Source organism: Clostridium sp. BIOML-A1, from assembly GCF_009874105.1.
Lineage (GTDB): Bacteria > Bacillota > Clostridia > Lachnospirales > Lachnospiraceae > Coprococcus.
This window is the reverse complement of sequence record NZ_WWTL01000004.1, coordinates 115,344-173,014: the sequence shown is the minus strand read 5'-3', so window position 1 is coordinate 173,014 and position 57,671 is coordinate 115,344. Positions and strand designations below refer to the sequence as shown.

Here is a 57,671-nt window from a genome sequence, read left to right as displayed (position 1 = left end):
TAATGGCGATGGAAGCGTCGATGGAGATTGAATCTTTAGATACGCCCGGAGTCCTATCAAAGACTGAGGAATACAGTCAGGATATTGTGGATCATATTACGTTGTCACAGCTGTTGGATCGGCTTGATCCGGACGAACAGATGCTGATCAGACTTCGATATTTTGAAGACCGTACACAGACAGAGACAGGAAAGACGCTTGGACTCAGTCAGGTTCAGGTAAGCAGGAAGGAGAAGAAAATTTTAGAGAAACTCAAAGAATATGTATAAAATATAACAAATGCTGACATCCTATTTTCTATAGGAATATGGAATAAAGCGGGTGATGAAAAATGGCATATATGGTCTATCTGCAGCTGGCTGAAAATGTTCTTGCCGAACAGCGGAAGGTTCGGATAAAGGATGTATCAAAGGTTGTAGCGGATAATCCGGATCTGAAGAACAAAATCGAAAAGCTTGTGCTTATGAATTTTTCAACCGGTTCAAAAGGGCAGCAGGTCATATCGATTCTGGATATCATTGAGGAGATCAAGAAGAATTGCGACGAGGAAGTCAGCATTACAAATCTTGGCCAGCCAAATGTGGTTGTATATTACAAAGCATTTGATCCGTCAGACCGGATCAAGCAGACATTTAAGTTTATTCTGCTCTGTCTGATCGCATTCTTTGGGGCGGGATTTTCTATCATATCTTATAATTCCGATGTAAACCTGCTTGGACAGCTTGACCTGCTGCAAAATGTATTTACCGGGGGAAGTGAGTCCGGGGCTGCGATAGGAGCCGTCTCCTATTCAATCGGGTTGTTTATCGGAATCATCATATTCTTTAATCACGGAACCAATAAGAAATTCACGGATGATCCGACACCGCTTCAGGTCCAGATGCGCCAATATGAACAGGAAGTGAACCAGACGATCATAACGGATGCTACAAGAAAGAAGGATGTCCGGGATGCTGATTAGACTTATCTGTTATGCGGCTGTTGCATTTATTGGCGGTGCAGCAATATCCAGTGGATATTTTGCATTTATTTCCCTGATCGGTGTATTTCCGAAGCTTGCGGAAAAGGTAAAAGGTGACAGGCACTATATGTTGATTGAATGTCTGCTTGCCTATGGTGCGGTTGTGGGTAATGTCATTTATCTGTTTAATATCAGAATTCCGCTTTTACTTCCCGGTCTGGCATTTGTCACTTTGTTCGGCGGTATATTTACCGGCTGTCTGGTTGGAGCTCTGGCAGAGGTGTTAAATGTGTTCCCGATCATTTCAAGGCGGTTTTCCGTCAGACGGTATATTCCCTATGTGATCTATGCGGTGGCTGCAGGTAAACTTGTAGGATCGATAATAGGACTGATCTCTACCGGACTGGTCTGACAGACAAAACAAAGAAAACTTATAATAATGAAAGAAACAGAGGTGTACGGTATGAAATATGAACCAAAAGAAAAGGAATATAATCAGTATGTAGAAACAGTAACTCCGACATCGAATTCATTCAGAAACTGTCTCTGGGCATTTCTGGTTGGAGGACTCATCTGTACGATCGGGCAGGGTTTGTTTAACCTGTTACAGTATTTTGGATGGAATAAGAACGACAGTTCTTCCTATGTGTCTGTTATTCTTGTTTTGATCAGCGTTATCCTGACAGGGTTTAATCTTTATAAGAAGATAGCCAAATACGGTGGGGCGGGAGCGCTTGTTCCGATCACCGGTTTTGCAAATGGCGTCTGTGCCCCGGTCATAGAATTTCAGACCGAAGGTGAGGTGTTTGGAAAAGGTGTGAAATGTTTCACGATCGCAGGACCTGTTATCATGTATGGAATTTTCGTGTCATGGGGACTTGGAGTTATTTATTGGATCTGTAAACTTGCCGGCTGGGTATAACCCTGCCGGTATGTGTTTGTTCCAAAATTGTTACATATTTTTTATGAAAGAATATAGCTTTTGTGAAATATTTCTTTCCTTTGGAATCCGTATTGACATATAAAAATTCCTATGATAACTTTAACAAATGGTTGAATATATTAATGTAGGGGATTTTAACCATCAGTTTGATGCGTATATCCTCAAATGTAGTAAAATGGAGATACATCATGAAAAAAGCAAAAAGAAGTATTACTACAACGATATGTGTTATTGTTGCATTAGGTGTGTTTTATCTGATCGCATGTGCATGTATCGGAAATAAAAAATTTTTCCCGAATACAAGCATTAACGGAATTGATGTCAGCAGTATGACAGTGGCACAGGCGGCAGAGGAAGTAAAAGAGCAGTTCCGGACGGAATACAGCAATGCATCCATTGACGTAACGGTTAAGGATAAGAAATACTGTATCGTGATTGAAGATGCACTTGATCTGGATGTTACGGATGCAGTAAAAAAGGCAAATGATGAGAAGCATTTCTTCCTTGCAAGAGGATGGAATTTTGTAGCTGCCCTGTTCGGAGATCAGGAGATTCAGGCAAAACCTTCATTGAAGGATAAGAAGCTGTTATATACGGCAGTTAAGCAGTCTGAGCTTAATAAGTTAGAAGGGCTTGAAGATAAGTATTATACGGTAGAAAAAGATAAGATTATCGTAACAAAGGGTAGAGGCGGTTATGTTGTAGATACCGATGCGCTGGTTGACCGGATGGCTGAGCTGATCACGGCCGGTAACTATGCAGAGTCGATCGAATGTCCGCTTACATATGGAGATGTAGATCTTGATCTGATCTATGATGAGGTCTATGTTGAACCCGCAGATGCTACACTTGATCCTGAAAATGATTATAGTGTAACAGATTCTGTAACCGGTGTCAGCTTTGATAAAGATGCAGCTGCAAAGAAATTAGAGGCAGCCAAGGATGGTGAAGAGGTCAGTATAGATCTGGTATATACAGAACCTGAATTGTCAAAGGAGACTTTACAGTCCTATCTGTTCCGTGATACCTTAAGTTCGTTCAGCACGAATGTTGGAGGGACAGAAGCGAGAAAGTCTAATGTTGCAAAGGCCGCTGAGAATTGTAATGGAACGATTCTTATGCCGGGTGAGCAGTTCTCGTTTAACAATGTTGTAGGACAGAGAACGATTGAAAATGGTTTCAGCGCAGCACCTTCTTATGTTAATGGTGAATCCGTGGATGAAGTTGGAGGAGGAATCTGTCAGGTATCGTCTACACTGTATGATGCATGTCTGTATGCGAATCTTCAGATCAACGAAAGACACTGTCATCCACATCCGTCTGCCTATGTAGATACAGGATTTGATGCAACAGTATCCTGGGGCGGTCCGGATTATAAATTTACAAATAATACTGAATATCCGATCAAGATCGTATCATCTTATGGCGGAGGTGTTGTTACCTGTGTGCTCTATGGCACAAAGTTAAAAGATTTTAAGGTGTCATTATCCAGTGAAGTTGTTGCAACATATGATTATGAGACAGAGTATGAGGACGATGATACACTGGAAGAAGGAGAAGAAAAAGTCTCTGTAACAGGTATCACCGGACTTAAGGTTCAGACCTATCGTACCGTATATGATGAAAATGGTGAGAAGATATCATCCGAACCGGAATCCGTCAGTGTCTATGACAAACGTAACAAAGTCATTCTTCGAGGAACAAAAGAGAAAGAGACAACTGAGGAGAAGAAAGATTCCGAAAAGAAAGACGATAAGAAATCGGATAAAAAGTCAGACAAAAAGTCGGATAAAAAAGATGATACAAAAACAGACAAGTCCGACGATAAGACAACAGAAGAAACGGACAAAGCAGAATAAAATAATATATAAAAGCTTATAAAGAAAATAATATATATGGCAGAAAGAAAAAGAAGACATTTGTCTTATGTAGTGACCTTACGAGGATTTCGTTGAGAGATGCATAGTGCCAGTAAATACGGGTGCCTGTTTGAGCTCGAAGAGCGAGTTGGCACAGGAGTATTTACGAATCAGGCATATGCATCGAACAGAAACCGCAGTAAGACATTATATAAGACAAATGTCTTCTTTTTCTTTTGTTCTATACAATAGAGCTATTCATCATGCTCGATCGTCTTCACTTCCTGGTTTGTGTAAAGGTTTACATAGTGAGGACGAAGCTTCGAATAGATGATCTTCTGTTCACTGTACAGGCTGTAGTAGCCGGATAACATATAGCTGACACTGGCTCCGATAGCAAAGAGCAGAATGCCGCTTGCACCGAATAATTCAATACTGAGGACTAAAGATGCCAGTGGACAGTTTACAACGCCACAGAACAGACATACAAGCCCCATAGCGGCTCCAAAGCCGGGATCAAGTCCGATCCAGCCACCTACGGTACAACCGACTGTAGCGCCGATAAAGAAAGAAGGAACGATCTCACCGCCACGGAAGCCACAGCCGATGGTAATACAGGTAAAGATCAGTTTGAGCAGGAAAGCTTCCGGTTTTGCTTCTCCATGAATTGCCTGCTCGATGATATTCATACCTGCTCCGTTGTAATCATTGGAACGAACTAATATAGTGAGCAGAACCACAAGGACACCACCAACGAAGATCCGTACATATTGATTTTTGAAAAATTTCTTAAAGGCTTTTCCTGTTGCCTGCATAGACAGGCAGAATAATATACTGACTATCGCAACGACAACTGCGAGGATAACAACACGAATACCGGTTGCCAGGGACATATCGGGAACCTGATTTAGTATAAAGTAAGTTGGAGTTATATGAAATTTTTCAGTGATCGCATATGCAATGGTTGCTGACAGGATACAAGGCACCAGAGCACTGTAGTAGAGAATACCGATACTGATAACCTCAACGCTGAATAAGGCAGCGGTGACCGGTGTTCCGAATAAAGCAGCAAATACAGCACTCATGCCACACAGCGTCATAATGTGCTTATCGTTATCATTCATTTTTACCAGTTTTCCGATTGACGCGCCGATGCTTCCGCCAATCTGCAAAGCAGCTCCTTCACGACCGGCGGATCCCCCGAAAAGATGAGTGATAGCGGTTGAGATAAATATTAACGGAGCCATTCGAAATGGAACATTATACTCTGAATTTCGGATTGAACCGATGACCAGATTTGTACCTTTGTCGTGCTTAAGTCCGCAGCTTCTGTATAAGAAGATGATGACCAGACCGGCAAGAGGCAGAAGATATATGATCCATGAATGACTGTCCCGATATTTTGTAACATATTCAACGCTGTAGTGGAAGGCTGTTCCGACAGCACCACAGGTTGTTCCGATTATAATAGAACATATTATCCATTTTATAAATGTTTTAATATATCGTTTTGTTCGATCAATACAGTTTAACCAATATTCTTTTGTAAAAAGCATAATTAACTCCATTTCAGATTTTCTTTTAAAATCTGCATACCGGATATCTGATCTTATATGCAGTCGATAATTTGCATCTGTTTAAGATTACTCCGAAATGAAGAATTTGTCCAGCGCATATTCTGCATGTATAAATTACCTGCAAATTACAAATGAATAAATATTATTACAATGTAAAAAGAAAGGATACACATAACATGAACAGGATGATAGGGAAACAGAGTGTTAGTTTTACGGATCCCCCATATATATTGGGAGAGGCATCTGTCTGCGGACCGAAAGAAGCAGACGGACCGCTTGCGGGATATTTTGATATCGTATCGGAAGATCCGACATTTGGAAAGGATTCATGGGAAGAAGGAGAGAGCGAGATGGTAAAGCAAGCAGTGGAGCTTGCGATCAAAAAGGCAGGTAAAGAGAAATCTGATATCCGTTATCTGTTCGCAGGAGATCTGCTGGGGCAGCTGATCGCGACAACCTTCGGTGTCAAGGATATGGATATACCGATCTTTGGTTTATATGGAGCCTGTTCGACCTGCGGTGAGGGTTTATCACTTGCGGCGATGACAGTTGCGGCAGGATATGCAGATTATGCTGTCTCGGCAACCTCCAGTCATTATGGAAGTGCGGAGAAACAGTTCCGGTTTCCACTGGAATACGGAAATCAGCGTCCGTTGTCCGCGACATGGACGGTAACCGGAAGCGGAGCATTTGTAATAGGAAGTAAAAAAGATGATGATGCACCTGTATCTGTCAGGATCAAAGGAGTTACGACAGGGAAGATCGTTGATTACGGTGTAAAAGATTCCTTTAATATGGGAGCATGTATGGCCCCTGCTGCGGCAGATTTGATCTATCAGAATCTACAGGATTTTGATGTGAAACCGACATATTATGATCGGATCATTACCGGCGATCTGGGAAAGATCGGTCGGAAAATTTTGATTGATCTGCTAAAAGATAATGGTGTAGATATCAGCAGACAGCATATGGATTGTGGAATTGAGATATTTGATAATGAAGAACAGGATACACATTCAGGCGGCTCGGGATGCGGCTGTTCGGCGATCACACTTGCAGGGTATATATTAAAACAGCTTCGTGAGGGTTCATGGAAAAGGGTACTTTTCGTGCCTACGGGAGCCCTTCTGTCTACGGTCAGTTACAACGAAGGTCAGAATATACCGGGTATTGCACATGGTGTAATAATAGAAAGGGAGTAGAGATAGTATATGGATTATATAAAAGCATTTATTATTGGTGGATTGATCTGTGTTCTGGTTCAGATCCTTATGGATAATACAAAGCTGTTGCCGGGACGCATAATGGTACTTCTTGTCTGTACGGGAGCGGTTCTCGGTGCGATAGGGGTGTATGAACCATTTTTAGAATTTGCAGGCTGTGGAGCATCCGTTCCCTTATCGGGATTTGGATATAACCTCTGGAAGGGAATCAAAGAAGCGGTAGATCAGGATGGATTCATAGGGCTGTTCCGGGGAGGCTTTAAAATGGCAGCAGTGGGAACCTCCGCTGCATTGATCTTTTCCTATATTGCCTCACTGATATTTAAACCAAAGATGACGAAATAGAATTAATCCACATAAAAGAAAGAACGCTGATGTTTATCCTATTATTACGCAAGACACTTTCGTTCTATCCTCGGTGTAACGGCACATAGGACAGCAAAATACGCTGTCGAAGTGCCGACACTCGGATAGGCTTGCTACATAACAGATAAACACCAGCGTTCTCTTTTATGTGTATTACTCTTATTCTCTATTACTCACCGTCCGAGCTTGTTTCAGGCTCTGCTGTAGGATTTGTAGTAGGTTCTGTAGTAGGCTCCGGTGTCGGAGGTTCCGTAGTAGGTTCTGTAGTAGGCTCCGGTGTCGGAGGTTCTGTGGTAGGTTCCTCTGTCGTAGGCTTGTCTTTCTTCTTGAAGACAGCCTTGATCGTATGATTTCCCTTTACCTTCGAGAATTTGTAAGAGGTTACAGCACCGACGGAGCTTCCATCTACGATTACATCTGAAATGGTATATCCCTTATCAGGTGTGATATAGAAGGTTGTTGATTTGCCCTTCTTAACGGTTGTTGTCGGTGAGATCGAACCGCCGCCTTCTGAAGATGAGGAGATCTTGTACTCTTTCTTATCTTCCTCTGTGGTATCCTCCGTTTCTTCTTCCTCAGGATGAAGTGGACATTTTTCCTTTAAAATATTCTGATCGTATTCGAAGTCGGCATCAAGGATCTCAATCTTGCCATCGTCATCAACTGTATAATAATAAGTGGTTGTTTCTTTACATGTGTTTGTTGCAGGCTTATGAGATTCATTACAGATCACAATCTTTTTATTACCACCACATTTCTTTTTTGGAACAGTTCCCTTTGCAAAATAATCTGTAACTGTATCGCAGCCTTCTACCGGAAGAAGACCGGTATCCTTACAAACGGTTGCACGAACAATTCCATCCGGCATTTCGAATGTCTTTGAAGTATCTAAGCCTTTGACTTCTGTAATTTCATCCATGATCTTACGCCACATATTCTTATGATAGTTTCCTGCGGCAAAGTTTGTATTCACATCGAATCCTATCCAGATAGATGCGGTATAGTATGGAGTGTATCCACAGAACCATGCATCATAGTTACTGGAAGTTGTACCTGTCTTACCAGCGGTATAAAGGCCACATGAAAGGTTTGCGGCAGTACCGGTACCGATCGTTACTACATCATGCATTGCACTTGTTAATAACCATGCATTCTGAGGTGAAATAACTGCGGATTCCTCCGGCTTCCGGTTATCGATCAGCAGGTTTCCGTCATGGTCATATACTTCTGTATAGAAGACAGGCTTGATATAATTACCTTCATTTGCGATCGTAGCATATGCAGCTGTGATCTCAAGATTTGTGATACCATCTGTCAGACCGCCAAGAGCGAGAGACTGGTTGATATCAGATTCAATACCGCCACTTGAATTTGTACGGTTCTTTACAAGAGTTGTAAATCCAAGCTTTAACAGATACTCGTAGGCAAGCTCCGGTGTAACATCGGTGATCGTCTTAACAGCAAGAATATTCATGGAATTCTGAATAGCCTGTCGGATCGTGCTTGGACCACGGTAGCCACTGTACCAGTTCCTGACTTCGCCGCCATTTGTATAGGTGTATGGTTCATCTTTGTATACTGTTGCAAGGCTCATACCACATCCGTCCAGTGCAGGGAGGAAAGCGGCAACGACTTTGAATGTAGAACCGGGCTGTCTGGTTGCTTCGGTTGCACGGTTAAAGGAACGATCTTCTGTCTTTTCACCACGACCACCGACGATTGATTTTACCTGACCGGTTTCCTGATCCATCAATGTGAAGGAAATCTGTGGTTCAACAGTTACCTTATAGCTTTCGAGCTGTTCTTTGTATCCGGTCTCAGCAATCAGATGTGCTTTGTATTCATCAGCGGCAGCTCTTGCGTCATCCTCACTTGAGAAGATCAGATCGAAAGAAGACTGTCCTTTTTCTTCCTGGAACCATGTTACCATCATGTTCTGACTGTAGTTATACTGTTCACCATTGTCATCTACGAGAGTCAGTGCATAGGAGAGCTGGTAACTGTCAGTTGGATAGTTGTCCTCATCATTTAATACAGTATCACATATATCCTGAATCTCTGTATCCTGACAGGTATGAACTTCCAGACCGCCGGAGTAGATCATACTGTCTGCTTCTGATTTGGAATATCCCATTGCCATGAAGTCATCTTCCAGCTGGTTAATTACTTCATCGATGTAATAGGAGTTTATCTTTGTCGGTGATGATTTCTTTATGGATGATACCTTTTTGATCTCAGCATATACATCATCGGCAATTGCTGTATCATAATCTGACTGGGAGATCATGTTCAGCTCTGACATTTTATCCAGAACCATCAGACGTCTTTTTGCATTTTCTTCCGGAAATACAACCGGATCAAATTTGCTTGGGTTCTGAGGGATTGCAGCGAGAACCGCACACTCGGAGATCGTCAGGTCTTTTAACTGTTTATTAAAATAATACTGGGATGCGGTTTCTACTCCGTATCGTCCCTGACCAAGGTAGATAGTATTCAGATAGTATTCAGCGATACTTTTCTTTGGCAGGACTTTTTCAATCTCAACAGCGAGATACTGTTCCTGAACCTTACGTTCGATCTTGTCAAACATGGTTTTCTCATCCAGACCGACATTGAAGATCTGGTTCTTGATCAGCTGCTGTGTCAGAGTACTTGCACCCTGATCGAAGTCACCTGACTGAAGACCATGGGCAAATGCACGCATGATACCCTGAACGTCGATACCGTTATGTTCCCAGAAACGTTGATCTTCGATAGCGATAAATGCATTGACCAGATTTTCCGGAATATCATCATAGTAGACATATTCGCGATTTGCATCGAAGCTTGCAAGAACTTTGAGTTCCTTGCCATCCTGATCGTACAGGGTTGTCTGATATCCTTTCGGAATCAGATCCTTTGCATTTACCTCCGGTGTATCATCCAGAATACCCTTTAGTGCACCGAAGCCGGCTCCGATACCAAGAACAATGATCGCCAGAAATAAGACAAGCATTGCCTTGAACAGAGAAACCGTCAGTTTCTTTTTATTTCGGGGTAGTTTAGAAACGAGAGCTTTCTGTTTCTTTTCCACGCCCTTTTTGCTAAAATCCATGGAAAATCCTCCTTAAATTAAGTTCGATCATAAATACAACTCATTATAGCAGAGATTTACATAATAATAAAGTATAAAATCATTTCTGAAATAAAATTAAGGCATTTTAAAAAACTGTGTGCTATACTTGTATTATATGTAAAAAATACGATCTGAATAAGCATAAAAGTCAGAATAAAAAAGAAAGGAATACAGACACTATGTTTGAATCGATTGAAGATGCAGTTGCTACATGGAAAGAAGAATACTCATTTATTGAAGATGCAGTTGTAACCGGTTATGAGGGCGGCTATCCGATTGTGGATTTCACGATCGGTAAAGCCGCATGGAGCCTTGTAAAAGACAAGAGCAAATTTAAACGGATCGTCCGTTCTTCCGAGATGGAGGGAGGAATAGAGGTTGGTGTATCTACCTGTTTTAAGGATACGGCATTTGTAAAATGGAACCCACCGGTTATGACGATCTGCGGATATCCTGAGGTAATAAACCGGATAATTAAAAAGATTATGTAAGATAATGTGGAACAGGCATTGCCCCGGTGAATAGAAATATTCATTCGGGGCATTTTATATACCAGAGCATACCGGCTGAAACTACGATTTTCTGCCGGAGAGAGAATAGACAGAAATGGGGAACGGCTATGGAACGAACGATTCGGACAGACCTTGCGATAGAATTACGAGAAGATATAAAAGATCGCGGAGAATTGGATGGAATACAGATTGCGACAAAGATCCACCGGCAGGGTATCAGGACAACGACGATCAATGTAACAAATGAGAAAGGGGCAGAGACACTTGGCAAGCCTCTTGGAACTTATATTACGATCGAATGTCCGGAGATCCGGGAATTTGATGAAACGATCCATGAGCCGTTGTGCCGTGAACTATCAAATAATCTTAAAAAATTACTGGGAGATGCAAGCTCCGTTCTGGTCGTAGGTCTCGGAAACCGTGAGGTGACACCGGATTCACTCGGTCCGCTGGTTGTTGATCATCTCTTTATAACCAGACATCTGGGAATCGAGAAGATCCCTGTATCGGGCAGACAGGAATATGATATATCGGCGATCTGTCCGGGCGTTATGGCACAGACAGGAATTGAAACGGTGGAGATCATAAAAGGAATCTGTGGGAATATCAAGGTAGATGCGGTTCTTGTAATTGATGCTCTTGCGGCCAGAAGCAGTAAGCGGTTGAACAAGACTGTGCAGCTTACGGATACCGGGATCAGTCCGGGCTCCGGCGTCGGAAATAACCGGATGGAGATCAACTCAGATAATATAAAAACAAAGGTCATCGCACTTGGAGTTCCGACAGTTATATCGGTTCCGTCTATCATTGATGATTCTCTTGATGAGATCGCCGATGCATTTGATCAGATACATGGGAAGAAGCTGGTGAAAGAATTGTCCGAGCAGCAGAGATATCAGATCGCATATCATCTGGTAGAACCGGAGCTTGCGGATATGTTTGTTACTCCAAAAAATATTGATGAACTGGTAAGACGAATCAGCTTCACAATATCCGAAGCAATAAATGGTATTATTTTCAGGAAGGACTCATATACTGATAAATAATAAAAAGTAATGAGTTTATCCGGAATGAGAAACTGTCAGACAAGATGCGAAAAAAGAAGAATGCGTTATTGTTTTTTTCTGGTCATAGCCTTTTTTGCAATATGGTTTGCAAAATGTGATGATGAGACAAAGACGGATATGCTGCGACAGCTTCTGACAGGAACGATATCGTCGGATCAGAAGCCGAATATACAGCAGGAGGGAAAGCAACATGAAGAAGCATCCTGTTTTTTAGAAGATTGTTTGCAGGAATATTGCCTTGCAGGTGCATTTGTGTCCTGTGCATCAGAACAGGAGACGGATATTGCAGAGACGGACATTCGGAAGGATCTATCGAAAAATGTCATGCGGGAGAAAAGAGAAGCGACAGCATCGATAGCTGCGATGGCAGGATGTCGCAGTTATATGCAGGAAAAGCTTGCTGATTATGATTATATAAAAAATCACTTCTATGTGATCGACAGTACGACAAATGTATCCAGGGAAGAATTAAACGGGCAGGATCTTGCCTCTATGGATCTGACGATCGATACAGAGGATAAGAACTATAAGGTGCTGATCTATCATACACACGGAACGGAGAGCTTTAAAGATTCCGAGCCGGGCAAGGTTGAGGATACCGTGATCGGCGTTGGTGATTACCTGACGCAGCTTCTCGAAGAGAATTACGGGGTGGCAGTCTATCACGATACGACAGCCTACGATATGACCGGTGGGGAGCTGGATCGAAGCGCGGCATATGATTATGCAAGAGAGGGAGTTCAGAAGATTCTTACGGAATACCCGTCTATTGATGTCGTGATCGATATTCACAGAGACGGTGTAGCCGAGGATACATATCTGATTACGGAGATCGGGGGAAAAAAGACTGCGCAGATTATGTTTTTAAACGGAGTGAGCCGATTAAATAAGAACGGAGACATATCATATCTGGCAAATCCATACAAAACAGAAAATCTTGCCTTCAGTCTGCAGATGTATCTGACGGCACAGGCAAATTATGAGTCCTTTGTAAGAAAGATATTTGTTAAGGGATATCGATATAATCTGGATCTGAAGCCCCGGTCGTTATTAGTAGAGGTCGGCAGCCAGACGAATACGGTAGAAGAGGCAAAAAATGCCATGGAACCGCTGTCTGCAATTCTTTACAAAGTATTGAGCGGAAAGTGAGATTGTGTTATGATAATGAACACGAAATTATTTGCCTGCAGAAATGCATGCTTAAAATAAAAAGAGAAAAGAAATTCAGATACCGGAGGAAAACAGGATGGCTCATATAGATCAGTCAAAGATACGAAACTTTTGCATTATAGCGCATATCGATCATGGTAAATCGACACTTGCGGACAGGATTATAGAAAAGACTGGCTTATTGACTGAACGTGAGATGCAGAATCAGGTGCTTGATAATATGGATCTGGAGCGGGAACGTGGAATCACGATCAAGGCACAGTGCGTTCGTACGATCTATAAAGCACAGGATGGAGAAGAATATATCTTCAATCTGATCGATACCCCGGGGCATGTTGATTTTAATTATGAAGTATCAAGAAGTCTGGCTGCCTGCGAGGGTGCGATCCTGGTTGTGGATGCAGCACAGGGAATCGAGGCACAGACACTTGCAAATGTATATCTTGCGATCGATCACGATCTGGATGTTATGCCGGTTATCAATAAGATCGATCTTCCTTCGGCCGAACCTGAGCGTGTGGTAAATGAGATTGAAGATGTGATCGGAATCGAAGCGCAGGATGCTCCGAGAATTTCGGCAAAGAATGGTATCAATATCGATCAGGTCTTAGAGCAGATCGTTACGAAGATCCCGGCACCAGCAGGAGATCCGGAAAAACCGCTTCAGGCACTTATATTTGACAGTATTTACGATTCATATAAAGGTGTTATCATATTCTGCCGTTTATTCGACGGTGTGGTAAAACGTGGGACGTCCATCCGCATGATGGCAACCGGAGCTGTTGCAGAGGTAGTAGAAGTAGGAATCTTCGGGGCTGGCAGATTCGTTCCTTGTGATGAATTATCGGCAGGAATGGTAGGCTATATCACTGCCAGCTTAAAGAATGTCAGAGATACTACAGTCGGTGATACCGTTACAGATAACGACAATCCATGCGCAGAGGCGCTTCCGGGATATAAGAAGGCACAGCCTATGGTCTACTGCGGACTTTATCCGGCAGATGGAGCCAAATACCCGGATCTTCGCGATGCATTGGAGAAGCTTCAGTTAAATGATGCGTCCTTAAGCTTTGAGCCGGAGACATCGATCGCACTTGGTTTCGGTTTCCGTTGCGGTTTCCTTGGACTTCTGCATCTGGAGATCATACAGGAGCGGTTGGAGCGTGAGTTCAATCTGGATCTTGTTACGACTGCGCCGGGCGTTGTTTACCGTGTGCATACAACGGATGGTAAGATGATCGAACTGACGAATCCGTCCAATCTGCCGGATCCGTCGAATATCGAATATATGGAAGAGCCGTTTGTATCCGCGGAGATCATGGTCACTACAGAATATGTAGGTGCGATCATGCAGCTCTGTCAGGAACGCCGTGGCGTATATCAGGGAATGGAATATATGGAAGAAACCAGAGCGCTGCTTCGGTATGACCTTCCGTTAAATGAGATCATCTATGATTTCTTTGATGCATTAAAATCAAGATCCAGAGGTTATGCGTCCTTTGACTATGAGATGAAGGGCTATGTGCGGAGCGAGCTTGTAAAACTTGATATCCTGATCAATAAAGAAGAGGTCGATGCGTTATCCTTCATTCTTCATCAGGATACTGCTTACGAACGCGGAAGAAAGATGTGCGAGAAGTTAAAGCAGGAGATCCCAAGACATTTATTTGAGATTCCGATCCAGGCTGCGATCGGCAACAAGGTCATTGCCAGAGAGACGGTAAGAGCAGTCAGAAAGGATGTCCTTGCAAAATGTTACGGTGGAGATATCTCCCGTAAGAAGAAGCTTCTGGAGAAACAGAAGGAAGGTAAGAAACGTATGCGTCAGATCGGAAATGTAGAGATTCCGCAGCAGGCGTTTATGAGCGTATTAAAACTTGATGAGGAATAAATATAAAAAAATTGCAGGTTGAATCAAGACATTTAGAATGAAATAAATCAAAAATGATTTTGATATAAGCAGAAAGCAGCTTACAGAAAAAACGAGAAGGCAGGAAAAACACATGAGAAAAAAACTGAGCATTTATATACATATTCCGTTTTGTGTTAAGAAGTGTGTATATTGTGATTTCCTGTCTTTTGGTGCGGATGACCCGCAGATCAACCGGAGCGGTGCGGTCAGAAAGGCATATGTCCAGAGCATTTGCAGAGAATTATTAAGCTATAAAAGCATATCAAAGGACTATATTGTAAAAACGATATTTATAGGCGGAGGAACTCCGTCTATACTTTTACCGGGCGAGATCATGAATATATTGGCGACCCTTAGAAGCATTTTTAAAGTGGACGAAGAAGCCGAGATTACGATTGAGGTGAATCCGGGTACCCTGACTGCGATCAAAGCAGCGGAATATCTGGCGGCCGGGATCAATCGTATGAGTATCGGACTGCAGTCCGCACACAATGATGAGCTTGCCATGCTTGGCAGGATACATACATATGAACAGTTTCTGACATCATATCAGACAGCACGTGACGCAGGCTTCAGAAATATCAATGTCGATCTGATCTCTGCGATCCCGGGGCAGACGCTTCATTCCTACCTGGATACACTAGAGCGTGTATTGAAGTGCAGACCGGAGCATATCTCTTCATATAGCCTGATCGTGGAAGATGGAACACCGCTTGCGGGGGATCAGAAACTCCTTTCAAAGCTTCCGGATGAGGAAACAGACCGTGAAATGTATGAAGCAACCGGAAAGGTACTCGAGATGTCAGGATATAAAAGGTATGAGATTTCAAATTATGCAAAGCCCGGATATGAATGCAGACATAATATCGTATACTGGACGATGGATGAATATATCGGGATCGGTATAGGTGCGGCTTCCTTTTTTAACGGAAGAAGATATTCGAATACGTCAGATATAAAACAGTATGTCGATACGATGGAGGAAGTATTTGAAAAACGCTCGATCGATGAAGCGTACCGGATACCGGAGCTGCTTTCAATCAGACATATTGATGAAACTGTAGATATTGATACATTGATGGAAGAGTATGTGATATTTGGGCTTAGAATGACCAGAGGGATCAGTGCGGCGGATTTCTATGAACGATTCGGCCATTCCTTATATGATGCTTATGGGGATATTATAAGAGGGTATGTGGCAAGCGGACATATGAAAGATGAAAAGGGGATGGTATGTTTTACCAGAAAGGGAATCGATGTAAGTAACAGGATTCTTGTAGATTTTTTACAGGATAAAGATAAATGAAATGATAGTCGGGGACAGGTTCGGATATGATAAAAGAGACGAATGAGCAGCAGACTGCTATTATTATAGAAATAAATGAACTGAATTATACCTATCCTGGAACAGAACGGCCGTTGTGGGAGAAGAATCTGACATTTGTACTGCGTAAAGGCGAGATTGTCGGACTGGCGGGACAAAATGGAAGTGGAAAGAGCACGTTACTTCGTATGTTGGCGAGCTTTATTCCCCGGAAAAAGGGCAGCTGCTCAGGACAGATAAATGTAACAGATATATCCGGCAGAGATATGGCATGTGTGATCGACAGACCCTCTTTTTTTTCAGACCTTTCCGTGCGTGATAATATAAAAATGATGGAGCATATGAACGGAGATAAGCAGCTTACGGATGAAGCTTTGATCGATCTTTTGGGTATCCATGAATTTGACCGGATCAAAGCATCTAAGCTGTCACTTGGCAATAAACAGAAGCTTGCGCTTTGTCTTGCGATCCATAAAGAGACAAGACTGGCGTTGCTTGATGAACCGTTGAACGGGCTTGATCCGTTTACGAGAGCATCGTTTTTATCTTATCTGGAGAAACGAAGAAAACAAGGAATGGCGGTTATTCTTACCAGCCACATACCCGGAGATCTGGAACAGGTCTGTGACCGGATTATTTATCTGTAATATAAAAAACCACTCACGGGTATATTAAAAACAGGAGATAGATCCGGTTATTTCTTATTTAGAGGGAGCGTAGGCAACAGTATGAATGTTTACAGAGCAGAAGTATTTCGATATGGCAAAAGCTTTTATGGCAGAATGATCATAATTCTGGTGATTCCGTTTGCGATTCTTGTAGCAGCTTTTCTTCATTATGTAAGTGCAGGGGTAAGCAGCGACTTCCTGTCGGCAGCAGGCTTTTCAGAACAGACGATTACAGCGATCAAAGGTCAGATGGGCGGAATCGCTTATATTGCATCGGCTTTTTCTGCCTCGGAGCTTCTGGTCCTTCTTATGATGTTTCCGGTTATCCTTCATATATCCGAAGACTACGAACAGAATACCATACGCTGCGAGCTGCAGAGAAGTAAAAGCAGAGCGGCCTGTTATATTGCCAGAGTGCTGGCGGCAGTTACTTATGCATGGGGGATCTTACTGGAATATATTCTGATTTCAGGGATTGCGGCTGCTTTGTTTTTTAGAAATGTCCCTGAAGCTTCAGAAGCTTCCCGGATTGGAAAAACAATGCTTGCGATAGTGCTGCAGTTTATAATGATCGGAGCCTGCGCGATGTTTGCATTTATGTTGGTTTCACTGATCAGACATTCGGTTTTGTCTATGACTGCCGCGGTTCTTTTGGTGCTGTTATTTACACCCGGAGTTCGTGTCCTTGTGGATCTGTTTAATCTGCCGGCGTGGTCGGATAACATCTGGATCGTGCAGCTTCTCGGTATGACAAGTGACCTTACATTTAACGGAACAGATGCGTTAGCTGCGATTATCATCAGTCTTTTATATGCCGTGATTTCTACAGGACTCGGTATTCATTTTTTCAAAGCTCAAAAATTATAAATTTTCTTGATTTTTTTCAAAATAAATGTTGACAAACAAGGTAGTGGGTGTTAGATTAATTTTAGTGGTTAGCACTCGGGGTATTTGAGTGCTAACAAAAATGAAAGGGATGAGCAGATGGAACTTGACGAAAGAAAAGTCAAAATTCTGAAAGCTATCGTTTCCAATTATTTAGAGACCGGAGAACCTGTAGGATCGCGGACAATTTCAAAGTATACAGATTTGAACTTAAGTTCGGCGACGATCAGGAATGAGATGTCTGATCTGGAGGACATGGGTTATATATGTCAGCCGCATACATCTGCAGGAAGAATTCCGACGGACAAAGGATATCGGTTCTATGTTGACAGCCTTATGAATGAGAAGATAGAGGCTGAGACAGAGAAGGGAAATCTTCTTGAACGAGTTGATAAAATGGAGAAGATGCTGAAGCAGGTTGCCCGGGTATTAGCGGCAAATACGAATTATGCCACACTGGTTACCACACCTCAGTATAATAATACCGTGAAGTTTATACAGCTTTCCAAGGTTGCTGAGTCAAAGCTTCTTGCGGTGATCATGGTGGATGGAAATATCGTAAAGAATAAGCTGATCGATACCACGTACGATCTGAAGAATGACGAGATTTTAAAATTCAATATTTTATTAAACACGTTCCTTCAGGGAGCTGCATTAGAAGATATTAATCTGGAACTGATACAGACGATGAAGATGCAGGCAGGTGAATATGCGGATATCTTAGAAAACATCTTTCAGGGGATCATGGAAGCTATTCATGAAGCGGATGACCTGAAGGTTTATACAAGCGGAGCGACCAACATGTTAAAGTATCCTGAATTGATGGATTCGGCAACAGCAGAAAAACTGCTTGGAACTTTTGAAGATATAGAAGACAAAGAGGAATTTGTAAAATATGTAGAAGAAGTTATCAATAAAGATAACTCTGATATAGAGATCCGAATCGGTGATGAGAATTCCAGTGAGGATCTGAAAGATTGCTCCCTTGTAACGGCAACTTATAAGATGCCGGAAGGCGCAAAAGGAACTATAGGTATCATCGGTCCGAAACGTATGGACTATAAGAAAGTCGTTACGATGTTAAAAAATCTGACCGATGAATTGGATGATATATTTAATAATAACGAATAGGGGGTCCGATAATGGCAGACACCAAGAAAGATACTAAGAAAGTAAAGACAGATGAAAAGGCAGCAGAAACAATTGTAGATGAAGTTACAGCAGAGTCAACAGATACTGCAGAAACAACAACTACAGATGTGAATGTTACAGAAACTGTGGATGTCCCTGAAGAGCAGGCGGAAGCAGCAAAACCGAAGCCGGTTGCAAAAGAGAACAGACGCGGCAGTAAGGCTTTAAGAGAAGAAAATGATAAATTGAAAGAGCGCTGTCAGGATGCAGAAGACAAATATAAACGTCTTCTTGCAGAGTGCGAGAATATCCGTCAGAGAAATGAAAAGGAGTCATCCAAAATGTATGATTTCGGAGCGAAGGATGTTCTTGGAAAATTACTTCCGGTAGTTGACAACTTTGAAAGAGCGATTGCAGCAATTCCGGAAGAGGATAAAGACAGACCGTTTGAAGCAGGAGTTGATAAAATCTACAAATCACTTATGACTTCACTGGAATCCATCGGCGTTACCCCGATGAACTGCGAGGGTGAACAGTTTGATCCGGCGTTCCACAATGCAGTAATGCATGTAGAGGATGAGAATTACGGAGAGAACGTGATCGTCGAAGAGATGCAGCGTGGTTACATGTATAAGGATCAGGTATTACGATTCAGCATGGTAAAGGTTGCAAACTAATAGTCAAATGACTATAGCATATAAATTTTATTAAATTAAGAAAACAGAATTTTATTTAGGAGGAATATAATCATGGGTAAGATAATTGGTATTGACTTAGGTACAACAAATTCATGTGTAGCAGTAATGGAAGGTGGTAAGCCTGTTGTTATTGCGAATACAGAAGGTATGAGAACTACACCATCTGTAGTTGGTTTCTTAAAGACAGGTGAGAGAGTAGTCGGTGAGCCTGCAAAACGTCAGGCAGTTACAAATGCAGATAAGACAATTTCATCCATCAAGCGTCATATGGGTACAGATTACAGAGTAGAGATCGATGGCAAGAAGTATTCACCGGAAGAGATTTCAGCTATGATTCTTCAGAAACTGAAATCCGATGCAGAAGGATATCTCGGTGAGAAGGTTACAGAGGCCGTTATCACAGTACCTGCTTACTTCTCAGATGCACAGAGACAGGCAACAAAGGATGCCGGTAAGATTGCAGGACTTGATGTAAAGCGTATCATCAACGAGCCTACGGCAGCAGCTCTTTCCTATGGCCTTGATAATGAACAGGAACAGAAGATCATGGTATACGATTTAGGTGGTGGTACATTCGATGTATCTATCATTGAGATCGGTGAAGGCGTTATTGAAGTATTGGCAACAGCCGGTGATAATAAGCTTGGTGGTGATGACTTTGATAATGCTGTTACACAGTATATGTTAGATGAATTCAAGAAGGCAGAGGGTATCGACCTTTCAGGCGATAAGATGGCTATGCAGAGATTGAAGGAAGCAGCAGAGAAGGCAAAGAAAGAGCTTTCATCTGCTATGACAACAAACATCAACCTTCCTTTCATTACAGCAAATCAGGATGGACCAAAGCATTTTGATATGAACCTGACAAGAGCAAAATTTGATGAGTTAACAGCAGATCTGGTTGACAGAACAAAGGTACCTGTTCAGACAGCACTTGAAGATGCAGGACTTACTGCAGCAGATCTTGATAAGGTATTATTAGTCGGTGGTTCTACACGTATCATCGCTGTACAGGAAGAAGTTAAGAGATTAACAGGTAAAGAGCCGTTCAAGGGTATCAACCCTGATGAGTGTGTTGCAATCGGTGCATCTATCCAGGGCGGTAAGCTTGCAGGTGATGCCGGTGCCGGTGAGATCCTTCTTCTTGATGTTACACCACTTACACTTTCTATCGAAACAATGGGTGGTATCGCAACACATCTGATCGAGAGAAACACTACAATTCCTACAAAGAAGAGCCAGATTTTCTCAACAGCACAGGATAATCAGGATGCCGTAGATATCAACGTAGTACAGGGTGAAAGACAGTTTGCAAAAGATAATAAGAGTCTTGGACGTTTCAGACTGGATGGTATCGCTCCTGCAAGAAGAGGCGTTCCTCAGATCGAAGTATCATTCGATATCGATGCGAATGGTATCGTAAATGTATCTGCTAAGGATCTCGGAACAGGAAGAGAACAGCACATTACAATTACTTCCGGTACATCACTTTCAGATGATGATATCGAGAGAGCAGTAAAAGAAGCTGCGGAATACGAAGCACAGGATAAGAAACGTAAGGAAGGCATTGAAGCAAGAAATGAAGCAGATGCACTTGCATTCCAGACAGAAAAAGCACTGAATGAAGTCGGAGATAAGCTTTCAGATGCAGATAAGTCTGCCGTACAGGCTGACTTAGACTCATTAAAGTCAACAATTGAAAGTACGGATGCAGAGAATATGACAGATCTTGATGTGGATAAGATCAAGGCTGCTAAGGATAAGCTTATGGAAAGTGCTCAGAATCTGTTCGCTAAGCTTTATGAGCAGAATGGTCCTGGAGCAAATGCAGGAACAGGTACAGGTACACCGGACTTTTCAGAGGGTGATGTAGTAGATGGAGATTTCACAGAGGTTTAAGCCTTGAAATAATATGAAATGTAGTCTATAGTAAATATCTGACAGTAAAACGGGAAAAAGGTTTCCTGTTTTACTGTGGATATGAATGTATATATCGCAGATGAAAGGTTAAAAGTTATGGCAGAAACAAAAACTGATTACTATGAGGTCCTTGGTGTAACCAAGAATGCCTCAGAGGCAGAGATAAAAAAAGCATATCGTGTCGTAGCCAAGAAATATCATCCTGATATGAACCCGGGCGATGCGGAGGCTGAAAGAAAATTTAAAGAAGCAGCGGAAGCTTATGCAGTACTTAGTGACCCGGAGAAGCGAGCAAAATATGATCAGTATGGTCATGCGGCATTTGATCCAAATGCCGGCGGCAGTGGCTTTGGTGGCTTCGGCGGCTTTGATTTTGCTGATATGGGAGATATTTTCGGAGATATTTTCGGAGATATGTTCGGTGGTGGAAGCAGACAGAGAAATTCAAACGGACCTGTAAAGGGTGCTAACATCAAGACAACGATCAGAGTTGCTTTTGAGGAAGCAATATTTGGTACACAGAAAGAACTGGATCTTCCGTTAAAGGATGAATGTGAAGTATGTAAGGGAACCGGTTCACAGCCGGGACATCAGCCGGAGGTTTGTGGCAAATGCGGCGGAAAAGGTCAGATCGTTACAACACAGCAGTCCTTGTTTGGCGTAGTAAGAAATGTATCGACTTGTCCGGACTGTGGCGGATCCGGTAAGATCATTAGATATAAATGTAGCAACTGTGCGGGAACCGGTTATGTAAAGAGCAGAAAGAAGATTCAGATCGCTGTTCCGCCTGGAGTAGATAACGGAACCAATATCCGTATCAAAGGAAAAGGTGAACCTGGATTTAATGGTGGTGAAAGAGGAGATCTTCATGTTACGATCCTTGTTGATCGTCATCCGAAGTTCCAGAGACAGGAATACAATCTTTACTCCTCCGAACCGATCTCATTCACACAGGCAGCACTGGGTGGAAATATTAAGATCCATACGATCGAAGGAGAGATTGATTACACGATTCCACCAGGAACACAGACTGATACCAAGGTTAAGCTGAAGGGAAAAGGTGTGCCAAACCTGAAGAATCCTACTCAGCGTGGTGATCATTATGTAACACTGGTTGTACAGGTTCCTGAGAAGCTGACTGCAGAACAGAAGCGTATCTTGAATGAATACGAGCAGGCAACATTGGTTGAGACCAGACCTGCAACAGATTCGGTAGGAACATCATTTTCGTTTGGAGATCACAAAAAAAGAAAGAAGAAATAGGTAAATAGATTATGAAATGGACACAAATCACGATTGAAACAACGTGTGAGGCTGTCGATTTACTCAGCGCCTTCCTCGATGAGGAAGGCGTTTTGGGTATAGAAGTCGATGACAATGTGCCTCTGACAGATGAAGAAATGGCAGCTATGTTTGTAGATCTTCTGCCGGATGAGATGCCGACGGATGACGGAACAGCAAAGGTTTCCTGCTATCTGGATGATTCCTTTGACAAGGAAGAGATAAAGACCAAGATAAAAAATGAACTGGAACGGTTATCGGAATTTATTCCGGTTGGAGCCTGCAATATCATAGAATCCGAGACGGAAGATGTGGATTGGATGAACAACTGGAAGGCATATTTTAAGCCGTTTCGTCTGTATGACAATATCGTTATCAAACCGACATGGGAGGATGCACCTTCTGATGTGACAGATGATGATATTGTGATCGATATTGATCCGGGTGCGGCGTTCGGAACCGGCTCCCATGAGACGACCAGATTATGTATCGGACAGCTGAAGAAATATATGAAAGAAGGAGATCTGGTTCTTGACTGTGGAAGCGGAAGCGGGATCCTTTCCTTTGTATGTAGTAATCTTGGCGCAAAAGAGGTTCTCGGAATCGATATTGATGAGACTGCGGTTCATGTCAGCATCGAGAACAGGGATATCAATCATATTACAGAAGATCAGGTTCGGTTTCTCTGTGGTAATGTACTCGCGGATAAAGAGCTTGTTCAGTCGATCGAACCGAAGTATGATATCGTAGTTGCAAATATTCTGGCGGATGTAATCATCCCACTTTCCGGTGTTGTGCAGCAGTTTATGAAGGATGATGCGAAGTTTATCTGTTCCGGAATTATCAATACAAAAGAAGACGAGGTCAGACAGGCACTTCTTGACAATCACTTCAGAATAGTGGATACTGTCTCTATGAAAGACTGGATCAGTTTTGTAGCTGAGAAGGATAATTAGTCATAAAGAGACAGGATTGGGAAGATGAATCGTTTTTTTGTAGATTTTGATGGAAGGGTATTTAATAAGAGCATTGATATTACCGGTGAGGATGTCAATCATATTAAGAATGTTCTTCGTTTAAAAGTAAATGATGAGATCATAATAAGTGATGGCAGGGGTAGAGATTACCGCTGCCAGATTTCAGTTATGGATCATGAAAAAGTAGTTGCAGATATTCTGGATGTATGTGATAATTTTGCAGAACTTGAAACAGAGATTACGTTGTTTCAGGGATTTCCGAAAGCGGATAAGATGGAGTGGATCATCCAGAAAACGGTAGAGCTTGGCGTTACAAGGATCGTACCGGTCATGACGAAACGGACGGTTGTCAAGCTGGATGCAAAGAAAGCAGGAAAGAAGACGGAACGTTATCAGGCGATCGCACTTGCGGCGGCGAAGCAGTCGGGCAGAGGTGTGATCCCGGAGGTAACTGCTCCTGTAACATGGAAAGAGGCTCTTGCTATGGCAAAGGAGCTTGATATGAATATGATCCCGTATGAAGAAGCAGAAGGAGTTGCATATTCGAAAGAGGTCTTTGCATCGATCAAGGGAAAGAAAAGTCTTGGTATATTTATAGGTCCGGAAGGTGGATTTGCCGGAGAAGAAGTCGAGGCAGCGACAGACATGGGCGCGAAGATGGTTACGCTTGGACACAGGATTCTGCGTACCGAGACAGCGGGAATGGCGGTTATGTCGATCATAATGTTTGAACTGGAAGAGGATAGATAGAGATGGAAGCATATTTTGATAATGCAGCAACAACAAAGGTATTTCCGGAAGTAAAAGATCTGGTGGTAAAATTAATGGAAGAAGATTATGGTAATCCTTCCTCCCTGCATCAGAAAGGTCTGGATGCAGGACACTATATCAAGGAGACGAAAGAGATCCTTGCAAAAGAATGGAAGGTAGACAGCAAAGAGATTGTACTGACTTCCGGCGGAACGGAATCCAATAATCTTGCATTGATCGGGGCTGCGCTTGCAAATAAAAGAAGCGGAAACCGGATCATAACAACAAAGGTGGAACATGCATCGGTATCAAGTACGATGGCATTTTTGGAGAGTCTTGGATTTGAAATCATATATCTGAATGTAGATCAGCACGGAATTGTGGATTTGGAACAGCTGGAACAGGAAGTGAATGAGGATACGATTCTTGTGTCTGTTATGTATGTAAATAACGAGATCGGGACAGTAGAACCGATTCAGGAGATTGCAGAGATTATCAAAGAGAAGAATCCAAAGACGCTCTTTCATGTGGATGCGATTCAGGCATTTGGCAAATATCACATTTACCCGAAACGGATGGGGATCGATTTGATGTCCGTAAGCGGGCATAAGATACATGGACCAAAGGGAACCGGAGCGTTGTTTATCAAGAACCGTACGAAGGTGAAGCCGATCATATACGGCGGCGGACAGCAGGGCGGAATGCGATCCGGCACAGAGAATGTTCCGGGATTTGCAGGATTTGGACTGGCAACAAAGATGGTTTATGAAGATCTGGAAGCCAGAACTGTTCGTATGCGGGCGGTGAAAGACCGTCTGACCGAACGTCTAAAGACACTTCCGGATGTATATATCAATGAAGGGGAAGCACCACATATCCTAAGTGTATCATTTGTTGGTGTTCGAAGTGAAGTGATGCTGCATGCATTAGAAGAACGGGAAATCTATGTTTCTTCCGGATCGGCATGTTCGTCGAATAAACCGGCAGTCAGCCATGTATTAGCTTCGATCGGGTTACCGAAGGATCGGTTGGAATCCACGATCCGTTTCAGTTTTTCAGCAGAGAACACAGTGGAACAGGCAGACTATGCGGCAGATGTGATAGAAGAGATCCTGCCGATATATAGAAAATATGTCAGAAAAAAGTAGCGGCAAACGAATGGAAAGTTTGATTATAATAGTATAAAACAGGCGAAGAACAAATAAATAGAATGAAAATCGGAGGTTGAGAGAAGCATATGCAGTATAAGGCATTTATGATCAAATATGCCGAGATCGGTACAAAAGGTAAAAACCGGTATATATTTGAAGATATCCTTGTAAAAAACATTAATCGTAAGATCAAAAATTACGGTGATTTTTATATCCGTAAGGAACAGGGACGAATCTTTATCGAAGCAAAATCAGACTATGATTATGAAGATGTAGTGGGTGCATTGACCAAGGTATTCGGTATTGTGGGAATCTGTCCGATCGTGGTAGAGGAAGATACATCATTTGAAGCCATCAAAGAAAAGGTGATCGAATATGTGGATAAGGCATATCGTAAGAAGAACTTTACCTTTAAAGTAAATACAAGAAGAAATGATAAGAGCTTTCCTATGACTTCGATGGAGGTCAATGCAGAGCTCGGACATTATCTGTTAGAGGCATTCCCGGATACTTCCGTTGATGTTCATGAACCGGATGAGATCATTAATGTAGAGATCCGGAAGACGGTATATATTTATTCGATCACGATTCCGGGTCCGGGAGGACTTCCTGTCGGCACAAACGGAAAGGGAATGGCATTATTATCCGGTGGAATTGACAGCCCGGTTGCAACCTATATGATCGCAAAACGCGGTGTCCAGATGGAGGCTGTATATTTCCATGCACCGCCATTTACCAGTGAGCGTGCCAAAGAAAAAGTAATTGATTTGGCATGTCTGGTTGCGGATTATGCAGGTGCGATCAAGTTGCATGTCGTAAATTTCGCGGATGTTCAGATGGCGATCTATGATAATTGCCCGCACGAGGAGCTTACGATCATTATGAAACGCTATATGATCAAGATTGCAGAAGAACTGGCAAAGAGAAATGACTGTCAGTGTACGGTGACAGGTGAGAGTATCGGGCAGGTGTCCAGCCAGACGGTATTCAGTCTTGCTGTTATCAATGATGTCAGTACATTGCCGGTGTTCCGTCCGTGTATCGGACTGGACAAGCAGGAGATTGTTGATATATCGGAAAAAATCGGAACATATGAGACATCGATCCTTCCTTATGAGGACTGCTGTACAACATTTGTAGCAAAGCACCCGGTAACAAAACCGATATTATCTGCAATCGAGAAATCAGAAGCAAAGCTTGCCGGCATTATCGAGCCGTTATATGAAAAAGCGTTAGAGTCTGTTGAGACTGTAATGTGCAGAGCACAGAGATAAGGTGAAGCAGAGACATTATGCAACACATGCAAAATTATTTGCTCACCAGGATGTTGATTTTGCGGAATGCAAGGAGTGAACTGTACTCATGACAGAATAACATGAAAAAAAGCTTGCCACTATAAAGGCGGCAAGCTTTTTTATGCAGAATGACTGTCAAAACAGGCATTCTGTATGTATGCAAATAGTCGGTTGTGATTATTCAACAACGTAAGGCTTGATTGCTGCAAGAATATCAGCAAGATCCTTTTCATCAGCGTGAATGTTCAATTCAATTGGTTTTGAAATATCAAGACTGAATATACCCATAATTGATTTTGCATCAATAACATAACGTCCTGAGATGAGATCGAATTCTGCGTCAAATTTTGCAATTTCGTTACAGAATGCTTTTACCTTATCGATTGAATTTAAAGAAACCATTAATGCTTTCATGATTACCCTCCTAAAAGTTAGATTATCCGGAGCCGTAACGGCCGCGGATGTTTATATATTTATAATATCTTTTGGGGAGGAAAAAGTCAATAATAAGAAAGGAAAAATAAGGAATGCTGAAGGGAAAAACAGTAGCCCCTCTGACACTGGGCTGCAAGGTAAATCAATACGAGACAGATGGCATGATCGAACTCTTAAAAGAGGCCGGAATGACGGCTGTTTCCTTCGAAGAAAAAGCAGATGTATATCTGATAAATACATGCTCTGTTACAAATATGGCAGATAAAAAATCCAGACAGATGATACACAGAGCGAAGAAACTGAACCCGGATGCAGTCGTAATAGCGGCGGGCTGTTATGTTCAGGCTGCAAAGGATAAGCTGATGGAAGATGATCGTATATCTATTATTATAGGAAACAATAAAAAGAAAGATATTGTTCGGATTCTGGAGGATTATCTGCAGGCAGGCGTGACAGATGAAGGTATGCTCGATATATCAGCGGAAAAAGAATATGAGCCTTTGACCATTAACAGTACTTTAGAGCATACACGGGCATATGTGAAGATTCAGGACGGTTGTAACCAGTTCTGCTCTTATTGCATTATTCCTTACGTCAGAGGAAGAATTCGGAGCCGGGACATCGCATCCATTATAGAAGAAGTTGAACGACTGGCGTTGACCGGAGTAAAAGAAATTGTTCTGACAGGTATCCATATCTCCTCTTATGGTAAGGATAAGGAAAATGAGGTAGGACTCGCAGATGTAATTGATGCAATCTCAAAAATCGAATCAATTAAAAGAATCCGTCTTGGTTCGCTGGAACCTAGTATTATTACAGATGAATTTATAGACCGCATTGTGGATAATGAAAAGGTGTGTCCGCATTTCCATTTAAGTCTGCAAAGTGGCTGTAATACAGTATTAAAAAGGATGAACAGGAAGTATACCTGCGAAGAATACTTTGAAAAATGTGAGATGCTTCGTAAGGCATTTGACCGCCCGGCGCTGACTACGGATGTAATCGTAGGATTCCCGGGGGAGACGGAAGAAGAGTTTCGGGAGACGGTGGATTATCTGACGAAGCTTAATTTGTACGAGATGCACATATTTAAGTTCTCGCCAAGACAGGGAACGGTTGCTGCCGGAATGAAGGATCAGGTTGCGCCTGAGATTAAAAATCAAAGAAGCGATGTTCTATTGGCTTTATCCGAAAGAAACAAACAGGCATATGAAGCGTCCTTCCGGGGAGAAAATCTCGATGTTCTTGTTGAAGAAAAAGTCCGGAGAGAGGGAAAAGACGGATATCGTGGACATACGGAACGATATATGGATATTTTTGTGGAGGAAGAATGCATGCACAGGATCTGTGGCCGGCAGACAGATATCATTAATCATGTGGTGAAGATTCCATACGGTGTGGGCGTGGAATGAGCAGATTGCACAGCCGGATTATGCGCAAAATGCGTTACAACATATACAAATATGCGGCTTTAGGTTGAATTTTGCATGGGTTTATATTATTATAGGGTAAGGTTTTTATGCAAAGATGCTGATGGCACTTGATAAAAGTAAGGATGTGAGTATATGAATAACAAAGAGAATACACAACATATTGCACAGCTGAAGGATAACACGATAGATGTAACACAGATCATAGGACAGGTATATGAAGCACTGACAGAAAAAGGCTATAATCCGGTCAGTCAGCTTGTCGGTTATATTATGAGCGGTGATCCTACATATATCACCAGCTATAAGAATGCAAGAAGTCTGATCATGAAAGCAGAGCGGGATGAGATCATAGAAGTTCTGTTTGAAGATTACATTAAGAATAATCTGATCAAGTAGATCGGGATCGTGTCGAAAATGATGGGGTCGGATGAAAAAAATCCCATCGAAAAAAGCTCGGATTACATGGAGAGAAGAACAGGATAAGAATATGCGGATAATTGGATTGGACTACGGAACAAAGACAGTAGGAGTTGCGGTCAGTGATGCGCTGATGATCACGGCACAGCCACTTGAAACAATAGAAAGAAAATCAGCAAACAAACTTCGACAGACACTTGCGAGAATAGAGAGTATTATTGAGGAATATCAGGCAGAACGGATCGTTCTCGGATATCCGAAGAATATGAATAATACGATTGGAGAACGTGCAGAAGCGACCGAACAGTTTAAGGAAGATCTGGAACGTAGAACAGGCCTTGAGGTTATCCTGTGGGATGAAAGACTTTCTACGGTAGAAGCAGAACGGATTTTGATGGATACCGGAGTCAGAAGAGAAAATCGGAAACAGTATGTAGACAAGATGGCCGCTGCGGTTATTTTGCAGAATTATCTTGACAGTCAGGCTCATGAAGGGCAGACCGAATAGTCGAAAGGATTAGAACAGAAATGGAAAACGACAGCATAGTATTTACAGATGAAGATGGCAATGAAGTTGCTTTTTCTGTTATGGAGCAGACGACTCTTGGCGGAGTGAATTATCTGCTTGTTACGGAAGACGGAGACGATGAAGATGATGGTTCTTTCCTGATACTGAAGGAGAATGCTTCAGACAGTGAAGGTGAGATGGCAGCATTTGACATCGTTGAAGATGACAAAGAATTAGAAGCAGTTATGAAGATATTTGAAGAGCTGCTAGAGGACGTAGATTTGGAGGTATAGAACATTGAAAAAATTGAATAGCGATGCGGTAAAGATTATTCCATTGGGCGGATTGGAACAGATTGGAATGAACATTACCGCAATAGAGTATGAGGACTCTATTATAGTCATTGACTGCGGTCTGGCATTCCCTGAGGACGATATGTTAGGAATCGATCTTGTAATACCGGATGTCACTTACCTTAAGGAAAACGCGGACAAAGTCAAAGGGCTTGTGGTTACCCATGGTCATGAAGATCATATCGGAGCCATTCCTTACATTGAGAAAGAACTCAATATGCCGATTTATGCAACAAAGCTTACGATGGGACTGATCGAGAATAAACTGAAAGAACATAATCTGATGAACAACACCAGACGTAAGGTTGTAAAATATGGACAGAATATCATTCTTGGAAAATTTCGCATAGAATTTATTAAGACGAACCATTCGATTGCTGATTCCGCAGCACTGGCGATCTATACGCCGGCAGGACTGCTTGTCCACACCGGAGATTTCAAGATTGATTATACACCGGTATTTGGAGATATGATCGATCTTCAGCGGTTTGCAGAGCTTGGCAAAAAAGGTGTTCTGGCATTGATGGCAGATTCCACAAATGCAGAACGTGAGGGCTTTACAAAGTCAGAAAAGACAGTAGGAAGAACGTTTGATAATCTGTTCAATGATAATCAGAATCATCGAATCATCATAGCTACATTTGCATCGAATGTAGACCGTGTGCAGCAGATCATCAATTCAGCATATAAGTATGGAAGAAAAGTAATCATCGAAGGAAGAAGTATGGTGAATATCATCAGTACGGCTTCCGAGCTCGGTTATATCGATATACCGGATAACACATTGATAGATATCAGTCAGATCAAGAATTATCCGGATGAGAAGCTTGTTCTGATCACGACAGGAAGTCAGGGTGAGAACATGGCGGCTCTGTCAAGAATCGCAGCGTCAATCCATAACAAGATCTCGATCATGCCGGGAGATGTGGTCATATTCAGTTCACACCCGATCCCGGGTAATGAAAAAGCAGTATTCAAGGTGATCAATGAGCTGGAAATGAAGGGCGCCCATGTAATCTTTGAAGACACACATGTATCGGGACATGCCTGCAGAGAGGAATTGAAGCTGATCTATGCGCTCACAAAACCGAAATATGCGATACCGGTACATGGTGAGTACAGGCATCTGAAACGCCACGCAGAGCTGGCACAGGAGATGGGTATTCCGAAAGAGAATATCAAGATTCTGACAACAGGAGATGTTCTGGAAGTAAGCGAAGATAAGCTTGAGGTGACCGGAAAAGTTCCGGCACAGGGAGTCTTTGTCGACGGACTTGGAGTCGGAGATGTCGGTAACATTGTTTTAAGAGACAGACAGCTTCTGTCACAGAACGGTCTGCTGATCATTGTGGTGACACTTGATAAATACAGCAATAACCTGATAGCGGGTCCGGATATTGTTTCCAGAGGATTTGTATATGTAAGAGAATCGGAGACGTTGATGGAGGACTGTCGTGCAGTAGTGGAGGAAGCATTGGAGAAATGCTTGCGTAAGAATGTTACAGACTGGGGCAAGATCAAGACGACGATCAAGGATTCCTTGAGTGAATTCCTGTGGAAACGGACGAAGAGAAGCCCGATGATCCTTCCGATCATTACAGAAGTATAAGACGCTTTGATAATTACCTCATGCATGGGTATAGGCTAAGAAGAAAAGAGGAATGAACAATGAGCGATGTTGTTGAACTCAGTAAAAAACTGAATGAAACGATAAAGGAATCGGAATTCTACAGGCACTATCTGGTGTGCCGCGAAAGATTATACGAACATCCGGATCTGCTTCGGGGGCTGAACGAGTTCAAAAAGAAGAACTCGGATATTCAGAACAATGCTTCGAATGATAATCCTTATGATGAGGTAGTTGCATTATTCGAGGAATATGATCCGATCGTTCATGACACTATTGTAAATGATTTCCTTCGGGCAGAACGAAAGCTTTGCAGGATGCTGAAAACAATGTATGATGAGATAGCTGATGGGCTGGATGTTGACATAAAGCAGTAGGATATGTTACAACAGTTACGTAGTGTCTGAAGGCACGAATGGATAAGGAGATTAAGATATGGCTATAGATGGAGCACTGACAATGAAACGAGTACTGCGATTCTCGGTCGGTTTACTTGTGAATGTATTTATCCTGTTTATATTGGTTAAGGTGTTTGCGTTCGGATTCGGCTTTGCTTATGATGTGTTTGCAAGTAACAGCTGCAAAGATAAGGCGGATACAAAGGTAGTAGCAGTTACGATACTTCCGGATTCATCGATCAAAGATGTCTGTGAGACATTAGATGATGCCGGAGTTGTAAAGAATGCATATGCACTGATGATTCGTATCAGAATCGGTTCTTATGCAGCAAAGATCCAGCCGGGAACGTATGAGATTGCTCCGAACTATACAAATGACGAGATCATAACCGTGATAACGGGTGGCAAGCTGGACGAGAAGGAGAAAAAAGCCGAAAGCAAAAAGGAAGAAAAGGCAAAAGATAAGACGTCGGACAGCACGACTGATGCCAAGTCGGAAAATGATACAACGGAGAAAAGTGAATGATAACAGATGAAAGAATTGCGTCCTTCATTAATTCATTTAACAGTGATTATGACGATGTGATAACTGCTATCAGAAAAGAAGCAGAAGAGCAGGAGGTTCCTATCATCCGTAGAGAAGCAGGCGAGTTCATCAAGCTTCTGATGATGATAAAGAAACCGGTAAATATACTGGAGATAGGAACGGCGGTCGGCTTTTCTGCTATTTTTATGAGCAGGTTTTTGCGAGAAGAAGGACATATTACAACGATAGAGAACTATCGACCGAGAATAGAAAAGGCAAAGGCTAATATAAGACTTGCACAGGCTGAAGATCGGATTACCTTATTGGCGGGGGATGCAAACGAGATCCTTCCGACATTACAGGGATCATTTGATCTGGTGTTTATGGATGCGGCAAAAGGACAGTATGGAAGCTTTTTTCAAAAAACGATCCCATTACTTGCTCCGGAAGGAATCCTGCTGTGTGATAATGTATTACAGGATGGAGACGTGCTTGAATCCAGGTTCGCGGTAACGAGAAGAAATCGGACGATTCATGCAAGAATGCGAGAATATCTGTATGAATTAAAACATGATGAACGGCTTGAAACAGCTATTTTAAATATTGGGGACGGAATGAGCCTGTCTGTACGAAAAGACGAATGCTGTAAATAATCGACATATGAATATGCGCGGTTGGTGTATGATATTACAGAATGAAAGAAGATAAATAAGAATTGAAAAGAGGATTGGATAAATGACAGATCGTAAAGTGGAACTGCTTGTTCCGGCAGGCAGTCTTGAAGTTTTAAAGGTTGCGGTAGATTATGGTGCCGATGCGGTTTATATCGGCGGACAGGCATATGGGCTTCGTGCGAAAGCAGATAATTTCTCGATTGATGAGATGAAAGAAGCAGCAGCATATGCACATGCAAAAAACGCAAAAGTGTATGTGACAGCGAATATATTTGCACATAATTATGATATCGATGGAATGAAAACATATTTTGAACAGTTAAAGGATACCGGCGTGGATGCTGTTCTGGTGTCTGATCCCGGTATCTTTACACTCGCAAAGGAAACTATGCCGGATATGGAGCTTCATATCAGTACGCAGGCAAATAACACCAATTATCTGACATATAACTTCTGGTATAAGCTTGGGGCAAAACGCGTGGTTACAGCCAGAGAACTGTCGCTTGCTGAGATCAGACAGATCAGGGATCATATTCCGGATGATATGGAGATTGAATCGTTCATGCATGGAGCTATGTGCATTTCTTATTCGGGAAGATGCCTGCTCAGTAGTTACTTTACAGGCAGAGATGCGAATCGTGGTGCGTGCACACATCCTTGCAGATGGAAGTACCACATCGTAGAAGAGACAAGACCGGGTGAGTATATGCCGGTTAATGAGGATGACAGGGGAACCTACATCTTTAACTCAAAGGATCTCTGCATGGTAGAACACATTCCCGAGATGATCGATGCGGGTATCGATAGCTTTAAGATAGAGGGCAGAATGAAGACTGCGCTATATGTTGCAACGGTTGCCAGAACATATAGAAAGGCAATCGATGATTATATGGAGTCGCCGGAGCTTTACAGGTCGAATATGGAATATTATAAATCAGAGATAGCAAAATGCACATACAGACAGTTCACAACTGGATTTTATTTCGGAAAGACAGATAGTGACTCTCAGATCTATGATAACAATACTTATATCAAGAATTATACTTATATCGGAAATGTGCAGCTGGTGACAGAAGACGGACTTGCGGTATTTGAACAGAAGAATAAGTTTTCTGTTGGAGAGATGATAGAGGCGATGGACTTTGACGGCACAAATATCTCGTGCCGGGTAGAAGAAATCTACAATGACAAGATGGAGAAAATGGAGTCTGCACCGCATCCGAAGATGCAGCTCTATGTAAGACTTGACCGCCCGGTATCAGCGGGGATGATACTCAGACGGCAGGAATAGGGAGGTCAGGTTTCGAGAGCTTTGCGAAGCTTGAGCAATGCACGTTTCTCGATCCTGGAAACATATGATCTGGAAATGCCCATTGCGGAGGCAATTTCTTTTTGAGTACATGGTGCTTCACCGGACAGACCGTAACGTCTGGACAGGAGCACCATTTCCTGTTTTGTAAGGTGGTGCAGCATACAATCCGGAAGCTGTTTCAGATTATAATCATGTACCATGGAATCAAGAATGGATGGAGTATCGGGACTGATGATATCCATCAGACTGATCTCGTTTCCTTCCTTGTCTGTGCCGATGGGTTCAAACAAGGATACTTCACGGGCGTGCTTTCGGTTCTGACGGAGAAGCATCAGAAGTTCGTTTTCAATACATCGGGATGCATAGGTGACCAGTCGTTTTCCTTTTTTTGAGTCGTAGGTGTCGATGGCTTTGATCAGTCCGATCGTGCCTGCGGATATCAGATCATCATTTTCGTGGCTCCCATTGTATTTTTTTGCAATATGGGCAACCAGCCGCATATTATATTCAATCAGAGTTTTTCTGGCCCGGGGATCGCCTTCTTTGCATAATTTCAGAAAATATGCTTCCTCTTTTGGTGAGAGAGGCTTTTTAAATGTCTGCACATCAATTTCTGCTCCAGCGATTTGTATATATTTTATGATGAAACTGTAAAGAACGTGCATATCCCAAAAAGAAAACTTGTTAAAATGTGAAAAAAATCAAAAAAAATTGACCAAAATCTGTTCAAAATGTTTAATTTTTTACCAGGGTGTGCTATAATCTCTAAATGAGTGTTCGTATATTTAAAAAGTGTAGGAGGACAGACCAGTATGCGATTAGGAATGGGCCGAAAAAAGATTAGAATTGGAGATATCCTTGTAGCAGCAGGAGCAATTACAGAGGAGCAGTTACAGGAGGCTCTGGCATATCAGAAAGAGAACGGCGGGAAGCTCGGAAATGTTCTCGTAGATCTGGGAATGATCAGTAACGAGATCCTTATTACTCTTCTAACACAGCAGTTAGGTATTGATTACATAGAATTGAAAGGTGCCAAGATCGAAGATAAAGTTATTCATATGGTACCTGAGAATATGGTTACAAAATATAAGGTTATTCCTATCGAGATCGATCCGGAAAACCCGAATATATTAAAACTTGCTATGTCTGATCCGATGGATATCAATGCGATTGATGATATCGGACTTGTAACAAATATGCAGGTAGAGCCGATGCTCGCAACGGAGGAACAGATCAATGATGCGATCGGCAAGTATTATGGAAGCTCAAAAGCGATGGAAGCGGCTGAGATGTATCGTCAGGAACAGGCGGATGCACTTGGTGGCGGAGATGAAGAAGAAACAAACGAAGATATTGATAATTCACCTATCGTTCTTCTGGTTAAGCAGATCATTGAGGGCGGTGTAAGACAGAGAGCATCCGATATCCATATCGAAGCACTGGAGAACAGCGTTCGTGTCAGATACAGAATTGATGGTGCGTTGAAGCAGGTAATGTCATATGACCTCAGTATTCTGGCAGGTATTACAGCCCGTATCAAGATCATAGGCGGAATGGATATCGCAGAGAAGAGAAAACCACAGGATGGTCGTATTACCATTTTCGTAGACAGACGAGAGTTCGATGTCCGTGTATCTATCCTTCCGACAGTATACGGTGAGAAGACGGTTATGCGACTTACTTCTAAAGACGGACTGACCAAGCCGAAGAGCGGTCTTGGACTTGATGAGGATGAGATCAAAGTATTTGATGGAATCCTGAGTAACCCACACGGAATCATCCTTGTTACAGGGCCTACCGGTTCCGGTAAATCAACTACACTGTACACATCATTAAGTGAGTTGAACAAAGAAGATGTTAATATTATCACGGTAGAAGACCCTGTCGAGGCGAATATCAACGGTATCAACCAGGTACAGGTAAATAATAAAGCAGATATGACATTCGCGGCAGCACTTAGATCTATTCTTCGTCAGGATCCGGATATCATAATGATCGGAGAAATTCGAGATGGTGAGACTGCCCAGATCGCGGTTCAGGCGGCTATCACCGGACACTTGGTTGTATCAACACTCCATACAAACTCGGCAGCATCTACGATCACTCGTCTGGAAGATATGGGTATCGAGCCTTACGTTGTAGGTGATGCGGTTGTAGGTGTTATCGCACAGCGACTGGTAAGACGTCTGTGCCCAACCTGTAAACAGCCACGACTTATAGAAGATGATGAGAGACAGGTGCTTGGCGTACCGGCTGATGAAGAAGACGTAATCATCTATGAGCCTGCAGGATGCCCGCTTTGTAATGATACCGGCTATGCAGGACGAATCGGTGTGTATGAAATGATGCCGGTTTCAAAGGCATTACAGGCAGTTATCTCGACCGGAGCGACGGCAGATAAGATTGAGAAGCAGGCATTATCAGAAGGAATGCTCACACTGAAGATGGGCGCAGCAAAGCATGTATTAAACGGTATCACATCACTTTCGGAGATGAAGAAGATCGTTTATACAACCGGTGACGAATACTAAATGATATAAAGACATTAAAATATTAAAACATTAAAACATGCAAAGACATTAATACATTCATATTAGAGTGTTCATTTGAAAAAGGGATGTTTTTAACAAAGAAATAATCCAAACAGATTTTTAACAGAGAAGAACTTACATACATAACTCTGTAAAAATAAATTGAAATTATGAAATGCAACAAGGAAAGGAAGGAAACAATATGCTGGATATGAAGGAGCTCCTGGCATTCTCGGTTGAGGCGAAGGCATCTGATGTACATATTGCAGTCGGAATACCACCAAAGCTCAGAATCAATGGACGATTGACAGAAGTTGAAGTTCCTCCGCTTACACCTGCTGATGCGGCAGAAGCGATCGGAGCAACCATGAAAGAAAGACATGTAGCGATCTTAAAGGACAGAGGTGAGGTCGATTTCTCGTTTGACTCACCGGAGACCGGACGTTTCCGTGTGAACGTATATATGGATCGCGGTAATATGGCGGCGGCTTACAGACGAGTTGAGACACAGATCCCAAGACCTGATCAGCTTGGTATTCCGAGAGAGGTTGTTGATCTCTATAAGAGAAAGAGAGGGCTTGTACTTGTAACGGGACCTACCGGTTCGGGAAAATCAACAACACTTGCTTCTATTATAAATAAAGCAAATGAAAACCTGACAGATCATATCATCACACTGGAGGACCCTATCGAGTATATCCATCATCACAACAAGGCAATCGTAAATCAGCGAGAAGTTGGTATGGATACACTCAGCTACGCAAATGCACTTCGTGCAGCACTCCGTGAAGATCCTGATATCATTCTGGTAGGAGAGATGCGAGATCTTGAGACTATTTCAACAGCGATCACTGCAGCCGAGACAGGACATTTGGTTTTCTCGACTCTGCATACGATCGGCGCGGCAAGTACGATCGACCGTATCATTGATATCTTCCCTACAAACCAGCAGCAACAGGTACGTGTACAGCTTGCGATGGTCCTTGAAGGCGTTATATCACAGTCGCTTCTGCCTACGGCAAATGGTCAGGGACGAGTAGCAGCCTTTGAAGTTATGCTTGCTTCTCCTGCTATACGGAGTCTGATCCGTGAAGCAAAGACGCATCAGATCCAGTCAACGATTCAGACAAGCAGACAGCTTGGAATGATTACGATGGATGATGCACTGTACGATCTGTTCTCTGCGGGAACTATAACCAGAGAGATGGCAATGACATATGCACAGGATCAGCAGTACCTCAGAAAGAAGATTAACGGACAGTAAAATGTATAACAGTTTTGTGCAAATCTCACAAAAAAACTGGCGGACATAAGAAAATATTGATTATGGTAGCAAATTATAGTATTATATAATCTATATGAATGAGATTTTATGCGTTTAAAGACGCATAAAGGGTGTGGTCAGATATGATCACGGAAGAAATATGACAGGGTCGGAGGAGAAACAATGGCAGTATTTAACTACAAGGTTGTTGACAAAGATGGTAAGAATAAAAAAGGTACCATCGAGGCCCCAAACAGAGATGGAGCGGAGAAAAAGCTGAAGTCGGATGGCTATTCGATCATGAGCCTGACAGAGCAGAACAATCCATTTTCAGGGGGTTTAATTAAGAAGAAAGTAAAATCACGAGACCTGGGTGTCTTTTGTAAACAGTTTTCAGCTGTTATAAAAGCCGGTGTTACGATCATTTCCGCATTGGAACTGATGGGCGACCAGATCGAGAATCCAACACTGAAGCGTGCGGTTATGGATGCGAAGACATATGTTGAAAAAGGTGGTACTCTTGCAGATGCCCTTCGAGTAAACTCAGATGTATTCCCTCCGATCATGATCAACATGGTAGCTGCCGGTGAGTTGTCCGGTAACTTAGAGGTGTGTCTGGATCGTCTGGTAGAACACTTTGAGAAGGATAATGCATTATCCAGTAAGATCAAGGGCGCGATGGTTTATCCTATCGTAGTATTTATCGTAATGATCATCGTGGTAATCGTAGTTATGATCGCGGTTATCCCGAACTTCACCAGTATGTTTGAAGACATGGGGACAAAGCTTCCTCTTGCAACGAGAATGATGGTTGCGGCAAGTAACTTCATTATTCATAAATGGTACATATTGATCATTGTTGTAGCAGCGATCGTATTCGGCTGTAAGGCATTCAAGAAGAGTTCGGTTGGTGAACAATTCTTCTCGAATATCGCGATCAAGGCTCCGGTATTCGGAAATCTTACGATCAAATCAGCCTGCTCCAGATTCGCAAGAACTATGAGCACTTTGATGGCATCCGGTATCTCTATGATCGATGCCGTAGAACAGGTAGCGAAGATGATGGATAATAAGATCATACGTGATGGCCTGATGGATGCAAAGACACAGGTTGCAAAGGGTATCCCGCTTTCAAAACCATTAAAGGATATGGAGGTTCTTCCGCCGATGTTATCAGCGATGACAAAGATCGGTGAAGAGACCGGTGATATCGAGGAGATGCTCAGTAAGGTTGCCGACTACTACGACGAAGAGGTGGAAGCAGCTACTAATAAATTAACGGCAGCAATGGAACCGTTGATCATGGTTGTACTTGCCTGTATCGTAGGTATGATTGTAGCAGCTGTATATGGTCCTATCATGAGCATGTACGATGCGATGGATCAGTATTAATACAATACATAATACATAATTTACTTACACAGTTTTACATTGATTGATTCCGGTAGAACGAGGATGCCGGTATTGATATAGTGTCATATGACACATCAACAACATAAAATAATTTAAGAAAGAAAAAAGGAGAGAATAATTATGAAGAAGAACAACAAAGGTTTCTCATTAGTAGAATTAATTATCGTTATTGCTATCATGGCAATCCTTGCAGGCGCACTTGCACCAGCACTTATCAAGTACATTAACAAGTCAAGAGCATCAACAGATATTTCAAATGCTGACACTATTCGTTCTGCATGTCAGACCGCAATGTCAAATGAAGAGGCTATGGCTTCACTTGGAAGTACTGCAAAAACAGCTACTGTAACTTCATGGAAAGCATCAGGAAGTTTTGGACAGGAACTTAGCGAGATTCTTGGTAGCGCATCATTAAAGGGTAAATATTACGACAAGAATTCTGAATTCAAAGTTTTAATTGATGTAGCAAACAATAAAGTTGAAGTTTATTCAGGCGGAACTACAAATAAATTACTTTCCCCACAGAACTAGGCTTTAACTGAAAACAAATATTTTATTTTAATAGTATTGAAAGGCAACAAAATTAAGCTGTTTGAAATTCCTCGTATGACATATTATAGCTAGTTGTTGCCTTTCGATAACATGAGTAAGATGTTTGTGGATTTATAGACATCACTATATCATAATGCAATGCAGAAAAGATATATGATGTCTTGGAAGCAGTCAGTAGTTTAGTGAGTGATTAAACTAATGACGGCAACCGGCTTGCATATAAGCTGGAAAACAAGTGAATGGTCGCATATGGAGGGTCAAACATAGAGACCATTTTGAGGGTGACAGGTTGTTCACCTTATAGCCTGTAAGATACAGGCGTATTCTATTTTTATTTATATGGGGTGAACAGCATGTAAGCTGGTACTCAGGCAATTAAGGGAGAATTCCCGACAAAACTACTGATTAGCGAGGGAGGCTATTTAAAATGGCGAGTAATAAAAAAGTCTTAACAATCGACATTACAAATGAAAGTATTACTATCACAGAAGTAACCGCTTCTGAGAAGAAGACTTCAACCGTACATAATGCCATCATCTTTGAGACTCCGGAAGACTCATACGAAGATGGTTTTATCAGAGACAAAGAAAGAATTGCAGAAGCAATCAGATCACAGCTTGCTGCAAACGGAATCACTAACAAGGACGCGATTTTCGTCCTTACCTCTACAAAGATCGTTAACAGAGAGGTCCTTGTGCCTTTCGTTAAGGAGAACAAAATCAAAGGAATTATTAATGCGAACTCATCAGAGTATTTCCCTGTTAATATAGAGGATTACACCGTATCCCATTCTGTATTAGAGACAGTCACTGATGAAGAAAATAACAAACAGTTAAGAGTCCTTGCTGTAGCAGCACCGACCAGTATGGTTCGTTCCTACTATGAAGTGGCAGCACTTGCGGGACTGAAAGTAGTGGCGCTCGATTACATTGGAAATGCCATGTTACAGCTGATCAAGACACAGACCAGTGAGAACATGACAACGATGGTAATCCAGTTAGGTAGTGAATCTACCGTATTAAATATTGTAAAAGGAGATATCCTTTTACTCCAGAGAACTGTACCATATGGTACCAATGTTGTAGTAAATGAAGTAATGGATGCAAAGGGCGTAGATGCAACGACAGCTATGACCTTACTTCAGAATGAACGTCTGATCACAGTTGATTTCGATGATAATGCGATTACCGGTTCATTCCGTTACCTGATCAATAACATTGGACGTGTGATGGATTTCTTTGCATCAAAAAATCCGGATAAGCCGATTGATGATGTATTCCTGACAGGCGATGGAGCACTGATCAAAGGAATCGATGGTTTATTCAAGGTACAGCTTAATGTATCAACCAGAGTTATGGATAGTTTATTCAATATCAAGTTTGACCCGAAGATTGATTTGAAGATTTATAATCCTGTATACCTTATGGTTCCTATCGGTGCGGCTTTTGCACCTATGGGATTTGTAATATCAGAAGGGGCAACAGCATCTAAGAAAGAAGGAGCTGTTGATTCTACGCCTTTTGTAGTTGCATTTCTGATTCTGGCAGTGCTCGTTGCCGGTGGTGTGACTGCGGCTTCATTTATCATGAAGAATAAGGCACAGAGTGAGCTGGATGATGTAAACCGAAAGATTGAATCAATTAAAGATATTGAAACCATTGTACAGGACTATGAGGATGCAGAGAGCATCTATGTGGATGCCATGAGCATGTACAGCTACACTAAGAATCTGAATGAGAATGTAGTAACCTTTATCAATGCTTTAGAAGAGAAGATGCCAAAGGGAACAGAAGTAACAGCGTTCAATTCAGATGCGAGCGGTGTATCCATATCCGGTACTGCAGAAAAGTATGACGATGTTGCGGGTCTTGCGATCAGCTTAAAAGAAATTGACTGTATCGATAATTCATTCATCGGAAGCATTACAGAGAATGTAGATGAGGAATCAGGCAAGACTACATATGATTTCACTGTAACCTGTATCTATGTGGATGCGAATGCATCAACAGAAGATACTACAGAGACAGATGCAACATTAGCTCAGTAAGGAGGGTACGAACATGGATGCAATGACAAAAGGACAAAGAAATTTATTATTATTTTTATTGGGTGTTGTAATATTATTCGTGCCGATTCGTTATGTGGCTATGAATAATTTTGAAGACCGGAAGAGTATCATATCCGAAAAGGACAAACAGCAGGTTTACTATAATGATCTGAAGTCAAAGGATGTAAATCGTGACCAGTATATTAAAGATACAGAGAACTATAAGAAAGAGTATCAGGCAATCCTTGATGAATTCCCATCAGAGCTCTATCAGGAGAATACAATTATGTATTTACAGGGTATCAAGGATGAATATAAGTTTGACTTCCCTTCTGTAACGATGGGAGAAGAACAGTTATTCTACACACTCGGAACCGGTGCGGTAGGTGATGCTACACTCGGAGATGGAGCAGCAGCAACCGATACGACTGCGGCTGACACAACCGTAGCTGATAGTGCTGCAGCTTCAGGAGATAATTATAACTGCTATTCAGCGAACTTCCCTGTTACCTATTCAGGTTCATACAAGGATCTTAAGGATGTCATTGATTATATTCAGAGTGGAGACTTCCGTATGACTGTTGATTCTATCAGTATCGCTTTTGATGAGGAGACAGGAAAATATACAGGTGATATGTCATTCACATCATACGCAGTAAATGGTGGAGACAGAACTACAGATCAGGTAGATGTTAATGTTCAGAACGGAAAGGATAATATCTTCGGTAACCCGACAAAGAAGTCAACAGCTACAACAACTACATCAAGCGATAATGCTCAGTAGGTAGTTATAAACCTGAAACCCGTAAACAGTTTTTAAACGGAGTGAGAAGTAGAAAATGACAAAGAAAAACAATAAAGGCTTTAGTTTGATAGAAGTAATCATTGCTGTAGCCGTATTTGCCATATTGATCGTTCCTCTTACCTCCCAGTTGATTTCCGCTGTTAATATCAATAAGAAATCAACCAAGAAACAGTATGCCATTGATAAAGCAGAACAGATCATGGAAAGCTTTAAAACTGCAGATATGAGTAGTAGTGCCATCAGTATACCTGATGGCAATTCTACAGGTAGCTATAATTTCACCTGCACAACTACAACTCCGAAAACAACGGATAATAAGATTGCCGGAGTGAAGAAGGTGAATTATACGGAGAAGACATACACATGTAATGACATATCTATAGGAGGAAATTACGCGAAGTATGGCTGTACAGTCACGGTCAGTGATCTTGCACAGCAGGTTGCTGCGATGGGGTATATCTGGGATCCGGCAACAGGAGATGCAAAAGTTGATGAAAATGGTGATTATGTTAAGATCACATCTTCAGTAGGTACTGTTCGTACACTGGATAATAAACAGGCAGCGATCATTGCCGGGGCAACTTACACAGGTGATACCGGAACCGCAGATGGAAATAATCTGGATAATCAGGCAAGTGCATATTTTAAGGATCAGAAGACAGAACTGTTAAAGAGTCATACAGTGCAGTATAATCAGATGCTTTCCAGTGATGGTGATGAATTCTGGAAGAATGATGAGTTCTCAAAGACAACGACGATTAAAGTGTCAAAGACTGCAAATAACAAATATCGTGTGCAGTGTATCGTAAAGTATGTAGATAAGACAACAATCGGCGTTATTAAGTCTGAATATGAGAACAATACAAATAACGTATATAAACCAGCCAGTGCAAATGGAGAAGGTGTAGTATATCAGAATGATTATGATAAACTGCCACCAATCTATCTGTTATATGTTCCTGCAACCAGTAATGGTATCTATGTAAATCGTGATTATGTGAATATAGATACAAATGCATTAGATGCGGATGAAAAGGCAAAGATTTATATTTTCCAGACTGTAGCAGATATTGATGATAAGTATGCAGAAATTATCAATGAAGCTTTGCAGGGCGGTGATAGCAGCAAGACACTTGATGATCTGATTTATGTAAATAATCAGCATAAGGTATCTCCATCATCTGTAAAGGTGCGTGTGAATTTTGCAGATTCAACCGGAACACTTAAGAAACCGGCAGATGAAGCAAAGATTAATACATTAGCCGGAAAGACTAAAGTATATGCGAACTTTACAGTAGATAAACCAAATTCAACTGTAAGTGTTATGGGAACAAAGGATGATACGGCGGACGATGTCTATATGTACGATCTGACTGTTCTTATGGAAGAAAAAGACAGTAATGATAAGACGACTGACAAGACGACTATATCAGGAACAAGGGGGAATTAGAAGATGCTTAAAAAATTAAAGAGCAGACTGAAGCACATGAGTAATCGTGGTTCCAGTTTTGTCCTTGTAATTGTATCTGCAACGTTTTTGAGTATTCTGGTATCCGCCCTGTTAATGGGTATGTTATTAGCATACAAACTCAGATATTACAAGATTAATTCATTGAATAACTTCTACAGTGTAGAGAAGGCAATGGATGAGATTTATGCAGGAATTGGTGCAACGACAAATGAACACTTATATTCCGCATATACAACGACTGCAGAGTTAGTTGTATATTATAAAGATGGAAAGTATACGAATCTTTCTGAGACAGAGGCAAATAATCTGTTCAAAAAGTTTTTTATGCAGGGAATTATGGATGATGATAATCTGAATAAAATCCCTACATTAGTAGCTACATTGCAGGGTTATATTACAGATCCGAATGTTACACTTGATTGTGATAATCTTCGAATTGTATATACAGATAATGCGGGAAAACACAGTTATATCAAATATGTTAAGAATTCCCTAACGGGAGATATTTCCGGACAGACAAATACGGAACCGGGATTTAATTCAGGAACTGTAGAGACGATTGCATTTAAGAACGTAGGTGTTAAGAGAACAATTACATTGACTGCTGCAACAGATAGGGAGACGATGGCTCCAGGAACGTATGAGCAGTCAATTATGACGGATTTGGTACTTAAAAAACCAGAATATAATGTTTCGTTTGATATGACAGGTATAAACAGCAATAGTTTGTATAGTTATGCATTTCTGGCAGATATGGGACTGCAAGTATCCGGAACAACTACGAATTATAACGATGCAAGTGCAACAGTTGTAAATGTTAAAGGAAATGTATACACAGCATCTGATTATTATAATAAAGATTATAATGCTGTGACTGCAACAAAAGTTACAAACAAATATAATGATAGTGTTGTAAGAAACTGGGGCGCTACAGATGAAAGCGCTAATTCTGGTATTTTTGTTGACAAAGCATCATTGACAATGAATTCAGATGTTATTGTAAATTCTGGTGCATTGACAGCATATAATGGTGCAGATATTACTCTTTCAGGTAGAAGTTCGAACCTTTCAGAGCTCTGGACCGATAATATTATCATTGATGGAGATAAAGGCGGTTCTATTACAGCGGCAGCAAACGCTTATGTATATGATGATACAGAGTTAAATGCAGAAGAATCTAATTTGACATTCTTTAAGGGTACATACTTTGGATATAGCTATTCTACAGATGATATTCGGAGCATTAAGCTTCTCGGGAATGCGGGCAAACTCCCTACAAATTACAGTTTAAAATCTCATTTTAGTGATAGTGCGATTATTGTAAATGGTAAGAAGTCCACATTGGATCTGAAGAGCTTACAATCTCTTTATATTGCGGGTAAATCATATATTGAGTTCTCAAAAGTGGCAGCTTCTTCTATCACAGATGCTAATGAGAGAAAAGAACTCGGTCTTGTTGATGCAGATGGAAATGAAAAGAATCTGGACTATGCATTTACAACATTGAAGGATTATTCAACTGGTCAGTCGCTTGATGTGAAATCCAATCAGTTGATTTTCCTGACACAGTGGGAGCCGGTTGCAGGCAGCGAGACAGTAGATTCAAATGGTTATACACATGTTAAGCTGAAGTTCCCAAATAGTTTTAACAATGATGTTAAATTAAAGGAATTATACAAAGAGTTTACTGAAAAACTGAGTAATAATGAATTGGTAGTTAATGCGATCAAACAGACGGTGTCTGGTCATGATTATTATTATCTTTATATTAAAGCGGGAGATAATAAGCAGAGTAATGTAGAAGAAGCAGAAGCTTTTGTAAAGAAGTATTATGATCTTCTGGCAGAGAATCTGGAAGAAACAAATAAGAAGATATATAACGTATCTAATTATGACAGCTTCGATGTGACATTGTTACTTCCTGTTGGTGCAGATGGCAAGGTAGATTCTTCTAAGGTTGGTTCAGGCGCGGCAGTAACGGCACAGAATAAGAATGACGGATCTTTATATATTCAGGCATCAACAAAGAGTACGATGAGTGTTGAAACGGCTTTAAAAGCAGCAGCTACATCTAAGACATTCACCATGTTGCTTGGAAATGGAGACACGACAGCAAATAATCTTGCTTATGAAAACCTTAAAACAAGTGCAGGACAGTTAACTGGATCAGATTCTGAAACAGAGGCACATAAGGTGAGTAATTTCCTTAATTACATGTATATCAACATGAAAGATCATCTGTCTGTATTAAACAATAAGGTGTTGGATGCTGAAGGTAAGGAGACCGATGAAGAGCAATCTGCATGGGCATTAGTAAAATATACAGATTATACAGAGACCAGTAATGGAAAGCAGTCTCAGAAGTACAGATACGAGCATGCACAATTCAAAAATGTAGGTGCTAATAAAGGTGATTATACAAGAACTCAGTTAGCATCAGGCGAGTATCAGTACACATATGTTGGCAAGGATGCAGATGGAAAGTATAAGGGAGATTATGTAAGAAGTGATTCGTACTCTTATAATTACAGTCTGACACCATTAAATAACTATGTTGACTTTACAAAGATTTTTGGAACGCATACACTGCCTGACGGCACTAACCATACAGCGCATAAGAATATCAGTAAAACGATTTCGTCTGATGATGGATCAGCAGATTCGATTCTTGTTATCAATGATGGAGATGTAACGCTTGATACAGCTACTGGTAATTCTTTACAGGGAGTTGTTATCTGTGGCGGTGATGTGAAGTTCAGCAATAAAGTAAAATCTTTCCGTGGATTGATCATTGCAGGCGGTAAGGTGATCTGTAACAGCAGTATCAGCCTTTCAGCAGATGTATCATATACGGCGAGTGTACTGAAGAAGTGCGCAGACAGCACAGATACAGATGTAAGCGTAGTTACAAGAGAAATCTTAAAGAACTATGTAAAAGAAGAAAAAGACAGTAGTGCAGAGGTGAAGAGTTCTACTTTATCTGACATCTCTTATAGTGATATTCTTGAATTCCAGAACTGGAAGAAGAATGTAGATTAGGAGGGGTGAAGATGAAGAAAAGAAACAATGCTGGATATTCTCTGGTAGAACTGATTATTGTTCTTGGAATAATAGCGGTGTTATCCGGACTGGCAGCTGTTACGATATCAGCGATATCAACTGCCCGGGCTACCTCGGCTAAAGAGTCATTCAATGAGGAATTGTCTACATTAGTAAAATTGACAAAATCTCAAAATAAAAAAGCTGCTATGTTGATTGAAAAGGTTGACGATAAATATCAGATTACATACGGAACCTTTACGGGTGATGTTACGCGTAAAGCGAATGGAGACCCTTCAGATGATTTTAAAGACAGAGCTAACTTTACTGCAGACACATCAATAGATACTATAACGCTGGATCGCGTAAAGATTATGTACGCGGCAAAATCTTCAGATACCGCAAAAGAGGTTACTGAAGTAAATGGCACAGCGGGTTTTATGATCGTTATGTTTAATAAAGCAGATGGTTCGGTTTGGTCGGGAGATGGTATTTATACTTTCAATAAGGAGCGGTCGAATGCATCAGTAGGTAAAGTAACATTAAACAAAACGACTGGTAGTCATTATACAGGATCATAAGGAGGGATGAATAGTGAAAAAAACAGAGAATAAGGGTTTCACTTTCATTGAACTGGTACTTTACATAGGTATCTTAAGTGTATTTATGGTAGCAGTTACAACCCTGATTGGATCAGTGGTTGCTTCCAATCGGAAGATGACATCCAGAAAGAAGATACAGACACAGGCTGAAGAAGCCTATGATACTATGTCTGATATGCTGATGGCAGCAACAGATGTTAAGATTTATGCAAAAGCAAAGCGAGTAGGTGAAACATCATCGAAAGAAGGCGTATATCTGGTTCCTGATGCGTCGGATTTAAGACAGGATGATGGTTCTTATAAAGAAGGAGGCGGAAACAAAACAGTGCAGGTAGCCCCTTCTTCAAATCCTGCAAGCGGATCGAATAAAAGACCTTGCTACAACATCGGTGAGTTGGATAAAGATGTAGCACTCAGTACGGTATCGACAACGGTAGGTTCAAAGACGGCGGATAAGCTTTATATTAAGCTTAATTATGCATCCGGTCTGGATTCAACAACAGGTGATAGCGAGATAACAAGTTGTACTCTATTATATGATAAGACAAACAAGAAGTTATATGCTTACAGAATGAAGGCGTCTAATTCCGGAGGCGGATCATTTATTGATTCAAGTAATGATGAGGCCTGTCTGCTTGCAAAGAATGTTGAGCAGTTTGATGTGAAGGTGAATCCGGATGAGGATAGTTTTGCAATCACCATGAAACTTCAGGATGCACAGACAGCAGCATCTTATACAGTGGATGGAGTTGTCAGCCTTAGAAATTCAAATGTGTTAAAAGCGCATTCAAACTAAAAGGAGGAAAGAATAGTGTTTAAGAATAAAAAAGTTGTTTTATCTTCCGTAGCAATCATCTTTACACTGATTGTTAGTGCGGTATTCGTCAATTTCACATTAGCTAATTCTGGAACTCCTGTAAATGAAAATAACGCAGAACTGAGTGCTGCAACAGGACTTGTAGGCTATTCGAATATTGACCTTGCGGTTATCAATTCGAACAGCGCCAGTTTAAAGGCAACAGGTGATGACAAATATCGTATTGTTCAGATCCTTCCAAAGTCTAAATCAAATGACGATATTGCGAAAGCAGATACAGATATGACTGCTAAAGTTACTGCATCAAACTATAAAGGTAATATCAAAAATGAGTCTGATTATACAAATACAACACCATTATGGAAGTATGTGTATGATGGTGAGTATTTCAGATATGCGGTATTTGATGGTTATAAGACGATTGCATCCCAGAAGATGGCAGCCGGAGCAGTGACATTAACAACGGTTACTGTTGACAATCTGAACAGTATGGATACAAATGCAAAAGCAATTTTATCTGCAGCGGATTTCATATATATCGTTGCACCGGATGAGAATGCATATGCATCAAAAGACAAAGATATAAGCGAAGCATTATATAATTGGCTTGTAAGCTATACAATGGATGACCGCCATCCGATCGTTCTTGATAAATATACACTTTGTGTAAAAGATGCAAGTTCGATAAAGGGAAATAATGATACATATCGTATGGGAACATTAGCATTCAAGTTGATTACAAAGAATCTGACAGCCCGTATAGATAATGTATTAGCAGTAGAGCCGGGATATTTCAATGTGCTTTATAAAGAAGCAAGTGATAATGATGTACCGGATCCAACCCAAAAGACAACAAAGACAATTTCAGATTTCATCCTTACAGCGGAACGTTCTGCGACAGAGGGTGGAAATGACTATATCAACAAAAACAGATATTATAAATGGTATGAAGATAATTCATTGACAGACTTCCTGAATTTCCAGACGAATCACAGTGATTCTGCATATATTAAGGTATCAAGTTCTATTGGTGGTATTACAGCTTCCAGAACAAAATGGGATTTTGATAATGCAGAAGTACTTGTTATTTCAAATGGTGAGTCATCGAGGATGTTTGATGAATTAGCAGCAAACAATGATTCCACACATATGGATGCAAGTGCCTATACTTTCAATAAGAAGACTAATACCTGGGAAGCAGAAGAAACAGCAGAGAACAGTGTATTCACAGGAGCCGCTTATGCAAGCCGTGGATACAGATATGTGCCAAGTGGTGCGAATATCTATGTTCTTCAGAGCCGTGATATCAAGAATGCTTTGACCTCAGGTGAAGGTGCTGTCTATTCAACGACCGATCTTTCAAATACCGGTTTTCAGGATGTTGCAACTAAGGAATTATCCGGAGAGGTTCGTTCATCTGTAGATCTTACCGGATCAAATGTATATCTTACTGTTACAATAGACGGAAAGACTTATCTGGTTGGTAAGAATGAGACAGAGAAGTATTCAGTTATGCTTTCATCTTTAGAAGGTGGAAACGGTTCTTTTGACAGTGCGACAAATACTTATGTGTACAATTATAATTTCTCATATCTGAATGCCGGTTCTGAATTCCAGTATGGAGTGATCATTGAGCCTGCCGGAACAGCAATTGATGAGCTTGTTGCAGCTGCAGGAAGTGGAACCGGAACAGGAACCGGAACTGGAACCGGAACTGGAACCGGAACTGGAACAGATGATACTATAGTGACGGGTGCTTATGAAGTTGGCAGCAATGGATGTAATTTCATTGTTACAAAGAATGGTGAGCAGAAATCAGCAGATTATGATTATACAAACGTTGCAGATACATATGCAGAGTTTACAAAGAAGACAACAGAATCAGATCCTGCTTATGATGCAAATTATTCATCAAACTTATCTTATGAATATACTGTTTTGGATTATTCAGAAGATTCTACAGAAGGTAGAGATAAGGCATTTAATTATGTCAATAAGTTATATCTAGATCACAAAGCGGAAGCACTTACCAAGAATTCTACAAAACAGGTGATTGACTTTACACAGTTTGATTTTATCTTTATCGAGTCGGGTGCTTATAAAGATGAGATTGGAAAAGATGCATATAAATCATTATGCGACGCTGTTGAAGGTGGTGTATATGTAATTGCCAGTGATAAAGCCGGAGATGGTGTTGGCTCTGGAGATGGTGATGATGACAATAATGGCGGAAATAAGACCATTATCAGTCCGTCAGCAAAAGCAATTGCAGATATCATTAATGCAGGTCAGTATCGTGATGGCTCTGATAATAAGTTCAAGGTTCTTGAAATTCAACCGGATTATCCGATTGATCGCGAGTTAGCAGAAACCAAGAATAAAAATTCTTCCTATTCAAAACATATGGATGGTTCAGAGATAAAGGGTGATTATTATACTGTTCCGTCAGATGTGATTGAGGGTAAGGCCAAAGAAGAACTTCAGAAGAATGTTGAGTATTATGACTTTGATCTGACAAAGGCCAAACTTGCATATGCAATAGATGGATTAAACTATGGTGATATCGAACTTACTCAGGTTTCTACGGAAGCATTGATCGGTATGAAAGATGATATCGCAACAAGTTATGATCTGGTTTATATCGGTGGTGATTATACAGCACTTGATAGAAGCGTTGAGGAAGTTTATTCTGCACATAGTGGTAATCTGAATGGTGATGCGATCAAAGCATTAGGTTATGGTTTACCGACATTCATTATGTACACACATACAGGTATGTTAGAGTATATTACAGATAATTATATGCCGGCAGATCTGGTAGGTAAGGCAGTATACATGCCTGAAAACGGTAATGATCTTACAAAGACAAAGTATGATGAACTTGTAGAATATATAGATGCCGGAAAACCGGTTATCTTCGGTGATGAACTGACATCTGTATATGAGAAGATGCAGGGTTACAATGTTAAGAACGGCGTGAATGCATTGACTCAGGTTCAGCTTCTTTCAGGTTACTGGTTTAAAGATGATGGAACGATCGAAAAGGGAAATTATTACCTGGATCCATCTTCCAGAGTGTATAAGCTTGTGAAGTATGCATATGATAAAAAAGCAGCTTCTACAAGTGTGAAAAATGTATTATGGGGATATGATCATGATGATACGCAGATGATAGATAATCAGAATGGAACGTATGGTCAGACCTTATATACGGCGAAAGAGATCGGTACAGGCGGATCTTACAAGATTCATCTGACTACGGATGTAGAGAATGAGAGCTGGTTCCAGAATGACGATCCTTCAGTGATTAAGTCTTATGCAGTCGTACCATCTGATACGATGAAGACCTCACTGAACAGTCTGATCAAGAGTTCAGCAAGCAGAGTGAGAGTAGTATTTACAAATAAACCTGCTACCTATAAGGAAGGAATTACGAGTTCTTATCTGAGAACGACCAGTCTTCCATTTGAGTTCGAGGTCAGAAGCAGTAAGTCGGATGCCACATATACATATAAGTTATATTGTGATAAAGATCGTAACATGACATTTGATTCAAGTGATTATCATACAGAGGGAACTCTTACAAAAGGAGCTGCTTCTGCAGGAATGACATCATATACTGCATCAACCACATTGGAATTGGATGAAGACTTTTTCGGATCAGCCAGCTGGTATCTGGAGATCTATGAGGGAACTGAGCTTATAGCAACCAGTTCAGGGCTTAGTAAGGTTGTGAATGAGACAGCTGATAAGAACAATATCAATGTCCTTCAGATCCAGACAATGTATGATGGCCAGACAACAGACTTCCATAATTTTAAGGATACTTTATACTTTGATATTCAGTCTCAGTGGGCACATAAGATCATGTATTACAATGGCCTTACATCAGAACCGAAACTGGGATCAGAAGTAGCATTATCACAGTACAAATCACTTGGACGTCATGAGAACCGTTTTGGAATTGTACAGTATGACCTGAGTGCCGGAGATGATAACTGGTATTCAAACCTTGCAGATACGATTACGGATGATTATAATATCAATCTTGATATGGCGGTTATCAATAAGAATAAAGCAAGTTTTACAACAGCAGATAATGCAAGCGGAACTTATAACTGCCTGGAGCAGTGGGTTGCAGATGCAGAGACACTGTCCAAAGCAGGCGGTAAAGTTGATGGAATGACTCGGCAGGATTATGCAGATGGCTTGCAGGAGAAATGGACTGCATATCAGAATGCAAAGGCTGCTGTTGAAACTCCAAAGGAAAATATTGATAAGTATCTGGAGGGTGCAATCGACCAGTTTGGAAATGATGCAACTAAGATAGATACAGCAAAGTATGGTAAATACAGACAGGGTTCACAGTCTCTGCTTGGTGCATTGAACAGATGGGTACCGGAAAGTGAGATTGTGCAGCTGTTTAACTACTGTATAAAGACCGGAGATTATTCTATGATCTTCATGAAATATTATGGAGACAAGGGAACTAATTTCAATGAGTTTGGAACATATGGAACATTATTTACGGCATATCGTGATGCAAAGGATGCAGAGCTGAATGCAAAGGATGAGTATTATAAATACTTAAGAAGATCTTATGGTAAGGACTTCCTTAAGAAGATGTATTCTATCCTGGTACTTGGTCCTTCTGCAGCATTCTCACCATATGGAGACAGCACAAGTGCTTATGTTGATATGAATGCAACGACATGTCAGTACATTAAGGATTATGTAAAAGCCGGAGGAGATTTGTTCTTCTTCCATGATACAATGTCACCATATTCAAAGAAGGCGGGTGGTGCTTATACACTTACTACAAACTTGCTTGATATGGTTGGACTGAACCGATTCCATGTGGATCTTACAAACCAGAAGAGTTCATATGCTCAGACAAATGATGGCTATGAGTATAAGTCATATAAGGATAAGTCAGATACATATTATCTGACACCATACGGATTCAATACAACAGCCGGAATATCAGGAAAGCTGAATCAGACATCGGGAATCTATGACAGCACGATTAAGACATTAAAGAATTATAATTCAAATTATAATGTAACACAGATTCCGAGTGATAAGTCTAGCTGGAATATAAGTGCATTATCAATGTCATATCTGTATTTTGCAGTGAATAAGAGTATACATGCAGAGAATAATACACCATATATTTATTCAAAGATGGATGTAAACGGTGCACTTCGTACCACAACCAATGATGGTAACAGAGATGAGTCTGCATTTGCGCAGACAGCAAAGGCTTCCAGATTAAATGAAGGTCTGGTTACCCTGTATCCGTTTGCGATAGGTTCATCCCTGAATATATCGGGTACACATCAGCAGGCATATTCACTGGATCTTGAGGCTACGAAGACAACAGTCTGGTATACACTTGCAGGATGTAATAACAATGGTAATGCAAAGACAATGTCATCTTATTATGCTGCATCACCTTATGATGGAATGGAGAGTTACTTCATTTATACAACAGCGTATGGTAACGGAGCTATCACATATTGTGGAGCCGGTCATACATCTGTAACAGGTAATGGAACAAAGAATAATGATGAGAGAAAATTGTTCATCAATGTTATTATTAACAGTGCTTTAGCATCAGTGCCTAAGCCGGATGTAACATTGTTCCAGCCGGATACAAACTTTGTGAATGAGCTTGGTAAGGATGAGTCAGCAGGCAATAATATTTATCTGATTGAAATAGCAGATAAGACAACATCGCCAAACTTTGATGCAAAAATTGATATTCCGGACGGTATCACCGTAGATCGGATCAATGTGTATTATGATCTGGATCTGAATGATCAGGATCCTAAGAAGTTAAGTCCGGTATATTCTGCTACAAAGGATAAACTGGTTTGGAGCTGGAAACGTTCGGATATCGAAAAACAGTTTGTAAAGTTTACAGATGCAGAGTTGAAAGACAGAACGGATGAAAAAATCTGGAAGTGGAAAGCGTATGATGCTATTAAATCTCATCTGACAGAAGCAGAGAAAAACGAGTTATCACAGCATGGTTACATTGCATTGACAGAAGAAGAGAAGCAGGCAAAGATGACTTGGTTAGCTACTTTTGATGGATTTGTACAGTTTGATGATGCGACAGAAAAGATTAAGGTTAGAGATCAGTATTCAAATAATAAGCTGAAACCTTCAGAAGAGTGTTTTGCACCGTATGGTGGTAATTATACTTATATTGTTGTTGAAGTTTATTATGGCGGTGAAGCTACACCAGTACAGAAGATCATCAAGATTAAAGCTGCTGATCCACTCTTCAACCTGACACAGAACAATACAAACAGTATTGTAACTGTAGATGGTATTGAAGCAGAAAAATATACATTAGCTTAATATGAGCTATTAAAAACACATATTATAATTCCAGAGGCGGGCAGCAATGCCCGCCTTTTTGCTTGTAAGACCTGAAAGAAAATGCTACTATAACAACTAGATGATTACGAAATGCTGCCATATGAAAAAACCTATGGGAATTTTACGATCATTATATGAAATTAACAGAACAGCAGGAGAAGAGACAATATGATGATAGATGGAAAAACAAGAACGCTGGGACTTCTGGGAGATCCGGTGGAGCATACAATGTCACCGCTTATACATAATACATTAAGCGAGAAGCTCGGATTAAATAATGTATATGTTCCGTTTCATACAAAAGCAGAAAATCTAGAAGCTGCAGTAAAAGGTGCGTATGCGTTAAACATTCTGGGGTTAAATGTGACAGTTCCGCATAAGAATGAGGTTATGCAATATCTGTCAGAGTTAGATGAAGGCGGACAGGCGATCGGTGCTGTTAATACACTGGTACGGACAGAAAATGGATATAAAGGTTATAATACGGATATGATGGGACTTCTTCGTGAGGTGAGATCTTATGGAGTAGAGCTTGACGGACAGGACGTTATTATATTAGGAGCAGGCGGAGCGGCGAAAGCCGTAGCTTATATGTGTGTGTCAAACGGAGCAGGACATGTATATATCTTAAATCGTACTGTAGCCAAAGCACAGGCGATCGCGGATCATATGAATGATTTCTTTGGGAATCAGAGTATGACGGCTATGAGCATTCAGGACTATCACAAGCTTCCGGAGAAAAAATATATTGTATTTCAATCGACTTCAAAAGGCTTGTATCCGCATAGTGATGAAGTAGTGATTGAAGATCCGGCATTTTATAAGCTTGTATCAGTCGGAATCGATCTGATCTATAAACCATTCTCTACCGGATTCATGTCTCTGTGCAGATACGCGGGAGCAAAGAGCTATAATGGGCTGAAGATGCTTCTGTACCAAGGCATAATTGCATATGAATTGTGGAATGATATAACGATAGATGAAGAAACAGCAGATGAGATTTATCGGAAGTTGCTTAAAAAGACACGGGATAATATCATCCTGACAGGTTTTATGGGATCCGGAAAGACAACAGTCGGAAAGCTGTTATCTGAAAGATACGGATATACCTTCATAGATACAGATCAGTATATAGAAGAAAAATGTGGTTGTACGATCGCTGAATTATTCAGTAAAAAGGGCGAAGCATATTTCAGACAGTTAGAGACAGATATACTAAAAGAACTGAACGCATCGTTAACGCATGCGGTACTTTCGACCGGCGGTGGCCTTCCGCTCCGGGAGGAGAATGCAGCAGAGCTTGCAACCCTCGGAACAGTTATTTATTTACAGATTACCCCGGAAGAGGTCATATCTCGATTATCGGGGGACAATACCCGACCTCTCTTATCAGGCGACGATCCGGAACAGAAGGTACGCGATCTCTTAACCTACCGCACCCCGTTATATGAACGCGTGGCAGATTTGACAATTCCTGCCACCGGACAATCCCCTGAGTATATTGCAGAAGAAATAATTAGCAGAATGTAAGATAAACTATGTGTTTAATTAAAAACAAAAACTATAATGTATTTCAGAAACTGTTAGGATTATACGCAATAGTTGTATGAAACAATTAAAAAATTTTGAATCAAGAATGATAGAGGGTGTAGAACTTTTATATCCCCATTCCCAGATTGGGGGTTGTGATATGTCTCTGTAATAAGCCTTTTTCAACGTCGGCCCTTAGTGAGCCGGATTTTTCGGCGAGCTTAGTGCCGTTACGTTGAAATAGAGCGCAAGAGCCTTATGAAAGAGACATATCAAGCCGCTAATCGTCCGGGAGGTCAGGAAACGCCTAAGGAATTGGTAAAAAGTAGTTGAAATATTCTGTAGAATATTATAAAATGTCACAAGAAGTTCATATCTTAAGGAGGAAAAGAAAATTATGGCAGAGATGATCTCAGCAGGTGATTTCAGAAATGGTGTTACGATTGAATTTGAAGGAAATATTTATCAGATTATAGAGTTCCAGCATGTAAAGCCTGGTAAAGGTGCTGCATTTGTAAGAACAAAGCTTAAGAATATCAAGAGTGGTGGTGTGGTAGAAAAGACATTCCGTCCAACCGAGAAGTGTGAGAAGGCTCATATCGAGAGAAAGGATATGCAGTATCTGTACAATGACGGTGATCTTTACTACTTCATGGATCCGGAGACATACGATCAGATTCCATTGAATAAAGCAGCGATCGGAGATGCATTAAAGTTCGTTAAGGAGAACGAGATCTGTAAG

General features: G+C 41.2%; 48 protein-coding genes (2 of these 48 cut by a window edge). 44 read left to right on the top strand and 4 right to left on the bottom strand.

Annotated elements, in window-relative coordinates:
* From GT641_RS04585 to GT641_RS04565, 5 genes are all read left to right on the top strand, one after another.
* Positions 1-269, top strand: the final stretch of a protein-coding gene (locus GT641_RS04585) for a sigma-70 family RNA polymerase sigma factor (RefSeq protein WP_161116921.1). 409 nt of this gene lie to the left of the window's left edge; the window shows 269 of its 678 coding nt (coding positions 410-678); the start codon falls outside the window, past its left edge; its stop codon occupies positions 267-269.
* 62 nt (positions 270-331) lie between these two features.
* Complete coding sequence (locus GT641_RS04580; protein ID WP_008402999.1) at positions 332-961, top strand: stage V sporulation protein AA; 630 nt, start codon at positions 332-334, stop codon at positions 959-961.
* Positions 951-1,373 (top strand): stage V sporulation protein AB, encoded by a 423-nt coding sequence (locus GT641_RS04575; protein WP_008403000.1) that lies wholly within the window; start codon positions 951-953, stop codon positions 1,371-1,373. The genes GT641_RS04580 and GT641_RS04575 overlap by 11 nt, the downstream gene beginning before the upstream one ends.
* 51 nt (positions 1,374-1,424) lie before the next feature.
* Positions 1,425-1,883 (top strand): SpoVA/SpoVAEb family sporulation membrane protein, encoded by a 459-nt coding sequence (locus GT641_RS04570; RefSeq protein WP_049941114.1) that lies wholly within the window; start codon positions 1,425-1,427, stop codon positions 1,881-1,883.
* Between the two features lie 209 nt (positions 1,884-2,092).
* The gene (locus GT641_RS04565) at positions 2,093-3,763 is read left to right on the top strand and encodes a VanW family protein (RefSeq protein WP_161116920.1); all 1,671 of its coding nucleotides are present in this window, start codon (positions 2,093-2,095) and stop codon (positions 3,761-3,763) included.
* A 254-nt stretch (positions 3,764-4,017) separates the two neighbouring features.
* Here GT641_RS04565 and GT641_RS04560 read toward each other — a convergent pair whose 3' ends face one another.
* The gene (locus GT641_RS04560; RefSeq protein ID WP_161116919.1) at positions 4,018-5,319 is read right to left on the bottom strand and encodes a chloride channel protein; all 1,302 of its coding nucleotides are present in this window, start codon (positions 5,317-5,319) and stop codon (positions 4,018-4,020) included.
* Positions 5,320-5,516: 197 nt separating this feature from the next.
* On the opposite strand from GT641_RS04560, the gene spoVAD reads away from it, so the two are divergent.
* Together spoVAD and spoVAE are read left to right on the top strand one after the other, a co-directional pair.
* Entirely contained in the window at positions 5,517-6,542 is a 1,026-nt protein-coding gene (spoVAD, locus tag GT641_RS04555) for a stage V sporulation protein AD (protein ID WP_044946262.1), read from the top strand.
* Between the two features lie 9 nt (positions 6,543-6,551).
* A complete protein-coding gene (gene spoVAE / locus GT641_RS04550; protein ID WP_008403006.1) occupies positions 6,552-6,908 on the top strand; it encodes a stage V sporulation protein AE in 357 nt (118 codons plus the stop codon).
* A gap of 190 nt (positions 6,909-7,098) precedes the next feature.
* Here spoVAE and GT641_RS04545 read toward each other — a convergent pair whose 3' ends face one another.
* Positions 7,099-10,023, bottom strand: a complete 2,925-nt coding sequence (locus GT641_RS04545) for a PBP1A family penicillin-binding protein (RefSeq protein ID WP_161116918.1) — start codon at positions 10,021-10,023, stop codon at positions 7,099-7,101.
* Between the two features lie 200 nt (positions 10,024-10,223).
* On the opposite strand from GT641_RS04545, the gene GT641_RS04540 reads away from it, so the two are divergent.
* The 15 genes from GT641_RS04540 (at position 10,224) to thiI (ending at position 26,764) form a co-directional block, all read left to right on the top strand.
* Positions 10,224-10,535 carry a hypothetical protein gene (locus tag GT641_RS04540; protein ID WP_044946236.1) on the top strand — a complete coding sequence of 104 codons (312 nt, stop codon included), beginning with the start codon at positions 10,224-10,226 and terminating at the stop codon, positions 10,533-10,535.
* A gap of 128 nt (positions 10,536-10,663) precedes the next feature.
* A complete protein-coding gene (gene gpr / locus GT641_RS04535; protein ID WP_008403012.1) occupies positions 10,664-11,602 on the top strand; it encodes a GPR endopeptidase in 939 nt (312 codons plus the stop codon).
* Positions 11,603-11,626: 24 nt separating this feature from the next.
* The gene (gene spoIIP / locus GT641_RS04530) at positions 11,627-12,772 is read left to right on the top strand and encodes a stage II sporulation protein P (protein WP_161116917.1); all 1,146 of its coding nucleotides are present in this window, start codon (positions 11,627-11,629) and stop codon (positions 12,770-12,772) included.
* 97 nt (positions 12,773-12,869) lie between these two features.
* Positions 12,870-14,684, top strand: a complete 1,815-nt coding sequence (gene lepA, locus GT641_RS04525) for a translation elongation factor 4 (RefSeq protein WP_008403015.1) — start codon at positions 12,870-12,872, stop codon at positions 14,682-14,684.
* A 112-nt stretch (positions 14,685-14,796) separates the two neighbouring features.
* Entirely contained in the window at positions 14,797-16,011 is a 1,215-nt protein-coding gene (gene hemW / locus GT641_RS04520; protein WP_161116916.1) for a radical SAM family heme chaperone HemW, read from the top strand.
* Positions 16,012-16,037: 26 nt separating this feature from the next.
* The gene (locus GT641_RS04515) at positions 16,038-16,676 is read left to right on the top strand and encodes an ABC transporter ATP-binding protein (RefSeq protein WP_161116915.1); all 639 of its coding nucleotides are present in this window, start codon (positions 16,038-16,040) and stop codon (positions 16,674-16,676) included.
* An 81-nt stretch (positions 16,677-16,757) separates the two neighbouring features.
* On the top strand, positions 16,758-17,564 hold the full coding sequence (locus GT641_RS04510) for a hypothetical protein (protein ID WP_161116914.1): 807 nt from the start codon (positions 16,758-16,760) through the stop codon (positions 17,562-17,564).
* Positions 17,565-17,681: 117 nt separating this feature from the next.
* Positions 17,682-18,713: a heat-inducible transcriptional repressor HrcA gene (gene hrcA / locus GT641_RS04505; RefSeq protein WP_044946238.1), complete on the top strand. Its 1,032-nt coding sequence runs from the start codon at positions 17,682-17,684 to the stop codon at positions 18,711-18,713.
* Between the two features lie 11 nt (positions 18,714-18,724).
* A complete protein-coding gene (grpE, locus tag GT641_RS04500) occupies positions 18,725-19,390 on the top strand; it encodes a nucleotide exchange factor GrpE (protein ID WP_008403020.1) in 666 nt (221 codons plus the stop codon).
* Positions 19,391-19,462: 72 nt separating this feature from the next.
* Positions 19,463-21,310 (top strand): molecular chaperone DnaK, encoded by a 1,848-nt coding sequence (gene dnaK / locus GT641_RS04495; RefSeq protein ID WP_008403021.1) that lies wholly within the window; start codon positions 19,463-19,465, stop codon positions 21,308-21,310.
* Positions 21,311-21,427: 117 nt separating this feature from the next.
* Positions 21,428-22,594, top strand: coding sequence for a molecular chaperone DnaJ (gene dnaJ, locus GT641_RS04490; RefSeq protein WP_044946265.1), 1,167 nt, complete (start codon positions 21,428-21,430; stop codon positions 22,592-22,594).
* An 11-nt stretch (positions 22,595-22,605) separates the two neighbouring features.
* A complete protein-coding gene (prmA, locus tag GT641_RS04485; RefSeq protein ID WP_008403023.1) occupies positions 22,606-23,568 on the top strand; it encodes a 50S ribosomal protein L11 methyltransferase in 963 nt (320 codons plus the stop codon).
* Positions 23,569-23,592: 24 nt separating this feature from the next.
* Positions 23,593-24,339 carry a 16S rRNA (uracil(1498)-N(3))-methyltransferase gene (locus GT641_RS04480; RefSeq protein WP_161116913.1) on the top strand — a complete coding sequence of 249 codons (747 nt, stop codon included), beginning with the start codon at positions 23,593-23,595 and terminating at the stop codon, positions 24,337-24,339.
* Positions 24,340-24,341: 2 nt separating this feature from the next.
* Complete coding sequence (locus tag GT641_RS04475) at positions 24,342-25,487, top strand: aminotransferase class V-fold PLP-dependent enzyme (RefSeq protein ID WP_008403025.1); 1,146 nt, start codon at positions 24,342-24,344, stop codon at positions 25,485-25,487.
* An 89-nt stretch (positions 25,488-25,576) separates the two neighbouring features.
* A complete protein-coding gene (gene thiI, locus GT641_RS04470; protein ID WP_119962720.1) occupies positions 25,577-26,764 on the top strand; it encodes a tRNA uracil 4-sulfurtransferase ThiI in 1,188 nt (395 codons plus the stop codon).
* A 198-nt stretch (positions 26,765-26,962) separates the two neighbouring features.
* Here the strand turns inward: thiI and GT641_RS04465 are convergent, their stop codons facing one another.
* Positions 26,963-27,199 carry an HPr family phosphocarrier protein gene (locus GT641_RS04465; protein WP_044946242.1) on the bottom strand — a complete coding sequence of 79 codons (237 nt, stop codon included), beginning with the start codon at positions 27,197-27,199 and terminating at the stop codon, positions 26,963-26,965.
* A gap of 113 nt (positions 27,200-27,312) precedes the next feature.
* Here GT641_RS04465 and mtaB point away from each other — a divergent pair, with 113 nt between their 5' ends.
* From mtaB to GT641_RS04420, 9 genes are all read left to right on the top strand, one after another.
* The gene (mtaB, locus tag GT641_RS04460; RefSeq protein WP_161116912.1) at positions 27,313-28,632 is read left to right on the top strand and encodes a tRNA (N(6)-L-threonylcarbamoyladenosine(37)-C(2))-methylthiotransferase MtaB; all 1,320 of its coding nucleotides are present in this window, start codon (positions 27,313-27,315) and stop codon (positions 28,630-28,632) included.
* Positions 28,633-28,785: 153 nt separating this feature from the next.
* A complete protein-coding gene (locus GT641_RS04455; protein WP_008403029.1) occupies positions 28,786-29,049 on the top strand; it encodes an IreB family regulatory phosphoprotein in 264 nt (87 codons plus the stop codon).
* Between the two features lie 91 nt (positions 29,050-29,140).
* Positions 29,141-29,578 (top strand): Holliday junction resolvase RuvX, encoded by a 438-nt coding sequence (gene ruvX / locus GT641_RS04450; protein ID WP_021943459.1) that lies wholly within the window; start codon positions 29,141-29,143, stop codon positions 29,576-29,578.
* Between the two features lie 20 nt (positions 29,579-29,598).
* The gene (locus GT641_RS04445) at positions 29,599-29,871 is read left to right on the top strand and encodes a DUF1292 domain-containing protein (protein ID WP_008403031.1); all 273 of its coding nucleotides are present in this window, start codon (positions 29,599-29,601) and stop codon (positions 29,869-29,871) included.
* Positions 29,872-29,875: 4 nt separating this feature from the next.
* On the top strand, positions 29,876-31,540 hold the full coding sequence (locus tag GT641_RS04440) for a ribonuclease J (RefSeq protein WP_008403032.1): 1,665 nt from the start codon (positions 29,876-29,878) through the stop codon (positions 31,538-31,540).
* Positions 31,541-31,599: 59 nt separating this feature from the next.
* The gene (locus GT641_RS04435; protein ID WP_008403034.1) at positions 31,600-31,935 is read left to right on the top strand and encodes a YlbF family regulator; all 336 of its coding nucleotides are present in this window, start codon (positions 31,600-31,602) and stop codon (positions 31,933-31,935) included.
* Positions 31,936-31,993: 58 nt separating this feature from the next.
* The gene (locus GT641_RS04430; protein ID WP_008403035.1) at positions 31,994-32,482 is read left to right on the top strand and encodes an endolytic transglycosylase MltG; all 489 of its coding nucleotides are present in this window, start codon (positions 31,994-31,996) and stop codon (positions 32,480-32,482) included.
* The gene (locus tag GT641_RS04425) at positions 32,479-33,135 is read left to right on the top strand and encodes an O-methyltransferase (RefSeq protein WP_161116911.1); all 657 of its coding nucleotides are present in this window, start codon (positions 32,479-32,481) and stop codon (positions 33,133-33,135) included. Before GT641_RS04430 ends, GT641_RS04425 begins: the two co-directional genes overlap by 4 nt.
* Before the next feature lie 82 nt (positions 33,136-33,217).
* On the top strand, positions 33,218-34,447 hold the full coding sequence (locus GT641_RS04420; RefSeq protein ID WP_008403038.1) for a U32 family peptidase: 1,230 nt from the start codon (positions 33,218-33,220) through the stop codon (positions 34,445-34,447).
* Between the two features lie 5 nt (positions 34,448-34,452).
* On the opposite strand, the gene sigK is transcribed toward GT641_RS04420, so the two are convergent.
* Entirely contained in the window at positions 34,453-35,133 is a 681-nt protein-coding gene (gene sigK, locus GT641_RS04415; RefSeq protein WP_008403039.1) for an RNA polymerase sporulation sigma factor SigK, read from the bottom strand.
* A 147-nt stretch (positions 35,134-35,280) separates the two neighbouring features.
* Between sigK and GT641_RS04410 the strand changes: the two genes are divergently transcribed.
* The 13 genes from GT641_RS04410 to efp all read left to right on the top strand — a co-directional run.
* Positions 35,281-36,999 (top strand): ATPase, T2SS/T4P/T4SS family, encoded by a 1,719-nt coding sequence (locus GT641_RS04410; RefSeq protein WP_008403040.1) that lies wholly within the window; start codon positions 35,281-35,283, stop codon positions 36,997-36,999.
* 202 nt (positions 37,000-37,201) lie between these two features.
* Positions 37,202-38,263 carry a type IV pilus twitching motility protein PilT gene (locus GT641_RS04405; protein WP_084770790.1) on the top strand — a complete coding sequence of 354 codons (1,062 nt, stop codon included), beginning with the start codon at positions 37,202-37,204 and terminating at the stop codon, positions 38,261-38,263.
* Between the two features lie 183 nt (positions 38,264-38,446).
* Positions 38,447-39,655 (top strand): type II secretion system F family protein, encoded by a 1,209-nt coding sequence (locus GT641_RS04400; RefSeq protein WP_161116910.1) that lies wholly within the window; start codon positions 38,447-38,449, stop codon positions 39,653-39,655.
* Positions 39,656-39,796: 141 nt separating this feature from the next.
* A complete protein-coding gene (locus GT641_RS04395) occupies positions 39,797-40,207 on the top strand; it encodes a prepilin-type N-terminal cleavage/methylation domain-containing protein (RefSeq protein ID WP_161116909.1) in 411 nt (136 codons plus the stop codon).
* A 448-nt stretch (positions 40,208-40,655) separates the two neighbouring features.
* Positions 40,656-42,275: a type IV pilus assembly protein PilM gene (pilM, locus tag GT641_RS04390; RefSeq protein ID WP_008403046.1), complete on the top strand. Its 1,620-nt coding sequence runs from the start codon at positions 40,656-40,658 to the stop codon at positions 42,273-42,275.
* A 13-nt stretch (positions 42,276-42,288) separates the two neighbouring features.
* A complete protein-coding gene (locus GT641_RS04385; RefSeq protein ID WP_008403047.1) occupies positions 42,289-43,059 on the top strand; it encodes a hypothetical protein in 771 nt (256 codons plus the stop codon).
* A gap of 55 nt (positions 43,060-43,114) precedes the next feature.
* On the top strand, positions 43,115-44,530 hold the full coding sequence (locus tag GT641_RS04380) for a prepilin-type N-terminal cleavage/methylation domain-containing protein (protein ID WP_008403048.1): 1,416 nt from the start codon (positions 43,115-43,117) through the stop codon (positions 44,528-44,530).
* 3 nt (positions 44,531-44,533) lie between these two features.
* Positions 44,534-47,590 carry a hypothetical protein gene (locus GT641_RS04375; RefSeq protein WP_161116908.1) on the top strand — a complete coding sequence of 1,019 codons (3,057 nt, stop codon included), beginning with the start codon at positions 44,534-44,536 and terminating at the stop codon, positions 47,588-47,590.
* Between the two features lie 11 nt (positions 47,591-47,601).
* Positions 47,602-48,171 (top strand): type II secretion system protein, encoded by a 570-nt coding sequence (locus GT641_RS04370; RefSeq protein ID WP_008403050.1) that lies wholly within the window; start codon positions 47,602-47,604, stop codon positions 48,169-48,171.
* Positions 48,172-48,184: 13 nt separating this feature from the next.
* Complete coding sequence (locus GT641_RS04365) at positions 48,185-48,988, top strand: prepilin-type N-terminal cleavage/methylation domain-containing protein (protein WP_008403052.1); 804 nt, start codon at positions 48,185-48,187, stop codon at positions 48,986-48,988.
* A 15-nt stretch (positions 48,989-49,003) separates the two neighbouring features.
* Entirely contained in the window at positions 49,004-55,378 is a 6,375-nt protein-coding gene (locus tag GT641_RS13335; protein ID WP_008403053.1) for a DUF5057 domain-containing protein, read from the top strand.
* A gap of 189 nt (positions 55,379-55,567) precedes the next feature.
* Positions 55,568-56,929 carry a shikimate dehydrogenase gene (aroE, locus tag GT641_RS04355; RefSeq protein ID WP_008403054.1) on the top strand — a complete coding sequence of 454 codons (1,362 nt, stop codon included), beginning with the start codon at positions 55,568-55,570 and terminating at the stop codon, positions 56,927-56,929.
* Between the two features lie 406 nt (positions 56,930-57,335).
* Positions 57,336-57,671: the 5' portion of an elongation factor P gene (gene efp, locus GT641_RS04350; RefSeq protein WP_044946272.1), read on the top strand. 222 nt of this gene lie beyond the right edge of the window; only the first 336 of its 558 coding nucleotides appear in the window; it begins with the start codon at positions 57,336-57,338; its stop codon lies off the right edge, out of view.

Coding starts and splice junctions, on each gene's coding strand:
- GT641_RS04420 (WP_008403038.1), top strand. CDS start 33,218: ATGACAGATCGTAAAGTGGAACTGCTTGTTCCGGCAGGCAGTCTTGAA.
- GT641_RS04570 (WP_049941114.1), top strand. CDS start 1,425: ATGAAATATGAACCAAAAGAAAAGGAATATAATCAGTATGTAGAAACA.
- GT641_RS04400 (WP_161116910.1), top strand. CDS start 38,447: ATGGCAGTATTTAACTACAAGGTTGTTGACAAAGATGGTAAGAATAAA.
- GT641_RS04565 (WP_161116920.1), top strand. CDS start 2,093: ATGAAAAAAGCAAAAAGAAGTATTACTACAACGATATGTGTTATTGTT.
- GT641_RS04510 (WP_161116914.1), top strand. CDS start 16,758: ATGAATGTTTACAGAGCAGAAGTATTTCGATATGGCAAAAGCTTTTAT.
- GT641_RS04405 (WP_084770790.1), top strand. CDS start 37,202: ATGCTGGATATGAAGGAGCTCCTGGCATTCTCGGTTGAGGCGAAGGCA.
- thiI (WP_119962720.1), top strand. CDS start 25,577: ATGCAGTATAAGGCATTTATGATCAAATATGCCGAGATCGGTACAAAA.
- prmA (WP_008403023.1), top strand. CDS start 22,606: ATGAAATGGACACAAATCACGATTGAAACAACGTGTGAGGCTGTCGAT.
- GT641_RS04395 (WP_161116909.1), top strand. CDS start 39,797: ATGAAGAAGAACAACAAAGGTTTCTCATTAGTAGAATTAATTATCGTT.
- pilM (WP_008403046.1), top strand. CDS start 40,656: ATGGCGAGTAATAAAAAAGTCTTAACAATCGACATTACAAATGAAAGT.
- aroE (WP_008403054.1), top strand. CDS start 55,568: ATGATGATAGATGGAAAAACAAGAACGCTGGGACTTCTGGGAGATCCG.
- GT641_RS04560 (WP_161116919.1), bottom strand. CDS start 5,319: ATGCTTTTTACAAAAGAATATTGGTTAAACTGTATTGATCGAACAAAA.
- GT641_RS04370 (WP_008403050.1), top strand. CDS start 47,602: ATGAAGAAAAGAAACAATGCTGGATATTCTCTGGTAGAACTGATTATT.
- hrcA (WP_044946238.1), top strand. CDS start 17,682: ATGGAACTTGACGAAAGAAAAGTCAAAATTCTGAAAGCTATCGTTTCC.
- GT641_RS04465 (WP_044946242.1), bottom strand. CDS start 27,199: ATGAAAGCATTAATGGTTTCTTTAAATTCAATCGATAAGGTAAAAGCA.
- hemW (WP_161116916.1), top strand. CDS start 14,797: ATGAGAAAAAAACTGAGCATTTATATACATATTCCGTTTTGTGTTAAG.
- GT641_RS04480 (WP_161116913.1), top strand. CDS start 23,593: ATGAATCGTTTTTTTGTAGATTTTGATGGAAGGGTATTTAATAAGAGC.
- dnaJ (WP_044946265.1), top strand. CDS start 21,428: ATGGCAGAAACAAAAACTGATTACTATGAGGTCCTTGGTGTAACCAAG.
- GT641_RS04375 (WP_161116908.1), top strand. CDS start 44,534: ATGCTTAAAAAATTAAAGAGCAGACTGAAGCACATGAGTAATCGTGGT.
- lepA (WP_008403015.1), top strand. CDS start 12,870: ATGGCTCATATAGATCAGTCAAAGATACGAAACTTTTGCATTATAGCG.
- mtaB (WP_161116912.1), top strand. CDS start 27,313: ATGCTGAAGGGAAAAACAGTAGCCCCTCTGACACTGGGCTGCAAGGTA.
- gpr (WP_008403012.1), top strand. CDS start 10,664: ATGGAACGAACGATTCGGACAGACCTTGCGATAGAATTACGAGAAGAT.
- ruvX (WP_021943459.1), top strand. CDS start 29,141: ATGCGGATAATTGGATTGGACTACGGAACAAAGACAGTAGGAGTTGCG.
- GT641_RS04385 (WP_008403047.1), top strand. CDS start 42,289: ATGGATGCAATGACAAAAGGACAAAGAAATTTATTATTATTTTTATTG.
- GT641_RS04410 (WP_008403040.1), top strand. CDS start 35,281: ATGCGATTAGGAATGGGCCGAAAAAAGATTAGAATTGGAGATATCCTT.
- spoVAD (WP_044946262.1), top strand. CDS start 5,517: ATGAACAGGATGATAGGGAAACAGAGTGTTAGTTTTACGGATCCCCCA.
- GT641_RS04425 (WP_161116911.1), top strand. CDS start 32,479: ATGATAACAGATGAAAGAATTGCGTCCTTCATTAATTCATTTAACAGT.
- GT641_RS04545 (WP_161116918.1), bottom strand. CDS start 10,023: ATGGATTTTAGCAAAAAGGGCGTGGAAAAGAAACAGAAAGCTCTCGTT.
- GT641_RS04435 (WP_008403034.1), top strand. CDS start 31,600: ATGAGCGATGTTGTTGAACTCAGTAAAAAACTGAATGAAACGATAAAG.
- spoVAE (WP_008403006.1), top strand. CDS start 6,552: ATGGATTATATAAAAGCATTTATTATTGGTGGATTGATCTGTGTTCTG.
- GT641_RS04580 (WP_008402999.1), top strand. CDS start 332: ATGGCATATATGGTCTATCTGCAGCTGGCTGAAAATGTTCTTGCCGAA.
- GT641_RS04430 (WP_008403035.1), top strand. CDS start 31,994: ATGGCTATAGATGGAGCACTGACAATGAAACGAGTACTGCGATTCTCG.
- GT641_RS04475 (WP_008403025.1), top strand. CDS start 24,342: ATGGAAGCATATTTTGATAATGCAGCAACAACAAAGGTATTTCCGGAA.
- grpE (WP_008403020.1), top strand. CDS start 18,725: ATGGCAGACACCAAGAAAGATACTAAGAAAGTAAAGACAGATGAAAAG.
- GT641_RS04575 (WP_008403000.1), top strand. CDS start 951: ATGCTGATTAGACTTATCTGTTATGCGGCTGTTGCATTTATTGGCGGT.
- GT641_RS04445 (WP_008403031.1), top strand. CDS start 29,599: ATGGAAAACGACAGCATAGTATTTACAGATGAAGATGGCAATGAAGTT.
- GT641_RS04540 (WP_044946236.1), top strand. CDS start 10,224: ATGTTTGAATCGATTGAAGATGCAGTTGCTACATGGAAAGAAGAATAC.
- GT641_RS04455 (WP_008403029.1), top strand. CDS start 28,786: ATGAATAACAAAGAGAATACACAACATATTGCACAGCTGAAGGATAAC.
- GT641_RS04515 (WP_161116915.1), top strand. CDS start 16,038: ATGATAAAAGAGACGAATGAGCAGCAGACTGCTATTATTATAGAAATA.
- GT641_RS04380 (WP_008403048.1), top strand. CDS start 43,115: ATGACAAAGAAAAACAATAAAGGCTTTAGTTTGATAGAAGTAATCATT.
- dnaK (WP_008403021.1), top strand. CDS start 19,463: ATGGGTAAGATAATTGGTATTGACTTAGGTACAACAAATTCATGTGTA.
- spoIIP (WP_161116917.1), top strand. CDS start 11,627: ATGAGAAACTGTCAGACAAGATGCGAAAAAAGAAGAATGCGTTATTGT.
- sigK (WP_008403039.1), bottom strand. CDS start 35,133: ATGCACGTTCTTTACAGTTTCATCATAAAATATATACAAATCGCTGGA.